At 74.2% G+C, this 56942-nt stretch carries 50 protein-coding genes and 1 pseudogene (2 of these 51 cut by a window edge); 22 read left to right on the forward strand and 29 right to left on the reverse strand.

Annotated features, from left to right (window positions below; all coding sequences use genetic code 11):
* Positions 1 to 1222: the final stretch of a cation-translocating P-type ATPase gene (locus VE546_RS20300; RefSeq protein ID WP_324924378.1), read on the forward strand. 3242 nt of this gene lie to the left of the window's left edge; the window shows 1222 of its 4464 coding nt (coding positions 3243-4464); its start codon lies beyond the left edge, outside the window; the stop codon is at positions 1220 to 1222.
* A 188-nt stretch (positions 1223 to 1410) separates the two neighbouring features.
* Here VE546_RS20300 and VE546_RS20305 read toward each other — a convergent pair whose 3' ends face one another.
* From VE546_RS20305 to VE546_RS20330, 6 genes are all read right to left on the reverse strand, one after another.
* Positions 1411 to 1860, reverse strand: a complete 450-nt coding sequence (locus VE546_RS20305; protein WP_324924380.1) for an SRPBCC family protein — start codon at positions 1858 to 1860, stop codon at positions 1411 to 1413.
* A gap of 125 nt (positions 1861 to 1985) precedes the next feature.
* Positions 1986 to 2870 carry an SDR family oxidoreductase gene (locus VE546_RS20310; RefSeq protein WP_324924382.1) on the reverse strand — a complete coding sequence of 295 codons (885 nt, stop codon included), beginning with the start codon at positions 2868 to 2870 and terminating at the stop codon, positions 1986 to 1988.
* A 191-nt stretch (positions 2871 to 3061) separates the two neighbouring features.
* Positions 3062 to 3481, reverse strand: coding sequence for a DUF2795 domain-containing protein (locus VE546_RS20315; protein ID WP_324924385.1), 420 nt, complete (start codon positions 3479 to 3481; stop codon positions 3062 to 3064).
* 113 nt (positions 3482 to 3594) lie between these two features.
* On the reverse strand, positions 3595 to 5307 hold the full coding sequence (ctaD, locus tag VE546_RS20320) for a cytochrome c oxidase subunit I (protein ID WP_324924387.1): 1713 nt from the start codon (positions 5305 to 5307) through the stop codon (positions 3595 to 3597).
* 312 nt (positions 5308 to 5619) lie between these two features.
* Complete coding sequence (locus tag VE546_RS20325; protein ID WP_324924389.1) at positions 5620 to 6615, reverse strand: type II CAAX prenyl endopeptidase Rce1 family protein; 996 nt, start codon at positions 6613 to 6615, stop codon at positions 5620 to 5622.
* 311 nt (positions 6616 to 6926) lie between these two features.
* Positions 6927 to 7970: a LacI family DNA-binding transcriptional regulator gene (locus tag VE546_RS20330; RefSeq protein WP_324924392.1), complete on the reverse strand. Its 1044-nt coding sequence runs from the start codon at positions 7968 to 7970 to the stop codon at positions 6927 to 6929.
* Positions 7971 to 8076: 106 nt separating this feature from the next.
* Between VE546_RS20330 and VE546_RS20335 the strand changes: the two genes are divergently transcribed.
* From VE546_RS20335 to VE546_RS20345, 3 genes are all read left to right on the forward strand, one after another.
* The gene (locus tag VE546_RS20335) at positions 8077 to 9273 is read left to right on the forward strand and encodes a phytanoyl-CoA dioxygenase family protein (protein WP_324924394.1); all 1197 of its coding nucleotides are present in this window, start codon (positions 8077 to 8079) and stop codon (positions 9271 to 9273) included.
* An 84-nt stretch (positions 9274 to 9357) separates the two neighbouring features.
* Positions 9358 to 10350, forward strand: coding sequence for an inositol 2-dehydrogenase (gene iolG, locus VE546_RS20340; protein ID WP_324924396.1), 993 nt, complete (start codon positions 9358 to 9360; stop codon positions 10348 to 10350).
* Between the two features lie 137 nt (positions 10351 to 10487).
* Positions 10488 to 11372: a sugar phosphate isomerase/epimerase gene (locus VE546_RS20345; protein WP_324924398.1), complete on the forward strand. Its 885-nt coding sequence runs from the start codon at positions 10488 to 10490 to the stop codon at positions 11370 to 11372.
* A gap of 411 nt (positions 11373 to 11783) precedes the next feature.
* On the opposite strand, the gene VE546_RS20350 is transcribed toward VE546_RS20345, so the two are convergent.
* A complete protein-coding gene (locus VE546_RS20350) occupies positions 11784 to 12293 on the reverse strand; it encodes a DUF1772 domain-containing protein (RefSeq protein WP_324924400.1) in 510 nt (169 codons plus the stop codon).
* A gap of 167 nt (positions 12294 to 12460) precedes the next feature.
* Between VE546_RS20350 and VE546_RS20355 the strand changes: the two are divergent.
* A pseudogene (locus tag VE546_RS20355) lies at positions 12461 to 13381 on the forward strand (cupin domain-containing protein); the annotation flags it as partial.
* Positions 13382 to 13414: 33 nt separating this feature from the next.
* Here VE546_RS20355 and VE546_RS20360 read toward each other — a convergent pair.
* The gene (locus VE546_RS20360; protein WP_324924402.1) at positions 13415 to 15826 is read right to left on the reverse strand and encodes a SpoIIE family protein phosphatase; all 2412 of its coding nucleotides are present in this window, start codon (positions 15824 to 15826) and stop codon (positions 13415 to 13417) included.
* Between the two features lie 196 nt (positions 15827 to 16022).
* On the opposite strand from VE546_RS20360, the gene VE546_RS20365 reads away from it, so the two are divergent.
* The 3 genes from VE546_RS20365 (at position 16023) to VE546_RS20375 (ending at position 18524) form a co-directional block, all read left to right on the forward strand.
* Positions 16023 to 16577, forward strand: coding sequence for a DUF488 domain-containing protein (locus VE546_RS20365; RefSeq protein WP_324924404.1), 555 nt, complete (start codon positions 16023 to 16025; stop codon positions 16575 to 16577).
* 475 nt (positions 16578 to 17052) lie between these two features.
* Positions 17053 to 18051: a glycoside hydrolase family 6 protein gene (locus VE546_RS20370; RefSeq protein ID WP_324924406.1), complete on the forward strand. Its 999-nt coding sequence runs from the start codon at positions 17053 to 17055 to the stop codon at positions 18049 to 18051.
* A 32-nt stretch (positions 18052 to 18083) separates the two neighbouring features.
* On the forward strand, positions 18084 to 18524 hold the full coding sequence (locus VE546_RS20375; RefSeq protein ID WP_324924408.1) for a DoxX family protein: 441 nt from the start codon (positions 18084 to 18086) through the stop codon (positions 18522 to 18524).
* An 83-nt stretch (positions 18525 to 18607) separates the two neighbouring features.
* Here the strand turns inward: VE546_RS20375 and VE546_RS20380 are convergent, their stop codons facing one another.
* Complete coding sequence (locus tag VE546_RS20380; RefSeq protein WP_324924410.1) at positions 18608 to 19894, reverse strand: ROK family transcriptional regulator; 1287 nt, start codon at positions 19892 to 19894, stop codon at positions 18608 to 18610.
* Positions 19895 to 20326: 432 nt separating this feature from the next.
* Between VE546_RS20380 and VE546_RS20385 the strand changes: the two genes are divergently transcribed.
* Genes VE546_RS20385 through VE546_RS20400 form a run of 4 tightly spaced genes read left to right on the forward strand, consistent with a single transcriptional unit; the run spans position 20327 to position 26016 of the window.
* Positions 20327 to 22009 (forward strand): ABC transporter substrate-binding protein, encoded by a 1683-nt coding sequence (locus VE546_RS20385; RefSeq protein WP_324924412.1) that lies wholly within the window; start codon positions 20327 to 20329, stop codon positions 22007 to 22009.
* A 53-nt stretch (positions 22010 to 22062) separates the two neighbouring features.
* Complete coding sequence (locus VE546_RS20390) at positions 22063 to 23052, forward strand: ABC transporter permease (RefSeq protein ID WP_324924414.1); 990 nt, start codon at positions 22063 to 22065, stop codon at positions 23050 to 23052.
* 19 nt (positions 23053 to 23071) lie between these two features.
* Positions 23072 to 25000, forward strand: coding sequence for a dipeptide/oligopeptide/nickel ABC transporter permease/ATP-binding protein (locus tag VE546_RS20395; RefSeq protein WP_324924416.1), 1929 nt, complete (start codon positions 23072 to 23074; stop codon positions 24998 to 25000).
* Positions 24997 to 26016, forward strand: coding sequence for an ABC transporter ATP-binding protein (locus VE546_RS20400; protein WP_324924418.1), 1020 nt, complete (start codon positions 24997 to 24999; stop codon positions 26014 to 26016). Before VE546_RS20395 ends, VE546_RS20400 begins: the two co-directional genes overlap by 4 nt.
* Positions 26017 to 26095: 79 nt before the next feature.
* Here the strand turns inward: VE546_RS20400 and VE546_RS20405 are convergent, their stop codons facing one another.
* A complete protein-coding gene (locus tag VE546_RS20405) occupies positions 26096 to 28258 on the reverse strand; it encodes an alpha-galactosidase (protein ID WP_324924526.1) in 2163 nt (720 codons plus the stop codon).
* Between the two features lie 256 nt (positions 28259 to 28514).
* On the opposite strand from VE546_RS20405, the gene VE546_RS20410 reads away from it, so the two are divergent.
* On the forward strand, positions 28515 to 31007 hold the full coding sequence (locus VE546_RS20410) for a glycoside hydrolase family 2 protein (RefSeq protein ID WP_324924420.1): 2493 nt from the start codon (positions 28515 to 28517) through the stop codon (positions 31005 to 31007).
* A complete protein-coding gene (locus VE546_RS20415; RefSeq protein WP_324924422.1) occupies positions 31008 to 31940 on the forward strand; it encodes a substrate-binding domain-containing protein in 933 nt (310 codons plus the stop codon).
* Between the two features lie 134 nt (positions 31941 to 32074).
* Here the strand turns inward: VE546_RS20415 and VE546_RS28005 are convergent, their stop codons facing one another.
* Positions 32075 to 32635, reverse strand: a complete 561-nt coding sequence (locus VE546_RS28005; protein ID WP_414720531.1) for a chaplin — start codon at positions 32633 to 32635, stop codon at positions 32075 to 32077.
* A gap of 291 nt (positions 32636 to 32926) precedes the next feature.
* Here VE546_RS28005 and VE546_RS20425 point away from each other — a divergent pair, with 291 nt between their 5' ends.
* Both VE546_RS20425 and VE546_RS20430 read left to right on the forward strand, forming a co-directional pair.
* Positions 32927 to 33736 (forward strand): SDR family oxidoreductase, encoded by an 810-nt coding sequence (locus tag VE546_RS20425; protein WP_324924424.1) that lies wholly within the window; start codon positions 32927 to 32929, stop codon positions 33734 to 33736.
* Positions 33737 to 33942: 206 nt separating this feature from the next.
* Entirely contained in the window at positions 33943 to 34725 is a 783-nt protein-coding gene (locus VE546_RS20430) for a VOC family protein (protein ID WP_324924426.1), read from the forward strand.
* Positions 34726 to 34747: 22 nt separating this feature from the next.
* Here the strand turns inward: VE546_RS20430 and VE546_RS20435 are convergent, their stop codons facing one another.
* The 8 genes from VE546_RS20435 to VE546_RS20470 form a co-directional block, all read right to left on the reverse strand.
* Complete coding sequence (locus tag VE546_RS20435) at positions 34748 to 36478, reverse strand: ATP-dependent DNA helicase RecQ (RefSeq protein WP_324924428.1); 1731 nt, start codon at positions 36476 to 36478, stop codon at positions 34748 to 34750.
* Positions 36479 to 36516: 38 nt separating this feature from the next.
* Positions 36517 to 37281, reverse strand: a complete 765-nt coding sequence (locus VE546_RS20440) for a metallophosphoesterase family protein (RefSeq protein WP_324924430.1) — start codon at positions 37279 to 37281, stop codon at positions 36517 to 36519.
* Complete coding sequence (locus VE546_RS20445; RefSeq protein WP_324924432.1) at positions 37278 to 37583, reverse strand: BON domain-containing protein; 306 nt, start codon at positions 37581 to 37583, stop codon at positions 37278 to 37280. Before VE546_RS20445 ends, VE546_RS20440 begins: the two co-directional genes overlap by 4 nt.
* Positions 37570 to 38271, reverse strand: coding sequence for a hypothetical protein (locus VE546_RS20450; RefSeq protein WP_414720534.1), 702 nt, complete (start codon positions 38269 to 38271; stop codon positions 37570 to 37572). Before VE546_RS20450 ends, VE546_RS20445 begins: the two co-directional genes overlap by 14 nt.
* 260 nt (positions 38272 to 38531) lie before the next feature.
* On the reverse strand, positions 38532 to 39434 hold the full coding sequence (locus VE546_RS20455) for a LysR family transcriptional regulator (protein WP_324924434.1): 903 nt from the start codon (positions 39432 to 39434) through the stop codon (positions 38532 to 38534).
* 385 nt (positions 39435 to 39819) lie between these two features.
* Entirely contained in the window at positions 39820 to 40494 is a 675-nt protein-coding gene (locus VE546_RS20460) for a DUF4360 domain-containing protein (RefSeq protein WP_324924436.1), read from the reverse strand.
* A gap of 472 nt (positions 40495 to 40966) precedes the next feature.
* Complete coding sequence (locus VE546_RS20465; RefSeq protein ID WP_324924438.1) at positions 40967 to 41617, reverse strand: DUF4360 domain-containing protein; 651 nt, start codon at positions 41615 to 41617, stop codon at positions 40967 to 40969.
* A gap of 883 nt (positions 41618 to 42500) precedes the next feature.
* Positions 42501 to 42821 carry an SCO4225 family membrane protein gene (locus tag VE546_RS20470; protein WP_324924440.1) on the reverse strand — a complete coding sequence of 107 codons (321 nt, stop codon included), beginning with the start codon at positions 42819 to 42821 and terminating at the stop codon, positions 42501 to 42503.
* A 172-nt stretch (positions 42822 to 42993) separates the two neighbouring features.
* Here VE546_RS20470 and VE546_RS20475 point away from each other — a divergent pair, with 172 nt between their 5' ends.
* From VE546_RS20475 to VE546_RS20485, 3 genes are all read left to right on the forward strand, one after another.
* Positions 42994 to 43671, forward strand: a complete 678-nt coding sequence (locus VE546_RS20475; protein WP_324924442.1) for a DUF4230 domain-containing protein — start codon at positions 42994 to 42996, stop codon at positions 43669 to 43671.
* 235 nt (positions 43672 to 43906) lie between these two features.
* Entirely contained in the window at positions 43907 to 44821 is a 915-nt protein-coding gene (locus tag VE546_RS20480; protein WP_324924443.1) for an alpha/beta hydrolase, read from the forward strand.
* 91 nt (positions 44822 to 44912) lie between these two features.
* Positions 44913 to 45077 (forward strand): hypothetical protein, encoded by a 165-nt coding sequence (locus tag VE546_RS20485; protein WP_324924444.1) that lies wholly within the window; start codon positions 44913 to 44915, stop codon positions 45075 to 45077.
* Positions 45078 to 45329: 252 nt separating this feature from the next.
* On the opposite strand, the gene VE546_RS20490 is transcribed toward VE546_RS20485, so the two are convergent.
* The 3 genes from VE546_RS20490 to VE546_RS20500 form a co-directional block, all read right to left on the reverse strand.
* Positions 45330 to 45554, reverse strand: a complete 225-nt coding sequence (locus tag VE546_RS20490) for a hypothetical protein (protein ID WP_324924446.1) — start codon at positions 45552 to 45554, stop codon at positions 45330 to 45332.
* Between the two features lie 90 nt (positions 45555 to 45644).
* Positions 45645 to 46394 (reverse strand): SDR family oxidoreductase, encoded by a 750-nt coding sequence (locus tag VE546_RS20495; RefSeq protein WP_324924448.1) that lies wholly within the window; start codon positions 46392 to 46394, stop codon positions 45645 to 45647.
* Between the two features lie 282 nt (positions 46395 to 46676).
* Positions 46677 to 47105 (reverse strand): VOC family protein, encoded by a 429-nt coding sequence (locus VE546_RS20500; RefSeq protein WP_324924450.1) that lies wholly within the window; start codon positions 47103 to 47105, stop codon positions 46677 to 46679.
* 296 nt (positions 47106 to 47401) lie between these two features.
* Between VE546_RS20500 and VE546_RS20505 the strand changes: the two genes are divergently transcribed.
* A complete protein-coding gene (locus VE546_RS20505) occupies positions 47402 to 47887 on the forward strand; it encodes an STAS domain-containing protein (protein WP_324924452.1) in 486 nt (161 codons plus the stop codon).
* On the opposite strand, the gene VE546_RS20510 is transcribed toward VE546_RS20505, so the two are convergent.
* From VE546_RS20510 to VE546_RS20530, 5 genes are all read right to left on the reverse strand, one after another.
* Positions 47795 to 48808 (reverse strand): sigma-70 family RNA polymerase sigma factor, encoded by a 1014-nt coding sequence (locus tag VE546_RS20510; protein WP_324924454.1) that lies wholly within the window; start codon positions 48806 to 48808, stop codon positions 47795 to 47797. The genes VE546_RS20505 and VE546_RS20510 overlap by 93 nt on opposite strands.
* 109 nt (positions 48809 to 48917) lie before the next feature.
* The gene (locus VE546_RS20515; RefSeq protein ID WP_324924456.1) at positions 48918 to 50162 is read right to left on the reverse strand and encodes an FUSC family protein; all 1245 of its coding nucleotides are present in this window, start codon (positions 50160 to 50162) and stop codon (positions 48918 to 48920) included.
* A gap of 108 nt (positions 50163 to 50270) precedes the next feature.
* Positions 50271 to 51293, reverse strand: coding sequence for an NAD(P)/FAD-dependent oxidoreductase (locus tag VE546_RS20520; protein WP_324924458.1), 1023 nt, complete (start codon positions 51291 to 51293; stop codon positions 50271 to 50273).
* Complete coding sequence (locus VE546_RS20525; RefSeq protein WP_324924460.1) at positions 51290 to 51805, reverse strand: isoprenylcysteine carboxyl methyltransferase family protein; 516 nt, start codon at positions 51803 to 51805, stop codon at positions 51290 to 51292. Before VE546_RS20525 ends, VE546_RS20520 begins: the two co-directional genes overlap by 4 nt.
* 70 nt (positions 51806 to 51875) lie before the next feature.
* Positions 51876 to 52931 (reverse strand): type III polyketide synthase, encoded by a 1056-nt coding sequence (locus tag VE546_RS20530; RefSeq protein ID WP_324924462.1) that lies wholly within the window; start codon positions 52929 to 52931, stop codon positions 51876 to 51878.
* Between the two features lie 157 nt (positions 52932 to 53088).
* Between VE546_RS20530 and VE546_RS20535 the strand changes: the two genes are divergently transcribed.
* On the forward strand, positions 53089 to 53991 hold the full coding sequence (locus tag VE546_RS20535; protein WP_324924464.1) for a UbiA family prenyltransferase: 903 nt from the start codon (positions 53089 to 53091) through the stop codon (positions 53989 to 53991).
* A 232-nt stretch (positions 53992 to 54223) separates the two neighbouring features.
* Positions 54224 to 56077: a SpoIIE family protein phosphatase gene (locus tag VE546_RS20540; RefSeq protein WP_324924466.1), complete on the forward strand. Its 1854-nt coding sequence runs from the start codon at positions 54224 to 54226 to the stop codon at positions 56075 to 56077.
* 31 nt (positions 56078 to 56108) lie between these two features.
* Here the strand turns inward: VE546_RS20540 and VE546_RS20545 are convergent, their stop codons facing one another.
* Positions 56109 to 56417: a DUF6401 family natural product biosynthesis protein gene (locus tag VE546_RS20545; RefSeq protein WP_324924468.1), complete on the reverse strand. Its 309-nt coding sequence runs from the start codon at positions 56415 to 56417 to the stop codon at positions 56109 to 56111.
* 178 nt (positions 56418 to 56595) lie between these two features.
* Positions 56596 to 56942, reverse strand: the final stretch of a protein-coding gene (locus VE546_RS20550; protein WP_414720535.1) for a mechanosensitive ion channel family protein. It continues 457 nt past the right edge of the window; the window shows 347 of its 804 coding nt (coding positions 458-804); its start codon lies off the right edge, out of view — the gene reads right to left on this strand; its stop codon occupies positions 56596 to 56598.

Consider the following 56942-nt stretch of genomic DNA (forward strand, 5'->3'; position numbering starts at 1 on the left):
CACCGCCACCGCCGAGGAACTCGCCGGCGCCGGACGCCGCGTCCTGGCCGTGGCCGAGCGCCCGCTGCGCCGGGACGAGGACCTCACCGACGACACCGTCACCGGCCTGACCTTCCTCGGCTTCGTCACCCTCGCCGACCCGGTGCGCTCCGGCGCCGCCCCGGCCACCGCGCGGCTGCGCGCGGCCGGGGTGCAGACGGTGATGCTCACCGGGGACCACCCCGCCACCGCCGACGCCATCGCCGCCACCGTCAGCGAGAACCCCGACCAGAAGGTGTGCACGGGCGCCGAACTCGACGAACTGGACGACGACGAACTCGACGAGCTACTGCCGACCCTGGACGTCATCGCCCGGTGCAGCCCCCACCACAAGGTGCGCATCGTCCAGGCGTACCAGCGCATCGGCCGGGTGGTGGCGATGACCGGGGACGGCGCCAACGACGCCCCGGCCATCCGGCTGGCGGACGTCGGCATCGCCCTGGGGCGGCGCGGCACGCCCGCCGCCACCGCCGCCGCCGACCTGGTGGTCAGCGACGACCGGCTGGAGACGATCATCGCCGCGCTGCTGGAGGGCCGGGCGATGTGGGGATCGGTCCGCGACGCGCTGGCCATCCTCCTCGGCGGCAACCTCGGCGAGGTCGCCTTCAGCGTGCTGGCCGCCGCCCTGACCGGCAGCTCCCCCCTGAACGCCCGGCAGATCATGCTCGTCAACCTCCTCACCGACCTGGCCCCGGCGCTGGCCATCGCCGTCCGCGAACCGGCCACGGAGGCCGGCGAGCGGCTGCTGCGGGAGGGCCCCGAACGGTCCCTGGGCGGCGGCCTGTCCCGCGAGGTGCTGCTGCGCGGCGCCACCACCACGCTCGGCGCGGGACTGGCCTGGGGCGCGGCACGGCTCACCGGGCGGCAGCGCCGCGCCGGCACGGTGGCCCTGGCGGCGGTGGTCGGCACCCAGCTCGTCCAGACGCTGCTGACCGGGGGCCTGGACCGCAACGTGCTGGCCGCCGGGGTCGGTTCGGCCGCCGCCCTGGTGACGGTCATTCAAACGCCCGGAGTGAGCCAGTTCTTCGGCTGCACCCCGCTCGGCCCCGTCGGCTGGGGCATCACCCTCGGCTCGATCACCACGGCCACGGCGCTGGGCGCCGTGGCGACCCCGCTGGTGCGCCGCCTGGTGCCGGACGACCCGGACGCGCCGGAGCCGGAGCCGGAGACGGCGGGGGAGTGAGTCCCGTCCTCCCGTGCCGCCGTGGGCGCGACCGGCCCCGCGGCGGTACGGGAAGGCGCAGGCACCACGCGCCCGCGGACGACCGGCCCGCGCACAGGCCGCGGCCCGCGGGCGCGTGGTGCGCCCGCGGGCCGCGGCGGACACCGACCGGGTGAGGAGCCCTGTGGCCGGCGGTGGTACGGGGCGGGTCAGACCCGACCGCGCCAGGCGCCCGTCTCCGAACCCCGCTCCTCGATGAACTCCTTGAACCGCTTCAGGTCGCCCTTGACGCGGCTGCGGACCAGACCGAGCTTGTCGCCGACGGTGTCCTTCATCCCATCGGGCTCGTGGTCCAGTTGGAGCATCACCTTGGTCCTGTCCTCGTCCAGGCGGTGGAAGGTGACCACACCGGCCTGCCTGGTCTCGCCCTCGACCGTCGTCCACGCCACCCGCTCGTCGGGGATCTGCTCGGTGATGCGGGCGTCGAACTCCCGCTCGGCACCGGCCACCTTCGTCACCCAGTGGGTCAGCGTGTCGGTCTTCTGCTCGACCCGCTCGACACCCTCCATGAACTCGGGGAAGGTCTCGAACTGCGTCCACTGGTTGTACGCGGTGCGCACCGGCACGCGGACCTCGATCGACTCCTCGACGCGAGACATCCAGCATCCCTTCTCTCGACTGCGATGACTGGTATGCGGGAATGTGTTCCGCTTTTTCGACGCGTACCCGACAGAAAGGTGATCACACGGACGGATCGGGCGGACGGTCCCAAGGGCCACGGGGTTCACGGCAGGGGAGTGCCTCCGGTGGCGTTGACGATCTCGGCGGTGATGTAACTCGCCTCCTGGGACGCCAGGAAGACGTAGGCGGGGGCCATCTCGGCGGGCTGGGCGGGCCGGCCCAGCGGGGACTGCTTGCCGAACTCCGAGGTGTCCGGCATCGTCGCGGGGATCAGCGGCGTCCACACCGGGCCCGGGGCCACGGCGTTGACGCGGATGCCCCGGTCGGCCACGTTGGCGGCGAGCCCCTGGGTGAAGGTGATGATGGCGCCCTTGGTCGTGGCGTAGTCCAGCAGGTGGGGGCTGGGCTTGTAGCCCTGTACGGAGGTGGTGTTGATGATGCTCCCGCCCGCGGGGATGTGCGGCAGGGACATCTTGCACAGCCAGAACATCCCGTACAGGTTGGTGCGCATCGTCCGGTCGAACTGCTCGGTGCTGATGCCGTCGATGCCCTCGGACTGCGACATCTGGAAGGCGGCGTTGTTCACCAGGACGTCGATGCGGCCGAACTCCGCGACCGCCCGCTCCACCAGGCGGCGGCACTCGGACTCCTCGCGGATGTCGCACAGCAGGGGCACCGCCGTCCGTCCGGCCTCCTCCACCAGCCGTGCCGTCTCCCGGGCGTCCTTCTCCTCCTCGGCGAGGTAGGTGAACAGCACGTCCGCGCCCTCCCGCGCGAAGGCGAGGGCCACGGCGCGGCCGATGCCCGAGTCGCCGCCGGTGATGACCGTCTTGCGGTCCGTCAGCCGGCCGCTGCCCCGGTAGGACGACTCGCCGTGGTCGGGCTCCGGCTCCATCCGCTCGGTCAGGCCGGGGTGCGGCTGGTCCTGCTGGGGGAACTCCGGCTGCGGGTGGCGCCGGGTCGGGTCCTGCTGTTCCTGGTCGCTCATGTCCGTCCCTGCTCTCTGCTCTCTGCGTTCTGTGGGGTGTCGGTCTTCTCCGTCACGGCCGTGGGCCGCAACGCGGCCGCCCGCTCCCGCCGCCGCGGGAGCGGCGGAGACGAGAACCCGCCCGGAGCGCGGGGCTCCGGGCGGGTGCCGTCCGGCGGGGGCGGTGGGCGGATTCCTGGGGGCTTCCGCCGTCAGGTGCGGTGGCTGACGTCCTCCACGCCCAGGCCGAGCGCCCGGGCGATGTCCTGGACGTTCCGGAACTCCTGGCCGGCCGGCAGCCTCCCGGCCAGGTCCAGCAGGCGGTCGGGCGCGTTGTTCTCGCGCAGCGTCTCCAGTACGGCGTCGCGGTCGGCCGGGTAGAGGCTGCGGCCCAGGTGCCGGGCCAGCTCGTTGCGCAGCTCGACGTCGCCCTGGTCCATCCCCGGGGGCGTGCCGCCGGTGAGCGTGGTGTTCGGCGCGCGGTCCACGTCCGGCTGGTCCTCGCCCGAGGGCTGCGGCTCCTGTTCCTCCTCCATGTGGGTCGACCGGCCCGCGCGGAGCTCGCCCTCCAACTCCTGCTTGAGCTCGTCGTCCCGGACGGGGCCGGTCTTGTTCTTCCCGTGCGTGGCCATGTCGTCCTCCCGAAAGGTCCAGACAGTGGTCGGCGGGTGCGCCCACGTCCGGCCGTGTTCCCGGAGGGGTCGGCATTACACCGTTTGCAAGGGTTTTTCGATCTTCGCGGCGGTCACCCCATGTCGCCCTTCCGCTCCGGGGTGACGTCGGCGATGTCCCGGCGCCCCACGTTCTCGGCCTGGTCGATGGCCGCCACGTCCGGGTGGTGCAGGTCGAACGCCGGGGATTCGGAACGGATCCGCGGCAGGGTGACGAAGTTGTGCCGCGGCGGCGGGCAGGAGGTCGCCCACTCCAGCGACCGGCCGTAGCCCCACGGGTCGTCGACCTCGATCTTCGGCGCGTACTTCGCCGTCTTCCAGACGTTGTAGACGAACGGCAGTGTGGACAGGCCCAGCAGGAAGGCCCCGATGGTGGAGACCGTGTGCAGCGCGGTGAAGCCGTCGGCCGCCAGGTAGTCGGCGTACCGGCGCGGCATGCCCTCGGCACCCAGCCAGTGCTGGACCAGGAACGTGGCGTGGAAGCCGATGAACAGCGTCCAGAAGTGGATCTTCCCGAGCCGCTCGTCGAGCATCTTGCCGGTGAACTTCGGCCACCAGAAGTGGAAGCCGGCGAACATCGCGAAGACCACCGTGCCGAAGACCACGTAGTGGAAGTGCGCCACCACGAAGTACGAGTCGGTGACGTGCCAGTCCAGCGGCGGGGAGGCCAGGATCACACCGGTCAGACCACCGAGGAGGAAGGTGACCAGGAAGCCGATCGCCCAGAGCATCGGCGTCTCGAAACTGAGGCTGCCCTTCCACATAGTGCCGATCCAGTTGAAGAACTTCACCCCGGTGGGCACCGCGATCAGGAAGGACATGAAGGAGAAGAACGGCAGCAGCACCGCGCCGGTGGCGAACATGTGGTGCGCCCACACGGTGACCGACAGACCGGTGATCGCGAGGGTCGCGCCGATCAGACCGATGTAGCCGAAGATCGGCTTGCGGCTGAAGACCGGAATGATCTCGGTGATGATGCCGAAGAACGGCAGCGCGATGATGTAGACCTCGGGGTGGCCGAAGAACCAGAACAGGTGCTGCCACAGGATCGGGCCCCCGCCGGCCGGGGAGAAGATGTGCGACTGGAACGTGCGGTCCGCCTGCAGCGCGAACAGCGCGGCGGCCAGCACCGGGAAGGCGATCAGCACCAGCACGCTGGTCAGCAGCACGTTCCAGGTGAAGATCGGCATGCGGAACATCGTCATCCCCGGCGCGCGCATGCAGATGATCGTGGTGATGAAGTTGACCGCCCCGAGGATCGTGCCGAAGCCGGAGAGGGCCAGACCCATGATCCACAGGTCGGCGCCCACCTGGGGCGTGCGGGTGTCGTCGGACAGCGGTGTGTACGCGGTCCAGCCGAAGTCGGCGGCGCCGTCGGGGGTGAGGAAGGCGCTCACCGCGATCAGCCCGCCGAAGAGGTACAGCCAGTAGGAGAGCATGTTCAGCCGCGGGAACGCCACGTCGGGCGCGCCGATCTGCAGCGGCATGACGGCGTTGGCGAAACCGGCGAACAGCGGGGTCGCGAAGAGCAGCAGCATGATCGCGCCGTGCATGGTGAACGCCTGGTTGTACTGGTAGTTGGTGAGGAGCTGCATGCCCGGACGGGCCAGCTCGGCCCGGACCAGCAGGGCCAGTACCCCGCCGATCAGGAAGAAGCCGAACGAGCTGATGAAGTAGAGGGAGGCGATCTTCTTGTGGTCCGTGGTGGTCAGCCAGGTGACCACCACCGCCCCCAGGCTCCTTTTGGGTGCTTCCTCCTGCTCGGTCCGTTCCGTCTGTACCGCCATGACCCCTGTCCTCCCGACCCGCCGGTTCCGAGGGTTTTCGGCCCTTATGCGAGCGTATGAGAAGAATGCCGTCTTTGCTGCCTTCTGTTGTACGCGTGTGGTCCGCCGACGGCGACGGCACCGCCCCGGCGTCCGCCGCGGCCGGTGGCACGGTCCTCCGCGCCGTGCCCGTGGGCGCTTCCCGGACCGCTTCCCCGGCCGGTCTCCGGCACACCCCGGCGGGCCGGGGTGCCCCGTGGGGAGTGACCACCGGACGGCGGTTGAAACGCACGGATTCCGGTGGAGGGCCGCGGGGGTGCGGGCGACGATCCGTCAGCGGCTCCGCCCGCCGCCCCCCGGCGCGGCCCCCGGAGCACCGGAAGGCGCACCGGAGGACGCACCGGAAGGCGCGAACCGGTGGAGCCACACCGCGAACGCCGCCCCGGTGCCCAGCAGGGCGGCGAAGGCCCAGGTGTTCAGCGCGGCGGACGAGGGCGCGCAGGACGCGGCCAGGTCGTAGACCACGTGCCCGGCGATCAGCGGGGTCAGCCGGCCGGAGCGCAGGTACAGGAAGAGGGCGCACGCGCCCAGCAGCACCAGGGCGACGCCGGGCACCCCCAGGTACAGGTGCCCCACCACCCGCAGCAGCAGGCTGATCGCGCAGACCGCCCACAGCGGACGGCCCGCGGCGTGCCCCAGGACGACGACGGCGCCGACCAGCACCATCTCCTCGGCGACCCCGGTGAACAGGACGTTGGCCACCATGTCGACGGGACCGCGCCAGCCCAGTGCCGCGCTCTGGGCGCCGTCCAGGACGGGCAGCCAGGGCGCGACGGACGGCAGGCCGGCCTGGAGGCGGACCATCCAGGTCACCGTGGTGTAGGCGAGGACGAAGACGGCCCCGAAGACCATCACGGCCGTCAGCCGCCCGGCGAGGGTGCGCGCACCCGGCGGATCGATTCCCAGCCCGCGCCATCCCACGCCGTGCCGGACGGCCAGTTCCCCGCAGAGCCAGGCCAGCAGGGCGGTGGTGGCCAGGCTGCCCACCGCGCCCTGCGCCTCACCGGCCCGCACCAGGTCGACGACGCGTGCGGCACCGGCGACGGCCGTCAGGGCGAGCGCCAGCCGCGGCCGGGACGACGGCCGCCGCGCCGGATGTGCCGGGCGCGCCGGCCGGGCCGCCAGCAGGGCGGTCAGCCAGCAGCCGGCGGCCAGCGAGCAGGCCAGCCGGATCCAGGGGAGCACCGCGCCGGACCAGCCGTGCACCGGTGCGCCGGCCAGCAGCGCGAAGTCGGCCACCGAGCCCACGACCGGCACGGCGCACGTCACCAGGAGCAGGTGCCGCAGGTCGCGGGCCGCCTGCCGGGCCCCCGGGGGGCGGGGCCGGTGGCTTCGGCGGGGCGGGCTCCCCGGCCGGACCGGCCGGCCCGGCGGGTCCGGACGGCTCGGCGGGTTCGGTCGGTTCGGCTGGGCTCCGGCGGGGTTCGGCAGGATCTGGGCCACGGGCAGGTCTTCCCGTCAGGTTCTCATCACGTCGGTGCGGACGCTGCGCTCCTCCCCCTGTTCTCCGGTTAGCCGGTGACGGGCCGCCGACACCTCAGGACGGTGTGTTGGCACATGCCGGTTCGCGCCGGCCCGCCTCAGTCCTCCACGGGGACGGCGCGCTCCGGCATGTTGTACGGGGTGATCACCTGGACGGCGGAGGGGACCGACCTCGGGGTGCCGGGCAGGGCCTTGTGCGCCTGCATGACGAGCTGACAGGCGCGGCGCATGTCCTGGCGCAGGTCGTGGTGGAGCACCGCGGACAGCCTCTGCTCGCGCAGCAGCCGGGTGTTGTCGCCGTCCAGGTCGTGCGCGACGAACACCGGCCGGGCCAGGCCCAAGTCGTCGAAGGCCGTCACGATCGCGTTGTTGCCGCCGCCGATCGAGTAGACCGCCCTGATGCCCGGCCGCTCCCTCAGGACGGCCAGGACGAGGTCGTGCATGGCGGCGTCGAGCCCGTCGGTGTCGTTGATCTCCACCAGGGCCCGGTGCGGGGCCATGGCGCGCAGCGTGCTGCGGAAGCCCATCTCCCGTTCCTCCTCGCCGCGGAAGAAGCCGCGGCTGAGGGTGGTCAGGACGTCCCCGGGCCGGTCGCCCAGCCACTGCTGGACGAGGTAGGCGGCGGTGGCGCCGGCGGCCCGGTTGTCGATCCCCACGTAGGCCAGCCGACGGCTGCTGGGCAGGTCCGTCACCAAGGTGACGACCGGTATCCCGCGCCGGTCGAGCCGCTGGACCGCCTCGTTGACCTCGGGCGTGTCGGGCGCCTTGAGGATCACCCCCTGCGAACCGCGCCGGGCGATCCGGTCCAGGACGGCGACCAGTTCGCCCACGGGTCCGGTCTCGCGGAAGTGGAAGCGCGACCGGATGACGGCCGGGCGCAGCGACGGCAGCACGGCCTCCAGCGCGGCGCGGACGGCGGAGGAGAACCGGTCGGGGGTCTGCATGACGACGTCGACCATGAAGGTGCGGCCCCCCAGGAGCACCTGGCTCTGCTGGCGTTCCAGGTCGGCGATCGCCTGCCGGACCGTCCGCGCGGTGCTGGCCCGCACCCCGCCGCGGTCGTTGAGGACGCGGTCGACGGTCGCCTCGCTGACGCCGGCCTGGAGGGCTATCTCGCGGATGGGGTAGGGATGGCTGCCCATCACTCTCCTTGATGGTTTTTTGATGGGTTTCTGCGGTTGGAATGAAGGATCGCGCTCCCTAGGCTGGCAGACGTTCCGCGGCGTTTCCACGAAGGGACGTGAGGCCGTGACCGCTCCCATCCCGGCTCTCGCCGGCGCCCGCGCCCGGCTGACGGAGGACGACTGCCGGCTGGAGGACTTCCTGGCCGTCGTCGGCGCCACCACCGAACTCGGGGACTACCCGCACGCCGAGGCGGTCGAGCGGAACGCCCTCGTCTACGACGGCGACCGGCTGCGCGAGCACCTGCGCTCACCGGACGCGCGCGAGGAGCTGCCGGCGGAACTGGCCCGCGCCCTGCTGGAGGGCCCCGGACTGGTGGTGTTCAGGCGGGCCTTCGCCGACACCTCGGTCGTCGACCGGGTCACCGAGGCGTTCGAGGCCCTGATCGCCGACCAGCACGCGGCCGGTACGGCGGTGGGCGACCACTTCGCCAGGCCCGGCGCGAACGACCGGGTGTGGAACGCGGCCGAGAAGCTGGCCGTCCGCGACCCGGCGGCGTTCGCCGGGTACTACGCCAACGAGATCGTCGCGCTGGCCGCCACCGCCTGGCTCGGACCGGGCTACCAGATCACCTCGCAGGTCAACGTGGTCAATCCCGGCGGAGCCGCCCAGGAGCCGCACCGCGACTACCACCTGGGCTTCCTCTCCAACCGGCAGGCCGGGCGGTTCCCCGCCCACGTCCACCTGCTCTCGCCCGCGCTGACCCTCCAGGGCGCGGTCGCCCACTGCGACATGCCGGTGGAGAGCGGGCCGACGATGTACCTGCCGCACTCCCAGAAGTACGCACCCGGCTACCTGGCCTGGCGGCTGCCGGAGTTCCGCGACCACTTCGCACGGCACCACGTGCAACTGCCGCTGGCCAAGGGCGACGCGGTGTTCTTCAACCCCGCGCTCTTCCACGGCGCCGGACACAACCGCTCCGCCGGCATCCGGCGCATGGCCAACCTGCTGCAGATCTCCTCGGCGTTCGGCCGCGCCATGGAGAGCGTGGACCGCGAGCGGATGTCGAACGCGGTCTTCCCCGAACTGCTGCGGCTCAAGGCGTCGGGCGCCTCCCCGGACACCCTGGAGAACGTCATCGCCGCCTGCGCCGAGGGCTACGCCTTCCCCACCGACCTCGACCGCGACCCGCCCGTCGGCGGCCTGGCCCCCCTCACCCAGGCCGACCTGCTCCGCCGCGCCGTGCGGGAGGAGTGGACCCCGCAGACGCTGCGCCGACGGCTGGCGGCCCACAGCGAGCGGCGCGGGGCCGGAGCGGTCTGAACGGGGCCCGGCGGAGCGGACCGCCCCCTCCCCGCCACCCGCCCCTCCCCGCCACCCGCCCCTCCCCGACGAAAGGCGCACCCCATGCTGGACATCGCCCTGTTCGGCAGCGGCCGGATCGGCCGCGTGCACGCGGAGACGATCGCCTCCGCGTCCCGCACTCGCCTGTCCTGGGTCTGCGACCCGCTCCCGGACGCCGCCGACCGGCTCGCCGGACGGTACGGCGCCAAGGCCACCCGCGACGCCGGGGAGGTCCTGGCGGACGGCACGGTCGACGCGGTGGTGATCGCCAGCCCCACCCCCACCCACCTCGAACTGATCACCGCGGCCACGGCGGCGGGCAAGGCGGTGCTGTGCGAGAAGCCGGTCGACCTGGACCTGGAGCGGGTCGACGCCTGCTGGGAACGGATCGCGGACTCCGGCCCCCGGGTGATGATCGGCTTCAACCGCAGGTTCGACCCGGCCTTCGCCGAGATCCGCGCCCGGGTCGCCGCCGGGGAGATCGGCCGGCTGGAGCACCTGGTGATCACCAGCCGCGACCCCGAGCCGCCGCCGGCCGACTACGCCCGGGACGCAGGCGGGATCTTCCGGGACATGACGATCCACGACTTCGACACGGCCCGGTTCTTCCTCGGGGACATCGCCGAGGTCCACGCCATGGCGGTCCCGGCCGGGGCGGGCGAACCGGAGGGGGACGGGGAGGCCGACCACGCCGTGGTCACCCTGCGCTCGGCGGACGGACGGCTGTGCCAGATCGCCAACAGCCGCCGCTGCGCCTTCGGGTACGACCAGCGCATCGAGGCGTTCGGCACCGCCGGCATGCTCCAGGCCGCCAACCGCACGCCGACCGGCGTCCGCGCCTACACGGCGGCCGGGGTCGAGACGGCCGCCCCGTACCTGCGCTTCTTCCTGGAGCGCTACCGGGAGGCGTACCGCCGTGAACTGGAGTACTTCGCCGAGGCCGTGGAGAGCGGTGTGCCGCCGAGTCCGGGGTACGCCGACGGCCGGGCCGCGCTCGCCCTGGCCGAGGCCGCGCGCGAGAGCGTGCGCACCGGCCGGACCGTCACGGTGGGCTGACCCGTCCCGCGTCCGGACCCGCCCGGCACCCGGGCCCGCACACGGACCGCCAGGGGCCCCGTCCCCGCGCCGTCCGACCGCAGGGAACACCGTAGAGAACACCGCAGAGAACGCCGAAGAGAACCTGGACACCTGCCATGATCATGGACCGTATCGCCGGAGCCCCCATCTCCTGGGGGGTGTGCGAAGTGCCCGGCTGGGGCCACCAGCTCGCACCCCGCCGGGTGCTCGGCGAGATGGGCGAACTCGGCCTCGCCGCGACGGAGTTCGGCCCCGACGGCTTCCTCCCCGACGAGCCGGAGGAGAAGGCGGAACTGCTGCGGTCGTACGGGTTGCGCGCCGTCGGCGGCTTCGTCCCCGCCGTCGTCCACGACCCGGACCGCGACCCGCTGCCGGGCATCGACGCGGCCCTGGACGGCTTCGTCGCCGCCGGGGCCGGCACCCTCGTCCTGGCGGCCGCGACCGGCCTCGACGGCTACGACGAGCGCCCCGACCTCGACGACACCGGGTGGTCCACCCTCTTCGCCAACCTGGACCGCATCGCCGAGCGCTGCGCCGGACGCGGGGTCTCCCTCGCCCTGCACCCGCACATGGGCACCCTGGTCGAGCGCCGCGAGGAGGTGATGCGGGTGCTGGAGGGCAGCGAGGTGCCCCTGTGCCTGGACACCGGACACCTGCTGGCCGGCGGCACCGACCCGGTGGACCTCGTCCGCCAGGTGCCCCGGCGGATCACGCACACCCACCTGAAGGACGTCGACGCCGCCCTCGCGGCCCGCGTGCGCGGCGGGGAGCTGTCCTACTACGACGCCGTCCGCACCGGCATGTACCGCCCGCTGGGCGAGGGGGACGTGGACATCGCCGAGATCGTCCGCCTCCTGGAGGGCTCGGGCTACCGCGGCTGGTACGTGATGGAGCAGGACACGGTGCTCACCGCCGAACCGCGGGACGAGGGACCGCTGGCGGACGTCCGCACCGGCGTGCGCTTCCTCAGCGGCCTGGACACCGGTCCCGCCGCCGGCTGACCCGTCGGCCCCGGAGCCCGGCCGTCTCCCCGGAAGGAGGACGCGCCGCCTCCCGCGGGGCCCTGTGCGGGCTCCCGGAGCGCTTCGACACCGCTCACCGGGCCCGGATCACCCGGCCGTTCGTCCGGGTGATCCGGGGGAGGGCGGAGACCCGGCCCGCCCGGCGACGGGCCGCACGCCCCGGAGAGCACCGGGGCGTGCGGGCTCTCCCGCCGCGGGGGCAGGCCCGTGGCCGTCACCGGGGACGGGGACGGGCGGAACGGCTGGGCACCCGAGAGGGACGGGCGCTCCCCGGGCACCCCGGGGAGCGCCCCGGCGCAGGCACCACCGTGCCCCCCGTCGCGCGGGCGGCGGGCGCCGCGTGCGCCCCGGCGGCCTCCTCCCATCGGCGGCACCGCCCGACGAAGGGCCTCAGCCGCCCGGCCGGAGCAGCCGCCCGTGCAGCACCAGCGCCCAGGCCAGACAGCCGAACGAGGCGGTGGCCGCCACCGCGCGCACGGTGTTCCAGCGCACCCACCGCGCCTCGAAGGAGGCGCGCACCGCCGCCGGGTCGGCGAGGCCGCCCGCCTCCCCGGCCGCGGCCAGCGCGTCGTTGAGCGGGACGCTGACCCGGAAGGTGACGACCAGCACCACCGCGTACAGGACCAGCGCGGCCACCGTCCAGGACAGCACCGGCCGCTCGTCCCCGCCCGGGTGGAGCGCCGCGGCCAGGGCGCAGGCCACCGGCGCGCCGACGAAGCAGACGGCGAACCAGCCGTTGAGGATCGCCACGTTGATCCGCTGCATCGCCTCCACGAAGGTCCGGTCGTCCGCACGGGCCAGGCCGGGCATGACGGAGCAGGCGTAGGCGTAGAACAGGCCCGCGACGAGCCCGGTGGTCACGGCGGCCACGAGCAGCGCGGCGGTGCGGAGCACGGACATCACGTCCTCCAGGACGGGGATGGGGAACCGGGGCGGACGGCGGAGGAGGGGGGCGGATGCCCGTGTCCCCGCGGCTCCTCCACCGCGGTCCAGTCAAGCCGCGCCCGGCGGGACGGGCCATCGCCGAAAGGCTCGGCCCCATGTCCGCGCGTCTACACTCGGGCCCCATGGACGCACTCACGGGCCTGCTGGACGGCCCCCGCGCCCGGGGAGCGTTCCTGCTGCGCGCCGTGCTGGACCCGCCCTGGTCCGTCCGCGTGCGGGACCGCGCGCCGCTCAGCCTGGTGACCCCGGTGCGGGGCCGGGCGTGGGTGGTCCCGGACGGGGGCGGGGCCGTGCGGCTGGGCCCCGGCGACGTCGCGGTCATGCGCGGCCCGGACCCGTACACCTTCGCCGACGACCCGGCCACACCGCCCCGGGTGGTGATCCACCCCGGGGGACGTTCCGCCACCCCGGACGGCGAGGACCTGTGCGACGCGATGGGCCTGGGCGTGCGCACCTGGGGAAACGCCCCGGACGGCTCGACGGTGCTGCTGATCGGCACCTACCGGATGCCCGGCGAGATCGGTCGCCGGCTGCTGGAGGCCCTGCCCGCGCTGCTGGTCCTCACCGACGACGCCTGGGACTGCCCGCTGGTGCCGCTGCTCGGCCAGGAGGTCGGCAGGGCGGAGCCGGGGCAGGAGGCCGTGCTGGACCGGCTGCTGGACCTGCTGCTGGTCAACGTGGTGCGGGCCTGGCTCGCCCGGCCGGAGGCCGGCACGCCGGCCTGGTACCGGGCGCACCGCGACCCCGTGGTGGGGCGCGCCCTGCGGCTGCTCCACGACGAGCCGGCCCACCCCTGGACGGTGGCCGCGCTGGCCGCCCGGGCGGGCGTCTCCCGGGCGACCCTGGCCCGCCGGTTCACCGCCCTGGTCGGCGAACCGCCCATGACCCACCTGACCAACCGGCGGCTGTCCCTGGCCGCCGACCTGCTGCGCGGTACGGACGCCACGATCGCCTCGGTGGCCCGGCGGGTCGGCTACGGCAGCGCGTTCGCGCTCAGCACCGCCTTCCGCCGCGTGTACGGCGTCAGCCCGCAGCGGTACCGGACGGGACCGGAGCCGGTCCCGGGGACGGGCGGCTCAGACACCCTCCAGCAGGGGCTGCTCGGTCCAGATGGTCTTCCCCGAGGGCGTGTACCGGCTGCCCCAGCGGTGGGCGATCTGGGCGATGAGGAACAGGCCGCGCCCGCCCTCGTCGGTCAGCCGGGCGCGGCGCAGGTGCGGCTGGGTCTGGCTGGGGTCGGAGACCTCGCAGATCAGTGACCTGTCCCTGATCAGCCGCACGCCGATGGGCGGCCCGGCGTAGCGGATGGCGTTGGTGACGAGTTCGCTGACGATCAGCTCGGTGGTGAAGGCCATCTCCTCCAGGCCCCAGGCGTCGAGCTGGGCGGTGACCAGGTCGCGCGCCTGGGCGACGACGGTGGGATCGGCCGTGAACCGCCAGGCGGCGGTGGCCCCCTCGGGCAGGGCCCGCACCCGGGCCACCAGGAGGGCCACGTCGTCGGCCGGGGCCTCGGTCAGGACGTGGTCGAGCACGGTGCGGCCGATCTCGGCGGGGGAACTGCCGGCCGCCATGGCGGCGTCCATGCCCGCGCGCAACCGCCCCATCCGGCTCCCGGCGCGGTTCCCGGTGCGGTCCTTCCCGGCGTCGTGGGCCACGAGCTCGTTGGTGAAGAAGGCCAGTACGCTGCCCGGCCCGAGGTGCAGCTCCAGGGGCTCGAAGGGCATGCCGCCCACTCCCAGGGCCGGTCCCGGCCTGAGGTCCACACTGCGGGTGCGCCCCTGCGCGCTGCTCAGGACGGGCGGCGGGTGCCCCGCGCTGGCCATCGCGCACCGCCCGGTGACCGGGTCGTACACGCAGTACAGGCAGGTCGCGCCGACCACACCGGCCTCGCCGTCGTTCGACTGCGGTTCGGTGGAGGAGAGCCGGATGACGAGGTCGTCCAGGTGGGTGAGCAGCTCCTCCGGGGCGAGGTCCAGGTCGGCGAGGGTCTGGACGGCCGTGCGCAGCCGGCCCATGGTGGCCGTCGCGCCGAGTCCGTGCCCGGCCACGTCGCCGATGACGAAGGCCACCCGGGAGGACGACAGCGGGATGACGTCGTACCAGCAGCCGCCGACGCCCGCCGCGGTGCCGGCCGGGACGTAGGTGCCGGCGGACTCCGCCGCGCTCAGCTCCACCCCCGCGGGCGGCAGCAGGCTGCGCTGCAGGCTCTCGACCGTGCGGAGCTCGGAGGTGTAGCGCCGGGCGTTCTCCACGCTCAGCGCGGCCCGGGAGGCGATCTCCTCGGCCAGGGGGACGTCGCTGTCGGCGAAGGGCGTCCGGTCCCCGGTGCGCCACAGTCCCAGGGCACCCAGCACGTGGCCCCGGGCCTGCAGCGGGACGACCAGCACCGAGCCGGTCCCGCCCGGGAGGTCGGACCGGGACCGCAGCTCGGTCAGGTCGGAGACGAGGACGGACTGCCCCCGGTGCAGGGCGTCGCTCTCGATCTCCCGGGGCCGGAACACGGCCCCCACCGGGTGCATCTCCGGGGGCCACCCGCCGTCCTCCGGCGCCACCGCGATCCGGTGCAGCGGCGTCCCGGCGGAGAACGCACCGGGCTCCTGGCCCCGGAGCATCGTCTCGACCAGGTCCACGGACGCCAGGTCGGCGAAGTCCGGCACGAGGATCCCGGCCAGCTCCTCGGCGTTGCGGGTGACGTCCAGGGTCTGGCCCAGGCGCGCCGCGGCGGCGTGGAGGAGCGCCAGCCGCCGCCGGGCCAGGTACTGCTCGGTGATCTCGGTGAAGACCGCCGCGACCCCGATGACGCGGCCGTGCGCGTCCTGGAGCCGGAAGGCCGACAGGGACACCGCCCGCTCCTGCTCCGGAGCGTTCCGCCGCCGTGCGGAGTGCTCCCAGTCGATCAGCGGTTCGCCGGTGTCCACCACCCGCCGTAGCTGCTCCTCGATCGCCGCGGCGTCCTCCGCCACGAGGACGTCCGCGAGCCTGGTGTTCGACGGGTACCTGGAGGTGCCCGGCAGGGGGGAGAGGCCGAAGGACCCCGGGTCGAGGTTCAGCCGGGTCGTCCGCAGGTCGGTGTCGTGGACGACCAGCCCGATGCGGCTCTGGTTGAACAGGGCGCGGATCAGTGCCTGGTCCTCCGTCCAGCGCCGCCCCAGGGCCGAGGGAACGGCGCAGACCAGCAGCCGCGCCCCGTTCCCGCCGGGCAGCGCCAGCACCTCCGCGTCCACCTCGATCGGCGCGCCGTCGCGGTGCCGCAGGGCCGTACGGATCTCCCGGACCTCCCAGGGGGCGGCGTCGAGCGGTCTGGTCCAGGGGCCGGGGTCCGTGGTGAGGTCCGCCATCCGCCGTCCGCGGACCTCCTGGGCGGAGAGGCCGGTCAGGTTCAGCACCGCGGCCGTGCACCGCAGCACGGTCCCCTCCCCGTCCAGCACGAACACGACCGCGCCGCCCGGCGGGAGATCGGCGTCGTGGGGGTGCGTGCTCGGATTCACTCGGGTGCCTCGCTCCCGGGAGTGCGACGCTGCTTCGGCCATTGAACCCCGACGGGGGCCCGTGTGCATGACGACGGCGGTCCGCGTGCCGGTCCCGACGGGCGCATACCGCGGAAAGCGGGCGGGTACCCCCGACACCGGACGGAAACCGCGCGGGGCCCCGGAAGTGCCGGGGAGGGGAGGAGGCAGGGACGGCATGGCGTCGCCCCCCGCTCTGGTCACCTTCGGGCACGGCACCGCCGGCCGGGAGCGGCTGGCCGGTCTGCTGACGGAGGCGGGCATCGCCCTGGTGGTGGACGTCCGCACCGCCCCGGGCAGCCGCCGCGATCCCGACGTCGCCCGCGACCGGCTCGCGCAGTGGCTGCCGGAGCACGGCATCGGTTACCGCTGGGAGAAGCGGCTGGGCGGATTCCGCCGCCCGCCGCCCGACTCGCCCGACACCGTCTGGCGCAACGCGTCCTTCCGCGGGTACGCCGCCCACACCCGCGACGCCTCCTTCCGGGCCGCGCTGGACGCGCTGCTGCTGGACGCCGCCCGGACCGCCACCGCGGTGATGTGCAGCGAGACGGTGTGGTGGCGCTGCCACCGCCGGCTGATCGCCGACGCCGCCGTCGTCATCCGGGGCGTGCCCGTGCTGCACCTGATGCACGACGGCAGGCTCACCCCGCACACGCCGACTCCAGGGGTGCGGCTGCGGGAGGACGGGCTGATGGTCTACGACGACCTGTCCGCCGCCCGGGCCGCCCCGTGACGGCCCCCGTGGCTGCCCTGTCCGGTCCCCCCGGAGTCCGGGCCCCGGAACCGCCGGGTGGGATCGCTCCCAGGTGAAGGGTTTGTGGGGACGCCGCTTCCGGGGCGGTGCCGCACCGTCCCTCGTGCGGGGACATTCCTGTTCACACGTACATCGCCGTTCACTTACCGGTCAGTTTCTCTTGACGCGGAACCCAGTGCGACTACTCTCTTTGGGAGCGCTCCCATGATGTTCCCGATCCCACGCTCCGGATCGGTGGTCGGTGGCCGACGGTCGGCGTCCACCGTGGCGCCGCACCACCGATCCGGTGACCGCCCCCTCCTGGCCCCCACCGGTCGTCGTCCGCGCCGATGCGTGTCATGAACATTTCCCCCTGCTCATGCCGCGCGGGGCGACGCGCCGCCCGGAGGACGAGCAGCCGCGTCGCACCGCCGGCGGGAGGCGGCCGTTCACATCCCCCCACCGAGGAGTACACATGCTCCGCAAGACCTTTCCCCGGGCGGGCCGTTCGCTCGCACTGGCGGCCGCCGCCGTGACGGCCGCCGCCGCGGCGCTGCTGGCGCCGGGCGGCACCGCGCAGGCCGCCGACTCCGCCGACTCGCCGTACTACGTCAATCCCGACACGCAGGCCGCCCGCTGGGTGGCCGCCAATCCGGGCGACTCGCGCGCGGCCGTGATCCGCGACCGGATCGCGAGCGTCCCGCAGGGGCAGTGGTTCACCACGACCAACACCGATACGGTCCGCTCCGAGGTGGACTCGCTGGTGACGGCCGCCGCCGGGGCGGGCAAGATCCCGATCCTGGTGGTCTACAACATGCCCAACCGCGACTGCGGCGGCGCCAGCGGCGGCGGAGCGTCCAGCCACTCCGCGTACCGGCAGTGGATCGACCAGCTCGCCGCCGGGCTGGAGGGCCGGCCGGCGGCCGTCATCGTCGAGCCGGACGTCCTGGCGCTGATGTCCAACTGCCAGAACGCCTCCCAGCAGGCCGAGACCCGGGCGTCGATGGCCTACGCGGGCAAGGCGCTCAAGGCCGCCTCCCCGGCGGCGAAGGTGTACTTCGACGCCGCGCACTCGCGCTGGCTCCGGCCGGCGGAGATGGCCTCGCGGCTGGTCGCGGCGGGCATCGCCGACAGCGCCGACGGCATCTCCACCAACGTCTCCAACTACAACCGCACCGCCGACGAGGTCGCCTACGCCAAGGCGGTCCTGAACGCCGTCGGCTCGCCCCGGCTGAACGCGGTGATCGACACCAGCCGCAACGGCAACGGCCCCGCCGCCGGCGGGGAGTGGTGCGACCCGCCCGGCCGCGCCATCGGCACCCCCAGCACGGACAGCACCGGTGACCCCCGGATCGACGCCTTCCTGTGGGTCAAGCTGCCCGGCGAGGCGGACGGCTGCGCGGCGGCCGCCGGCCGGTTCGTACCCCAGCTCGCCTACGACATGGCCGTGGCGGCACCGGCGAGGACCCGGTGAGCGGCGGGCCGACGGCTCAGAGAGGACATCCCATGGAACTGTTGGACAGGCACAGGGACCACGTGCTCGCGCTCTACCGCATGGTGGTGGGGCTGCTGTTCGCCTGCCACGGCGCGGCGACCCTGTTCGACGTGCTCGGCGGCCCCCACGGCGGCCACGTGCCCGGGTTCGGCCAGTGGCCGAGCTGGTGGGCGGCGATCATCCAGCTCGTCGGCGGCGTCCTGGTGGTGTCCGGCCTCGGCACCCGGACCGCCGCGGTGATCTGCTCCGGCTCGATGGCGTACGCCTACTTCGTCGAGCACCAGTCCAGCGCGCTCTTCCCCATCCAGAACGGCGGGGAGGCGGCCGCGATGTTCTGCTGGGCGTTCCTCCTCATCGCCGTCCTCGGCCCCGGGTCCTGGACGCTGGGTTCGCTGTTCGCGCGCACCGAGCGCGCGGCCGGCGGCGAGGGAGTGAGGGCCACCGTCGTCTGATGGGTACCGCCGCACGGCGATACCGGACCGGCCGGCGACGCGGGACGCCCCGCGTCGCCGGCCGGCCCCGCCCGGGCCGCCGCTCAGGCGCTCGACGGCTGTACGGGCACGGGCTCGGAGTCGGCCAGGTTGTCCGGCAGGCGCAGGCCCTGGCGCAGCGGTACGAGCTCCGACTGCAGCACCATGGCCGCCGCGCCGATCGCGGGCGCGGTGGCGGCCGACCGCGAGAGCCGGACGGCGACCGGGTGCGCCGCGCGCGAGAAGAACGCGTTGTCCAGCTCCTCCTGCACCACCGGCAGGTACACCGACCCCGCGATGGCCAGGCTCGGACCGGTGAGCACCACCAGTTCGAGGTCCATGATGTTGGCGAGCGTACGGGCGGCCACCGCCAGGTAGCGCGCCGAGCGCTCCAGGAGGGCGCGGGCCCCCGGCTCGCCGCGCCGCGCGGCGCGGGTGACCGCCGCGAAGTCCGCGGTCACCGACGGCGGCCGGTGGCGCCTGGAGTCGCCGGTCAGTCCGGCCGCGCGGGCCAGCGCGGCGTCGGCGCGGGCCGCGGCGACGACCGCGGAGGGCCCGGCCAGCGCCTCGACGCAGCCACGGGCCCCGCACCAGCACTCGGGGCCCTCCACCTCCAGGCAGCTGTGGCCGATCTCGCCCGCGTTCCCGCTGGCGCCGCGGTAGGTGATCCCGTCGACCAGCAGGCCCGCGCCGATGCCGGTGCCCATGTACAGGGCCGCGAAGGTCGAGGTGCCCCCGACGCCGCCGGACCAGTGCTCGCCCAGGGCCGCCGCCGTGGCGTCGTTGTCGGAGACCACCGGCAGCCCGGTGGCCTCCTGGAGCGCGCGGTCGAGCGGGAAGTCCTCCCAGTGCCGCATCAGCGGCGGGGTCAGCCGCATCCCGCTGGTCGGGGAGAGCGGCCCGGGCGAGACCAGGCCCAGGCCCAGCACCCGCTCGCGCTGGACGCCGACGCCGTCGATGAGCGCGTCGACCTCGCTCGCCATGCGCGCGACGACGGCGGGGGGATCCTCGGCGCCCGCCCCCGCCCTGGACATCCGGGCGACGACCGAGCCGCCGAGGTTGGTGAGGACGTAGGTGAGCCCGGCGTGGTCGAGGTGGACCCCGACCGCGTACCGGGAGGACTGGTTGAGCTGGAGCAGGACGCGGCGCTTCCCGCCGGTGGACTCCGCGCGCCCGGTCTCCACCACGAGCCCGTCGTCGATGAGGCGGCGCACGACGGTGGAGATCGTCGCGCCCGTGAAGCCGGTCGCGTTGATGAGGCCGACCCGGCTGATGGTGCCCGCCGCGCGGATCACGTCGAGCACGGCCGCCCTGCTGCTCGCGTGGGCCGTGGCCCGCGCCGGTCCGCTCACTGGTTCCTCCGCCCGCCCCTCGCCGGGGGATTCGCGCTGTCGGTGCGGTCCGCGCGGACCGTGCCGCGCGCCTGCGCACCGTTAGTTTATGTGGCTGTCGAAGGCGGGCAAGCGTCCGTCCCGCCGCCGGACGCGTCCGCCCTCCGCCCGTGCCGCGCCCTCCCGGCCGCCCCGGCTTCTCCCGGCTTCCCCGGAACGGGCCCGGCCGGCCTTTCGTCCCCCGTATCCTTCCTCGCGTCCTGCGGGTCCTCCCGGGCCGCTCCGTGCCCGCCGCGGCCCCCTGTCCGCGCGCCCGCCGGGAGGGCGCGGCACGAGTATTGACTTTCTTTCTTCGGTGACTTAACAATCACCCCACGTGAGCGACCCCCGCCGGTCCGCAAGGCGCCGAACGGCACGCCGGCCCGCCCTCCAGTCACGAGAGGACCCATCCACATGTTCCTGCACCAAAGACGCCGACGTGCGCGTGTCGCAGCGGCCGGCGCGGCCGTGATCGCCCTGCTGGCCACGGCCTGTTCGGGGTCGGGCGGAGGCGGAGGCAAGGACGAGACCCTGGTGGTCTACACGGGGCAGGCGGGCGACTACCAGATCAACTTCAACCCCTTCTCGCCGAGCATGGTCGAGGGGCCGGGCACGATCTTCGAATCGCTCTTCTACTTCAACCAGGTGCGCGACGAGCCGGCGAAGCCGCTGCTGGGCACCGAGTACTCCTGGAACCAGGACGGCACCGAGCTGTCGATCACCCTGCGCGAGGGCGTCATGTGGTCCGACGGCGAGCCGTTCACCGCGGACGACGTGGTGTTCACGCTCGGCATGATCTCCAAGTACAAGGAGATGAACAGCACCGGCTACCGGGGCAGGGCCGAGGCCGTCGACGACACCCACGTCAGGATCACGTTCGACGAGCCGGCCTACATGGACGGGCCGCAGATCCTCGGCAAGATCTTCATCGTTCCCGAGCACCTCTGGAAGAAGACCGAGGACCCCTCCAAGGACGTCGTCAGGAAGCCCGTCGGCACCGGCCCGTACCTGCTGGACGAGTTCAAGGGCCAGGCGTTCACGCTCAAGGCCAACCCCGACTACTGGGACGGCGAGCCGGCCGTGAAGAAGGTCCGCTACCTGGCCCTGTCGGGGAACCAGGCCGGTGCGGACGCGCTGGCGTCGGGGAAGATCGACTGGCAGACCGGCCCGGTCCCGGACATCAAGAACGTCGAGAAGAACTACCCCGGCTACCAGGCCGTCACGGTCCCGCTGAACCAGACCGCCCTGATGACCTGCTCCAACGCCGAGCTGGGCTGCGAGGGCCCGCAGACGGACCCGGCGGTGCGCAAGGCGATCTACTACGGTCTGGACCGCACCCAGCTCAACTCGCTGGCGTTCCAGAACACCTCCAGCCAGATATCGCCCGGGTTCGCCATGGTCGAGCGGGACAAGGAGATCATCTCCTCCAAGCTCAAGGAGAACCTCGCCCCGATGCAGCCGAACGCCACCAGGGCGACGCGGATCCTGGAGGACGCCGGCTACCGCAAGGGCCCGGACGGCATCTACGCCAAGGACGGCCGGAAGCTCTCCATGACCGTCCGGGTGGTCTCCGGCTGGACCGACTACATCACCGCGGTCGACACCATGGCCCAGCAGCTCAAGAAGGTCGGCATCAAGCTGACGCCCCAGCAGTCCTCCTGGAACGAGTGGTCCGAGGCCCGCGGCCGGGGCGAGTACCAGTTGCTGATCGACTCGCTGTACCCGGGGCCCGCGCCCGACCCCTTCTACACCTACAGCTACTTCTTCAGCACCGAGACCACCGCGAAGGTCGGCGAGACGGCCAACCCGAACTTCGCCCGCTACAGCGACGAGAGGGTCGACAGGGCGCTGGAGCGGCTCAAGCAGATCGACCCGGAGCGGACCGAGGAGCGCCAGGCGCAGTACGACGTCATCCAGACCCGGATCGAAGAGGACATGCCGTACATCCCGGTCCTGACCGCCGGCACCACCAGTGAGTACCACGCCTCGAAGTTCGAGGGCTGGCCGACGGAGTACAACCTCTACGCCGTCCCGGCGGTCTGGAGCCGCCCCGACCAGGCGCAGGTCTACAAGGGCCTGAAGCCGGCCGGCGACTGACGGCCCGACAGCGAACGGTTCCGGGGAGGAGACACGGTGACAGGTGGAGACCGGTGAGGTACTACGCCCGGAAGTTCGGGTTCTACCTCGTCGCCCTCTGGGCGGCGCTGACCCTGAACTTCTTCATCCCGAGGCTGATGCCGGGAAACCCGGTGGACACCCTCATGGCGAAGCTGCAGCAACGCGGCGGCGCGGCCGACCCGTCGGTGCGCAGATCCTACGAACTCCTCCTCGGAACCGACACGGGCGAGACCCTGGTGAGCCAGTACTTCTCGTACCTGGCCAACATGGCCGGCGGCGACCTGGGGATCTCGGTCAGCGTCTTCCCGACCGACGTCTCCACCGTGATCGCCGAGGCCCTGCCCTGGACGATCGTGCTGGTGGGCATCGCGACCCTGCTGTCGTTCCTGCTCGGCGTCGGACTCGGCACCCTCGTCGGCTGGAGGCGCGGCTCCTGGCTCGACTCCCTCGTCCCGGCCACGACCGTCCTGGCGGCGGTGCCGTACTTCTGGCTGGCCCTGATCCTGGTCGCGGTCTTCGCCTCGGCCCTGAAGTGGTTCCCCCTCAACGGCGGGTACGACGTGATCCTGGACCCCGGCTGGAACGGCGAGTTCATCGCCTCCGCCGTCTACCACGGCACCCTGCCCGCCCTGACGATCGTGGTCTCCTCGGTCGGCGGCTGGCTGCTGGGCATGCGGAACATGATGGTCTCGACGGTCTCGGAGGACTACGTCCTCACCGCCCGGGCCAAGGGGCTGCGCGACCGCCGCATCATGACCCGCTACGCCGCGCGCAACGCCGTCCTGCCCTCGGTCGCCGGGTTCGCGATCTCCCTGGGCTTCGTGGTCTCCGGATCGATCATCACCGAGCAGGTCTTCTCCTACCCCGGCATCGGATCGAGGCTCCTGCTGGCCGTGGAGAACAACGACTACGCCCTGATGCAGGGGATCTTCCTGGTCATCACGGTGGCCGTGCTGGGCGCCAACCTGGTCGTCGACCTGCTGTACGGCCTCATCGACCCCCGTACCCGCGCCGGCAACTGACGACAAGGGAACCGACACCGTGACGAACACCGACCCGTCCGCCGGGGCCGTCGAGGGCGGCGCGCCGCCGGACGCCCCCGGCGCGACCACCGGCACCGGGGCCCCCGCCGGGCGCACCGGAGCCAGCGGCTGGCGCGCCCTGGTGCCGCGCTGGTCGCCCAAGCTCGGCGTGGGCCTGGGCCTGGTCGCCGCGATCGCCCTCTTCGGCGTCCTCGGGCCGCTCTTCACGGGCGACCCCGCCGCCGTCCGCGACATCGGCATGACCCCGCCCGGCGGCGAGTTCTGGCTGGGCACCACCCAGACCGGCCAGGACGTGCTGGCCCAATTGGCCCACTCCACCCGCGGCTCCCTCCAGATCGGCCTGCTGGTCGGCATCCTGGCCACCGTGCTGTCCGCGGTCTTCGGCGTCATCGGCGGCTACGCCGGCGGGGCGGTGGACGAGGGCTTCTCCCTGCTGTCCAACGTCATGCTGGTCATCCCCGGCCTGCCGCTGGTCATCGTCATCGCGGGCTTCGTCCCCGTGGACCGGCGCGGCTGGTGGACCATCGCGGTCGTGCTGGCGATCACCGGCTGGGCGGCCTCCGCCCGCGTACTGCGCGCCCAGACGCTCTCGCTGCGCAACCGCGACTACGTCGCCGCGGCGCGCGTGGCGGGCGAGAAGCCCTGGCGAATCGTTTCCGTGGAGATCCTGCCCAACCTGCTGCCGCTGATGGCCTCGCAGTTCGTCTTCGCCGTCATCCTGGCGATCCTCAGCGAGGCGGGCCTGTCGTTCCTGGGCCTGGGCGCCTCCAACTCCTCCACGCTCGGCAAGATGCTCTACTACGCCCAGAACGGCTTCGCGCTGCAGTACGGGGCGTGGTGGTGGTTCGTGCCGCCGGGCCTGGTCATCGCGCTGTTCGGCTGCGGCCTCTCCCTGGTCAACTTCAGCATCGACGAGATCATCAACCCCAGGCTGCGCACGGCGCCGGCCGCCGCCCGCCGGGTCCGGAAGGGCGAGGGCGTCCGGAAGGGCGAGGAGGCCCGGAAGGGGAGGGCGCGCACCACGCCCCGGCGCGAGGAGTCCGGCCGGGACGCCGTCCTGACCGTTGCGCACCTCGACGTGGTCTACCGGGGCGAGACGCCCGTACACGCCGTCAAGGACGTCTCGCTGACGCTGGGCCGCGGGGAGATCCTCGGGCTGGCCGGCGAGTCCGGCTGCGGCAAGACCACCCTCGCGTACGCGATCAACCGGCTGCACCGGCCGCCGGCCGAGGTGACCTCGGGCTCGGTCGTCTTCCACGACCGCGACGGCACGGACATCGACCTGCTCTCCCTGGAGAAGGAGGAACTGCGGGCCTTCCGCTGGTCGAAGCTGTCGATGGTCTTCCAGGGGGCGATGAACGCCCTCAACCCGGTGATCTCCGTCCGGGCGCAACTGGAGGACGTGCTGACCACGCACCGGCCCCGGATGTCCGCCGGGGAGCGCCGCGAGCGGTGCGCCGAGGTCCTGCGCCTGGTCGGGGTCGACCCGCGGCGGCTGGACTCCTTCCCCCACGAACTCTCCGGGGGCATGCGGCAGCGCGTCATGATCGCCATGGCGCTGCTGCTCGACCCCCAGGTGATGATCATGGACGAGCCCACCACGGCCCTCGACGTGGTGGTCCAGCGCGGCATCCTGAAGGAGATCCTGCGCTTCCGCGACGAGCTCGGCTTCGCCGTCGTCTTCATCACCCACGACCTGCCGCTGCTGCTGGAGCTGAGCGACCGGATCGCCGTCATGCGCGACGGCGAGATCGTCGAGTGCGCCGCCGCCGAGGAGATCCACCGGCGACCGCGGCACCCGTACACCCGCACGCTGCTCGACTCCTTCCCCAGCCTCACCGGTGAGCGGGGGGCGTTCGTCCGCTCCGGGGAGTCCAGCGCCCGCGAGCGCGCCGAAACGACAGCGAAGGAGGCGGGTCCGCGATGACGACCCTCGAAGTCCGCGGCCTGACGAAGGTCTTCTCCATCCGTTCCGGCCTGCGCCGCTCCGCGCTGCGCGCGGTTGACAACGTTTCCTTCACCCTGACCCCCGGCCGGACCGTGGCGCTGGTCGGCGAGTCCGGGTCGGGGAAGTCCACGGTGGCGAGGATGATCGCCCGCCTGGAGAAGCCCACCGCCGGGAAGATCACCGCCATCCGCCCCGACGGCACCCCGGTGGGCGGCCGTGCCTACCGCGACCACGTGCAGATGGTCTTCCAGGACCCGTTCGCCTCCCTCAACCCCTTCCACACCGTCGAGCACCACCTGGCACGTCCGCTGAAGCTGCACGGCCGCGCCAGGGGCCGGGAGGAGACCCGGCGCATGGTCGAACAGCTCCTGGAACGCGTCAACCTGACCCCGGCGGCCGACATCGCGCAGCGCCGCCCCCACGAGCTCTCCGGCGGCCAGCGCCAGCGCGTGGCGATCGCCCGGGCGCTGGCGCCCGGCGCCCGGGTCGTCATCGCCGACGAGCCGGTCTCCATGCTGGACGTCTCCATCCGGCTGGGGGTGCTCAACCTGCTCGCCCGCCTCCAGCGCGAGGACGACCTCGCCGTCCTCTACATCACCCACGACCTCGCCACCGCACGGCACTTCTCCGACGACATCCTGGTGATGTACCGCGGGCGCGTGGTCGAGAGGGGACCCGCGGACGAGGTCATCCTCAACCCCCGGCACCCCTACACCAGGATCCTCGCCGCCGCGGCCCCCGACCCCGACGCCCGTGACCGCGCCCGCCTCACCGAGGTGCCGGACCCGGAGCCGGCGGGCGGCTCCGCCCTCCCCGGCGACGATCCCGGATGCACCTTCCGGGACCGCTGCCCCTCGGCGATGGAGATCTGCGCGCGCCTGCCGGAGGACGTCGCGGTGGGCCGCGACCACCACGCCAGGTGCTGGCTGCACGCCGGGGACGGCCACGGGGCGCGGCCGGCGGCCGGCGGCGCGACCGCCGAACGGCCCGCCTGACGCTCCCGCCCCCGGAGGGCGGCGGTCGAGGGGCGGTCGCCGCGCCCCGCCGTCCGGGCCGCGGCCCGGACGGCCCGGCTCACACCCGTGTCGCGCGCAGCAGCACCAGCCGCTCGGGGTAGAGCACCGGCGCCTGGAGCCCGGCGGCGGCCAGCACCCGGCCCGGCAGGCGGACGCCCTCCGGTGTCCACCAGGGCAGGTGCGCGCCCCAGTGGTGGGCGTTGCCGTCGGGCAGGTCGCCGGGGGCCTGCGGCCGTACCCGGTACACGGCCCCGGGGTCGAGGCCGGGCAGCCGCACCGGGCCGGGCGGGTACAGCGCGGAGGAGGCCGTGGCGACGAGGGCGTACACCGCGTCCGAGCCGTCCTCGGCGACCACGCCGTGCAGGTGGAGGGCCGGGTCCGGGTGGTCGGCGTGGACGGCCGTGCCCGTGTGGAGCAGGCCGCGCAGCTCCTTGTGGAGGGACACCCACTCGGCCAGCCGGGCGAGGTCCTCCGGGGCGGCCGCGGTCAGGTCCCACTCGATGCCGAAGTGACCGAACAGGGCCGTGCCCGCCCGGAAGTCGACCGGGTGGCGGCGCCCGGTGGTGTGCGCGGTGCCGGAGCCCACGTGCGTGCCCATCAGCTCCAGCGGGATCAGCGCGTTGGTCCAGCGCTGGATCCACTGGCGCTCCAGGGCGTCGATGCAGTCCGACACCCACACCCGGTCGGTGCGCTGGAGGATCTCCAGGTCCACCCGCCCGCCGCCGGAGGAGCAGGACTCGATCTCCACCCCGGGATGCCGCCGGCGCACCTCGTCCATCAGCCGGTAGACCGCCAGCGTCTGGCCGTGCACGCCCGCGCGGCCGGTGGGCCGGTGCCCGGCCTCCACCAGGTCGCGGTTGTGGTCCCACTTCAGGTAGGAGATCGGGTACGTGCCCAGCAGGTCGTCCAGCCGCTCCAGGATGTACGCGAACGCCTCGGGGCGGGCCAGGTCGAGCACCTGCTGGGAGCGCGCCGCGCCGGGCAGCCGCCCGCCCGTCGCCATGATCCAGTCGGAGTGGGCGCGGGCCAGGTCGGAGTCCTCGTTGACCATCTCCGGCTCCACCCACAGGCCGAACTGCATCCCCAGCCCGGTCACGTGGTCGGTCAGCGGCCCCAGCCCGTCCGGCCACACCTCGTCCGAGACGTACCAGTCGCCCAGGCCCCGCCGGTCGTCGCGGCGCGAGCCGAACCAGCCGTCGTCCAGGACGAACCGCTCGGCGCCCACCGCGGCGGCGGCGTCGGCCAGATCGCGCAGCCGCTCCAGGTCGTGGTCGAAGTAGACGGCCTCCCAGGTGTTGAGCGTCACCGGCCGGGGGGTGGCGGGGTGGTGCGGCCGGGACCGCAGCCAGCGGTGGAAGCGGGCGGACACCTCGTCCAGGCCGGTCCCGTACGAGCCGTACTGCCACGGCGAGGTGTAGGACTCCCCGCCGGCCAGCTCCACCTCGCCGGAGAGCAGCAGTTCGCCGGAGCCCAGCAGCGAGACGGAGTGGAAGGTGCGCTCGGCGAAGGTGCGGTGGTTGCCGGACCAGGCGGTGTGCACGGCCCAGACCTCGCCCGTGCGGTTGCCGAAGCCGGCGGTGCCGGCCGCGAGCAGGTAGGCGGTGTCGTAGCCGGTGCGCCCGGTGCGGTTCTCCCGCATCCGCAGTCCCTGGGTGAAGGCGGTGCGCTGCGGGCTGCGCTCGCGCAGGTGGTGCCCGGTGAAGTCCAGCAGCTCGGTGGCGACGGCGGGCACGGGCAGGGTCAGGTGCACGGCGTCGAGGCGGAAGGGGGAGGAGCCGCGGTTGGTGACCGTCGCGCGCTGGCGCACCAGACCGGACGCGGTCAGCTCGATCGTCAGCTCCAGCTCCAGTCCGGCGGCGGGGTCGTGGGCGAGGACGGTGACGCCTCCGCCCCGCTCGCCGCCGGCGGGGGACCGTCCGGCCGGGGGCGCCGGCGTCGGCGTCGCCCCGCGGACGGTGAAGGCCGTGGAGAAGTCACGGCCGCCGCGGTTGCCCACCAGGCCGGGGGTGCCGAGCCAGCCCGCCGACTGCTCGGGCAGCACGGCCACCTCGACCGGTCCGTCCACCGGGAAACCGATGGGCTGCGGCGCCCGCGCGAGCCGGAGGTCGCGCAGTTCCGCGGGGCCGAGCGCACCGAGATCGGCCCCCCAGTGCAGCACCCGGGGGAGGGTGCCGCCGGTCAGGTCCAGCACGAGGCCGACCCCGGCCGCGCGCAACTGCATCACACCGGAGGGGACTTCGGGAGGGACATCGCGGGGGAGGGGAGCGGAACGTGGTGCCACGGTGGTGCCTCCGTCCTGGCCAAGCGGACGCCGGAGGCGCCGTTGACTTACTTAATTCGGTGGCGTAAGAATCGCGGGCGACGATACTCGGCCCACGAGGGAGAAATCCACCGGTGGCCGACCGCCCTCCCCGTCTCCAGACCGCCTTCCAGATCCGCCGCTCCGCGCAGTGGAGCCGACCGAGGAGTGAGCGCCGATGATCCGCCGAACCCTGCACGACGGCTGGCAGTTGTCGGCGACCGCGGGACCGGTGCCGGAGCACATCGCGGGGCGGACCGTGCCGGCCGCCGTGCCGGGCAGCGTCCACCTGGACCTGCTGGCGGCCGGCCTGATCCCCGATCCCTACCTGGACCGCGTCGAGGAGGAACTGGTCTGGGCGCACCGCACCGACTGGCGGTACGCGCTCGCCTTCGAGGCCGGCGCCGCCGGCCCGGGGGAGCGGGTGGACCTCGTCTTCGAGGGCCTGGACACCGTGGCGACGGTCGAACTGGACGGACGGGTGCTCGGCAGCACGGCCAACATGCACCGCGGCTACCGGTTCGACGTCCGCGACGCCCTGCGCGACGGCGGCCTCCACCACCTCACCGTCTCCTTCCGCTCCGCCCTGGAGTACGCCGAGGAGGTCGAACGGCGGCTCGGCCGCCGCGAGCACGTCTACCCGCACCCCTTCAACATGGTGCGCAAGATGGCCTGCAGCTTCGGCTGGGACTGGGGCCCGGACCTGCAGACGGCGGGCATCTGGAAACCGGTGCGCCTGGAACGCTGGCACACCGCCCGCCTGGCGCGGGTGCGCCCGCTGGTGACGGTGGACGCCGACGGCACCGGCCGCGCCGAGGTGCACGTCGACATCGAGCGCTCCGGGCCGGACGGGGACGGCGGGGACACGGAGCTGGAGCTGACCGTCACCGTGGCCGACCGCTCCGAGCGCGTCACCGTCCCCGCCGGCGGGACCACCGCCACGGTCACCGTCACCGTTCCCGGCGCCCGCCTGTGGTGGCCCGCCGGCCACGGCGACCAGCCCCTGTACGACCTGACCGTCACCCTGCGCGCGGCCGGCGCCGACGGGGACCTGGACGCCGCCGGACGCCGCATCGGCTTCCGCACCGTCACCGTGGACACCACCCCCGACGAGATCGGCACCCCCTTCACCGTCGTGGTCAACGGCAAGCCGGTCTTCGTCAAGGGCGCCAACTGGATCCCGGACGACCACTTCCTCACCCGCATCACCCGCGAGCGCCTCCGGCGCCGCATCGACCAGGCGGTCGGCGCCCACCTGAACCTGCTGCGGGTGTGGGGCGGCGGCATCTACGAGACCGACGACTTCTACGACGTCTGCGACGAGCGCGGCGTGCTGGTCTGGCAGGACTTCCCCTTCGCCTGCGCCTCCTACCCCGAGGAGGAGCCGCTGTGGAGCGAGATCGAGGCCGAGGCCCGCGAGAACGTCGCCCGCCTCGCCTCCCACCCCTCCCTCGCCATGTGGAACGGCGCCAACGAGAACATGTGGGGCTTTTGCGACTGGGGCTGGTCCGAGAAGCTCCGGGGACGCACCTGGGGCCTGGGCTACTACACCGAGCTGCTGCCCCGCATCGTGGCCGAACTCGACCCGACCCGCTTCTACTCCGCCAACAGCCCCTACAGCCCGGGCTTCCCGCTCGACGAGGTGCACCCCAACGACGAGGACCACGGCACCCGGCACGAGTGGGAGGTGTGGAACCGGATCGACTACACCCACTACCGCGACCACATCCCGCGGTTCTGCTCCGAGTTCGGCTTCCAGGGCCCCCCGACCTGGGCCACGCTCACCACCTGGATCCACGACGAGCCGCTGACCCCCACCTCGCCCGCCTTCCTGCTGCACCAGAAGGCCGAGGAGGGCAACGACAAGCTGGACCGCGGCATGGCCCCCCACCTGCCCGTCCCGAGGACGTTCGAGGACTGGCACTGGGCGACCCAGCTCAACCAGGCCCGCGCCGTCGTCTTCGGCATCGAGCACTTCCGCTCCTGGTGGCCGCGGACCGCCGGCGCGGTCGTCTGGCAGCTCAACGACTGCTGGCCGGTCACCTCCTGGTCCGCGGTGGACGGCGACGGGCGTCCCAAACCGCTGTGGTACGGGCTGCGCCACGCCTACGCGCCCCGGCTGCTGACGGTGCAGCCCCGCGACGGCCGCCCCGCCCTGGTCGCGGTCAACGACCACGACGAGCCCTGGCGGGGCGAGCTGCTCCTGGAGCGGCAGACGTTCGCGGGCCGGACACTGCGGAGCGTTAAGCTTTCCCTCGACGTACCGGCCCGTTCGGTCACCCACAGCGAACTGGCCGAGTCCCTGACCACCCCGGAGAACCCCCAGGAGGAGGTGCTGGTGGCCACCGCGCCGGACGCACGCGCCGTCCACCTCTTCCGCGAGGACCGCGAGCTGGACTACGACCCCGCCCCGCTCACGGCGGAGGCCGTCGCGGTGCCCGGTGGCTACCGGGTGGACGTCCGGGCCTCGTCGTTCGCCCGCGACGTCGCCGTCCTGGCCGACCGGGTCGCGCCGGACGCGGTCGTGGACGAGATGCTGGTGACGATGCTGGCCGGGGAGTCGCGGTCCTTCACCGTGCGGACCGCGGCCGACCTCGATCCCGCCGCGCTGACGGGGCCGCTGGTGCTGCGCTCCGCCAACGCCCTGAGCGCTCCGGTGGTGCGGTACTGAGTGAACGCCTCGGAACACGGCCGGCCGGCCGGCGCCGGCTTCTCGGGAGCCGTCGGGCTGGTGCTCGCGCGCCCCGCGCGGCTGCTGGGGATCGAACCGTTCTTCATGGAGTTCATCGCCGGCATCGAGGAACGCCTCGCCGAACGCGACCTGTCCGTCCTGCTGCACGTCGTGGCCACCCAGGAGGCGGAGATCGCCGCCTACCGGCGGTGGGCGGAGCGGAGGCTGGTCGACACGGTCGTGGTGGTCAACCGCACCGTCGACGACAGGCGGCTCCCCGTCCTCCGCGAGCTGGGGCTGCCCGCCGTCCTCGTCGGCGCGGGCAGCGACGCCACCGGTGGCGCCGCTGCCGACGCCACCAGTGACGCCGGCGGCGGCCCGGCCATGCCCGCGGTCCGCACCGACGACGCCGGGCCGGTGCGCGAGGCGCTCGCCCACCTGCTCGACCTCGGCCACCGGCGCATCGCCCGGGTCAGCGGCCCCGCCAACCTGCTGCACACCCGGGCCCGTACCGCGGCGCTGGTCGAGGGGTGCCGCGAGGCCGGCATCGAACCGGTGGTCGTGGAGGGCGACTACTCCGAGGAGGCGGGCGCGAAGCTGACGACGGCGCTGCTGCGCCGGCCCGAGCCGCCCACCGCGATCCTCTACGACAACGACGTGATGGCGGTCGCCGGTCTGGGCGCGGCGAAGGAGATGGGCGTCGCCGTGCCGGACCGGCTCAGCCTGATCGCCTGGGACGACTCGACCATGTGCCGGCTGGCGTCCCCGCCGCTGACCACCATGAGCGTGGACGTGCACCAGTACGGGGTGCTGGTCGCCGAGTCGGTGCTGGAGCTGATCGACGGGGTGCCGGTCGCCGAGCGGTGGTCCCCCGCCGCCCGGTGCGTGCCCCGGGGCAGCACCGCGCGCTGCGGCGTCCCGTTCACCGCGTAGCGGCGGCACCCGCGGACACCCGCGGAACGGCACCGCACCAACGCCGAGACCCCCGGGGAGAGCCCGTACGAGAGCTCCCCCCGGGGGTCTTCGGTCCGACCCGGGAGGGCCGGACCGGAACCGGGCCGGTGACGTCAGTAGCCGCCGCCGTGGTAACCGCCGTTGTGGCCGCCGCCGTTGTAGCCGCCGTTGTGACGGTCGTCGTGGCCGCCGTTGCGGTGGTCGTCGTGACGGTCGTTGCGGTGGTCGTTCTTCCGGTGGTCGTCGTGACGGTCGTTGTGACGGTCGTCGCGGTGGTCGTTCTTCCGGTGGTCGTCGTGACCGCCGTTGCGGTGCTCATCCTTGTGACGGTCGTCGTGACCGCCGTTGCGGTGGTCGTTCTTGTGACCGCCGTCGTGCTTGTCCTGCTTCTGGTCCTGCTTCTGGCCGCCGTCCTGCTTCTTGCCGTGGTGGTCGGACTGGTTGATGCAGGTGTTGCCGTACGCCGGGTTCAGCGCACCGACGAGGCTGACGGTGTTGCCGCAGGCGTTGATCGGGACGTGCACCGGAATCTGGATGACGTTGCCGGAGACGACGCCGGGGGAGCCGGCGGCGATGCCCTGCGCCCCGGTGTGGGCGGCAGCGGCCCCGGCGGAACCGACCAGGGCGGCACCGGCGGCGGCCGTAACGGCGGCAGCCTTGGCAATACGGGACATGGAAAGTCACTCCTTTTAATGAACATTCACCCATCCGCCCAACTCGTGGCGGTGGTGCCGTGACCAACGCCTGATCCGTTCGGAGGTCACCGTGATTAGGCCGAACGGTGACCCGGCCGGTGCCGTCCGCGCCCGGGAACCCCTGCGAACCTCCCCCGGAACACCGCAGTTTCACGGGGAAGGCCCCGGGTACCGGGGGGCCGGGGCACGGACGGTTTCCCGTTCCGGCTCCTTTCGCGTCTCCGCGTCCGCCGACCGGACGCCCCGACCGAGCCCGGACCAGGAGGTCTGATGAACGCGCACAGCGAAACCGCCACCCGCGTCGCCGTGATCACGGGAGCGGACTCGGGAATCGGCCGCGCCACCGCCGTACGCCTGGCCGAGCAGGGCATGGACATCGGCATCACCTGGCACGAGGACGAGAAGGGCGCCCGGGCCACGGCCGACGAGGTGCGCGAGCACGGCCGCCGGGCGGCGGTCACGCGGATGGACCTCACCGACCTGCCCGGTGCCGCGGACGCCGTCGACCGCCTCGCCGACGAACTGGGCAGGATCGACGTCCTGGTCAACAACGCCGGGACCGGCACCGCCACCCCCTTCGTCGACCTCGGCTTCGACACCGTCCGCCAGGTCCTCGACGTCGACCTCCTCGGGCCCTTCCTGTGCGGGCAGCGCGCCGCCCGCCGCATGATCCGGCAGGGGGACGGCGGCAGGATCGTCAACGTCACCAGCGTCCACGAGCACCAGCCGCGGGTGGGTGCCGCGCCCTACTGCGCGGCCAAGGGCGGGCTGGGGCTGCTCACCCAGGTCATGGCCCTGGAACTGGCCGGGGACGGGATCACCGTCAACGCCGTCGCGCCGGGCGAGATCGCCACGCCGATGACCGGCCAGGAGGACGTCGACGTCCGCACCGAGCGGCGGCCCGGCATTCCGGCGGGACGGCCGGGTGACGCCCGCGAGGTGGCCGCCGTGATCGCCTTCCTCGCCGGACCGGACGCCTCCTACGTCACCGGCGCGTCGTGGGCGGTCGACGGGGGAATGCTGCGGATGGGGCCGCAGGCCGGCTCCCACCTGGAGGACGACTCCTGGCGCCGCCCCTGACCGGTGGCGGCGGCGGAGCCGTACCGCCGTGCCCGGGGCGGGTGTTGCTCCGGTTGGTGGACACCGGTTTCCCTGCGGGGGCGCGAGCGGGCAGCATCGGTGTCCCGGGAAGGGGCCGCCGCCGACCGCCGCGTCCTTGCGCGGACCCCGACCAGCCCTCCACGAGCCGACGGCTCGAACGAGACACAGTGTGGTGATCGGCCGTGATGGAGACCGCGCGTGCGCTGCATGGCGCTCCCTGCTGGGTCAGCCTGCTGGTTCCCCACCTGGAGGCCGCGCAGAGCTTCTACGGTGAGCTGCTGGGCTGGCGGTACCGGCCGGGTTCGCAGAAGCTCGGCCACTACGAGGTCGCGCTCTCGGGCGGGACCCCGGTCGCCGGGCTGGGCGAGGCGCGGGACAGCCTGCGGACCCTCGTCGCCTGGACCCCGTACTTCGCCTGCGAGAGCGTCGACGTCGTCGCCGGGCGGGTGCGGGAGCGCGGCGCCACCGTCGCGGTGGGGCCGGTCAGGTTCGCCTCGGGCCGCGTGGCGTGGGCGGCCGACCCGGCGGGGGCGGTCTTCGGTATCTGGGAGGGCGGCATCGACCCGACGTGGAAGGTGGGCGGCCGGATGAACGCCCCGGCCTGGCTGGAGCTGCGCACCCGCGACGCCTTCGCCGCCGCCCTGTTCTACGGCGAGGTCTTCGGCTGGGACCGGGCCGACCCCGAGCACTACGACATCCGCTACGAACACGAGCGGGTGATCCTGCGCATCGACGGGGAGACCGTGGCGGGGCTGAGCGGCGGCGCGGTGGAGGACGCGCCCGACCCGCGGATCCGGCCGCACTGGCACGTCCACTTCCGCGTCGAGGACGTCGAGGCGTCGGCGGCGAAGGCGGCGTCCCTGGGCGCCGAGGTGGTCTCCGCCCCCGCCGAGTCCCCGTCGGGGCGGCTGGCGGTCATCCGCGACCCGCAGGGCGCCCTGTTCTCCATCGAGAGCGCCGCGCCCTGAGCGGCGGGACGGCCGGCGCGGTTCAGTCGCCGGGGCGGTCGGAGAGGGTGAGCAGGCCCTGTCCGACCACGGCCTCCAGCGACAGGGTGCGGTAGCCGACCGTGTCGAACAGGACGGTGATCCGGTCCTCCTCCTCGCTCATCACCAGCCCCTCGCCCCACTCCCGGTGGAGCACCCGCGCCCCGGTGCGGAACCGGCCCGCGTCCGGCCGCGGCTCCTCCTCGGCGCGGTCGCCGCGCTGCCGCGCGAGGCGCCCGAACTCCTCCCGCTCCTCCTCCTGCCGCCGCTGTGCCAGGCAGATGTCGCAGTTGCCGCACGGCGGCTCGTACTCCTCGCCGAAGTAGGCCAGCAGGAAGCGGCGCCGGCAGCCGGTGGTCTCGGCGTAGCCGCGCATCATCTCCAGCCGGGACCGCTCCAGCCTGCGCCGCGCCTCGGCCGTCCCGGCCGCGTGCTCGGCGGCCTCCCGCGGGCCGAGGTCGCCGGCGGGCAGCAGGTCGCCGCCGGGGGTGGTGGTCAACGCGCCCGCCTCCTCCAGGAGGTTGACGGCGGCGGTGAGGCGGTTGGCCGACAGACCGGTCAGCTCGCGCAGCCGGGCGGTCGACAGCGGGGCGCCGTGGCGCCGGACCCGTGCGGCGACGTCGGCCAGCGTCCCGGCGTCGGGACGCCCTCCGGAGAAGAACTTCCGCAGCCCCAGGTCCTCGGGCCGGTAGTGCAGCACGGCCAGCGCCGGGGCGCCGTCGCGGCCGGCCCGGCCGATCTCCTGGTAGTAGGCGTCGGGGGAGCCGGGCACGGAGGCGTGCAGCACGAACCGCACGTCGGGCTTGTCGATGCCCATGCCGAAGGCCGAGGTGGCGACCACCACGTCCAGTTCGCCGTCCAGGAACGCGTCGTGCACCCGGGAGCGCTCGGCCGGGCGCATGCCCGCGTGGTAGGCGACGGCCGACAGACCCGGCTCCGCCAGCCGCGCCGCGTACTCCTCGGCCTCCCTGCGGGTGGCCGTGTAGACGATGCCGGGCCCGGGCTCCGCGGCGGCCCGCTCCACCACGGCCCGGCGTTTCTCCTCGTCGTCCTGGAAGCGGCGCACCTCCAGCCGGAGACCGGGCCGGTCGAAGCCGGCGACGATCCGGGCGGGACGGTCCATGCCCAGGCGCTCGACGATCTCCTCCCGCACGGGAGGGGACGCCGTGGCGGTCAGGGCGAGGACGGTGGGGTGGCCCAGCCGCTCCACCGCGTGCCCCAGCCGCAGGTAGTCGGGGCGGAAGTCGTGGCCCCAGGAGGAGACGCACTGGGCCTCGTCGACGACGAACAGCGAGGGGCCGGTCCGTGCCAGCCGCTCCACCACCTCGTCCTTGGCGAGTTGCTCGGGGGAGAGCAGGAGGTACTCCGCGTCCCCCTCGTGGACGGCGCGCCACGCCTCGGCGGTCTCGCCGGCGGCCTGACCGGAATTGACCGCGACGGCCTCGGGGGCGTCGCTCCCCGACAGTCCCTCCACCTGGTCCCGCTGGAGCGCGATGAGGGGCGAGACCACCACGGCGGGGCCGGGCAGCAGCACCGCGGGCACCTGGTAGACGGCGGACTTCCCCGCGCCGGTGGGCATCACCACCAGCGTGTCCCTGCCGCGCAGCACCTGCTCCATGGCCTCCGCCTGGCCCGGACGCAGTTCGTGCCAGCCGAAGACGTCGGCGGCGATGCGTCCGAGCCGGGCGAGGGCGGTCCCGGTGCCGGCGTCGGCCGGTCCGGAGGCGTCGGCCATGGCCGGTCCTCCTCTCACGGCTCGGGGGGCCGGGGCCCTCAGCGGGCGGCTTCGGCCAGGACGCCGGCGTCGCGGTCCGCCCCGGCCTCCAGGTGGTACACCGCGAAGGCGCGGCGGATGACGGGCTGCGCCACGTTGCGCACCCGCACCCCGCCGCTGGTGAGGCCGCGCTCGCTGCCGGCGTGGGCGTGTCCGTGGACGGCCAGGTCCGCGCCGGCCTCGTCCACCGCCTCGGCCAGCAGGTAGCTGCCCAGGAAGGGGTAGATCTCCGGCGGCTCGCCGGCGAGCGTGTCGGGCACGGGGGAGAAGTGCGTCAGGGCGATGCGGACGGCGCACCCCCGCTCCCGGAGGTCCTCCAGGGAGGTCCGCAGGCCGTCCGCGCAGCGGCGGGTGTAGCGCATGAACTCCTTCATCACCGGCTCGCCGAACTCGCTGCCGCTGCGTCCGACGAACCCCCCGCCGAACCCCTTGGTCCCCGCGACGCCGACGGCGGTGCCGTCCACGTCGACGACCGTTCCCTCGCCCTCCAGGACGGTCACGCCCGCGTCGCGCAGCAGGGCGGTGACCTCCTCCGGGCGCTCGTCGTGGTGGTCGTGGTTGCCCAGCACGGCGACCACCGGCACCGGCAGTCCGGTGAGTTCCTCGGCGACGACCTGCGCCTCCTCCGGAGTGCCGTGGCGGGTCAGGTCTCCGGCGAGCAGCAGGAGGTCGGCGCACTCGGGCAGGGACTCGAAGGCGGGACGGAGCACCCCCTTGCTGTCCGGTCCCATGTGGATGTCGCCGACGGCTGCAATGCGGATCATGCCAGTTCCTCCGGGCGGTCGGGGGCCGTGGCGTCGGCCACGACGACGTCGGTCCGTACCGGTATGCCGGCCAGTTCCTCCTCCACGATGCGCTCGACGGTCTCGCGGCACTCGGCCGTGGGGACGGTGCCGGTGACCAGCACCGCGTCGCCGCGGGACTCGATGCGCATGCCCAGCTCGGCGATCTCCTCGCGGACGAGCCGCTCCTGGAGGTGGGCGATGCGGTACTCGGTGTTCACGGCGGACCCGGTGGCGCCGGTGCCCTCCGCGCGGCCCGTCCGGTGGGCATCACGGTCCGTCATGGGAATCCTCCTCCGGTTCGATGACCTGCAGGCGTTCCAGCAGGTAGAGGAAGGCGTCGGGCATCGGCGCTCCTCCGCACTCGCGCCGCACCCTGGACCAGTCGACCTTCTCCCGCAGGGCCCGGGCGATCGGCAGGACGGCGCCGAAGTCGCAGTGGTGTTCGGTGAAGGCGTTCAGCAGGCCGGCCAGCAGGTCGGTCACGGCCAGGACGGGCATGTGGACCGACTCCACGGGAAGCTGCTCGGCCCGGTCCAGCAGTTCGCGGGTCACGGGCTGCCGCGCCAGCTCGAAGATCAGGTCGATGTCCTGCCCCAGGCACCGCGCCTTGAGCAGCCAGTCCTCCGGCGGCGTGTAGACGTGCAGCCCGGCCTTGCGCAGCGTCGTGGCCACCGCCTCGGCGTCCTCGGGCAGGATGCAGAAGTCGGCGTCGTGCTGCAGGTTGTCGGGGCCGCCGTGCGCGTAGACGGCGACGCTGCCCGCCAGGGCGAAGGGGTGCCCCGCGGCCTTCAGCAGGGAGCCGACCTGTTTGGTGGCCTCCAGGATGGCCTGGGTCAGGTTGGGGGGCAGGTCCTCGCTGCCCTCGTCGAGGCCCCGGCGTCCTTGCCCGCGGCCGGTACCGGCTGCCGGGAGCAGACCGGCCGGGGTGTTCTCCTCCACCGGTGCGGCCTCGCCCGGATGCTCCGTCACAGTCACTCCGCTCTCCACGTCGTCTCGTCGTTTCCCGCCGCCGTGCCGCCACGCGCCGCGTCACCGTGTCGTCGCGGTCGTCGCGTCGTCGTGTGCCGCCGCTGTGCGGCCCCGGTTCTGCGGGTACCGGTCCCGGCTCCTCCGGTGTCCGTCCGGAGGTCCGGGAGCCTTCCACGAGAGCACCGGTACCCGCCGCGGCCGGATCGATACCGGCGGATGGTGACGGCACGGGCGTGCGGAGCGGCGGGCGCTCCGGGGGCTCAGGGAACAGTCGGGGCGATGCGCCGCAGCTCCTCCAGCGCCGCGGCGACGGCGGGACGCTCCCGCCCGCCGCCGCGGGTGCAGGTGAGCAGCCTGCGGCTCGGGCTGCCCGCGCAGGGGACGCGGGTGACGGGCAGGTGCGGCGGAAGCCGCACCAGGCGCGGCACGAGCGCGACCCCGAGCCGGTGCGCGACGACGGCGGCGATCGCGTCCCAGGCCAGCGCGTGGTGGGCGACGGCCGGGGTGAACCCGGCGGCGCCGCAGGCGGCGAGGGTGTGCGCGTGGCAGGTGCTGTCCGGGGGCGGGACGACCCAGTCCTCGCCGGCCGCCTCGGCGAGGTCGAGCTGCCGGCGCCGGGCGAACGGGTGGGTGTCGGGGACGACGAGGTCGAAGGGGTCGTCCAGCAGCGGCTGTTGGTCGAACCGGGTGTCACCCGGGGGAGGCGTGTCCGGGGTGGCCTCGACGACCGCGAGGTCGGCCTCCCCGTCGAAGAGCAGGTCGAAGCTCTCCAGCGGCTCCGTCTCCCGGATCCGCACGGCCAGCCGGGGATGGCGGGCGTGCAGGGCCGCCGCCAGCGGGGCGAGCAGGGCCGACACGGCGACCGGGAGGCCGCACACCCGCAGCGGCCCGGCCGGCTCGTCGCGCTGCGCGCGCAGTTCGGCCTCCGCCTGCTCCCAGCGCGCCTCGATCGCGTCGGCGTGTGCCAGCAGGCTCCGGGCGGCGGGCATGAGCCGGACCCTGCGGCCGTGCGGTTCCAGCAGGGTGACGCCCAGCTCACGTCCGAGCCGGCGGATCTGCTGGGACGCGGCCGACGGCGTGAAGCGCAGGGCCCGGGCGGCGGCGGTGACCGTGCCGTAGTGGGCCACCGCCCTCAGGACGCGGAGGCGGCGCAGATCGATCATGTGGGCAACACTTCACGGTCCGGTGGAGAGGGATGGCGTGGACATGGACGGCCTCCGGCCCCCGGGCCGGTCCGTGACGGCGGCCGGAAGGCGGCGGAAGGCGGCGGAAGGAGAGGAACGGGGAGTCGGGACGGCGAGTCGGTGCCCGCACCGCGGAGGGCCGGACGCGCGCCCGGTCCGGGTGGTCTCCGGCCGCCGGACGTCCACCGGTCCGACGGCGTGGACCCTGTGCGCCCGCGGTTCGCTCCAGGTGCGTGCCGTGGACGGGACAGGGGTCCGGATCGCCGCGTGCGGTCGTCCGGACCCCCGCGGACCGGGGACGGGCCGGCCCGCTCCATCTCCCGCTCCCCGGGCCGCTATCCGGGGGCCGCCGGGAGCGGGAGCGTCACTCGTCGCCCTCGTCGTCGGTCGGGCACTTCTTCCAGGCGAGCTGGTAGGTGGTGTTGACGGAACCGTCGGCGGAGTCCATGGCGATGAAGCTGGTGGTCTCCTTGGTGTTCGAGGTCCCGGCGTTGACCCGCAGCTCGGTGTTGATGTTGAAGTTCCGCAGTTCACCGCAGGGCGCCCAGACCAGGGCGCCGATGGGCGTCACGTCGTTCGTCTGCCAGTTGTCGTCGAACGGGCCCTTGAAGTTGTGGATGCCCTCGTTCGTCTCCTCCTGGCCCTGGAAGTAGTAGTGGGCCTTCTGTGTGGCGGTGGCGCCGTTCTCCAGGTAGGCGTAGCCGCGGTAGTCCACGCTGGCGACCGCGTAGGTGAAGCCCTGCGGGACGCGCACGGCCAGGTTGAGCTGGCAGTTCTTGCGGAAGTCGGTCGGCTTCGCCCCCACGCCCACCTGGGCGAGGTAGTTGCTGTAGGTCACGGTGAAGGCCGTGTTGTCGGGGGAGACGGCCACGGCCGCCGTGCCGAGCGGGCAGCCCGAGCCGTTGACCGTGACGACCTCGATCACCATTTTGTCGGTCGGCGCGTCCTCGAAGTAGGGCGGCGTGGCGATGACGTTGGGGGAGAACGACGAGGCGAATAACGCCGCAATCGCACCACCCACGGCAAGTGCTCCGGACATGGTTCTCCAATCGAGCGTCTGTGGGGCGCGAGGGGACAGAGAATCCCGACGCGTTTGCTGAGTGGAACTCGCCGGTTCGCGTCGCACCGCGTCGTCGGCACATGCCGATCGCTGAACACGCGCAGTGCGGTGTGGAGAGAAGAGCCGGGGGAACGGATTCCCCCGTGTTCATCGGGGCCGAGAAGCGGTCCGGAATCCCACGGGGGATTAACGGGGCGGGTCTTCACCGTCCCGGCGACGACGGTCGCCGGGAAGCGGATGCGACGGCCCGTTCTCCGGCTTTCCGTGCCTGGGACGGTCCTTTTCCCGGGTGTTCGGGGGCAGGCGGCCGAGAGCGGTGGTGCTCGGCACCGGTCATCGGCCCGGCACGTCCGGAAGACGGCGTGCCCGGAACGGGAACCGACCGTCCCCGGGGGAATTCCGCCTCCTGCCCGCGAACGGGCCGGACGCGGTCACGCGTGGACCGTGCGAATCAGCTCTCGCACTTCTTCCAGGCGATGTGGTAGACGGTGCTGACGGCGCCGTCGGTGGAGTCCATGGTCATGAAGCTGGTGGTGTCCTTGCCGGAATCGCCGCTGTCGACCCGCAGCTCGGTGTTGATGTTGAAGTTCCGCTCCACGCCGCAGGGCGCCCAGACCAGCTCGCCGACCTCGGTCTTGTCGGTGGTGTGCCAGTTGCTGTCGTACGGGCCGGAGAACCTGTGCGTCGCCGAGGCCGTCTGGGCCGAGCCCTGGAAGTAGTACTGCGCCTTCTGCAGGCCGGTGGCGCCGTTCTCCAGGTAGGCGTACCCGCGGTAGTCCACGCTGGCGATCGCGTAGGTGAAGCCGTGCGGAACGCGCACGGCCAGGTTGAGCTGGCAGTTCTTCCGGGCGTCGGTCGGCGCGGCGCCCACGCCCACCTGGGCGAGGTAGTCGCTGTAGGTCACGGTGAAGGCCGTGTTGTCGGGGGAGACGGCCACGGCCGCCGTCCCCGCCGGGCAACCCGAGCCGTTGACCGTGTTGATGCCGACCTGGATTCTCTCGGAAGGAGCCGTGGGAGCCGGCTCCAGATCGAGGGTGGGGCCGGCCAGGGCCGAGGCGAATAACGCCGCGGCCGCTCCGCCGGCGAGAAAGACTCCGGACATGATTCTCCAATCGGTCGTCATGGACGCGACGTAAGGGAGCGGTTCCGGTTCCGTCGGTCCACGGGCGTGAGATGTGCGGGTGGTGCCATCCGGGCTTCCAGAACTCCTCTGCGGGGTCGGGCGCGGCGGCGCGGCCCGGCACTCGAAGGCAGCCGCTCGGCGGGGTGCGTCCGCCGGCGCCTTGCGTCCGCCGGGCACACGTCCGGCCGGGTTGCGGCCGGAGCGGTCCACGTGCCCGCGCGGACGGGGTGCGAGTGATCGGGGCGTGCGCCTGCGGGGCGGGAGGGCGAGACGGCATCGCGCAACCAGGCGGTCGTCCCTGACCCGGCCTCCTGCCGACCCGTAGGGGTAGAGGTGGGAGCGCTCCCACAGTAAGGAGCGGCAAGCGGCCGGGCAAGGGGCCGGACAACGCCCGGTGAACACGGCCGAAAGAAAACCTCTGTGACCGTGCCACTCAATCCGACATGCGATCCGGAGTCCGTGGGAATCGTTCGCGCATGGGGCATTCTCCGGGGCGATTCCGGCTTCCGGTGCGCCGCTTCGGGCTTCCGGACCGAGGCGGGGCACCGGAGGGCCGGCGGCGGTGTCCGATACTCAGTTACCCGCGTACCGGACAATGGTGCCGGTCTTCTGCCGCCGTATCCGCCGCGGAGGCTTGCGAGCGTGAATTCCGGCCACCGGTGGGGGCGCCGGCGCCGAAGAAACCGCTGCCCGTGGGCGCCGGAACGGAAGGATGCTGTCCCCGTCCTCCGCTACCGGTCCGGCCGATCGCCGAGGCATTTGCCACCGGAATGCCTTTCGAGTCCGTGCTCCCATCGTGAAGGGGAAAGGCTTCCTTCGGGGAAAGGGGTTCCCCCGGATCGGGGGCGCGAACGTCCTTTTTTCAGGAGCCGTTGACGGGCCGTCGGCCCCGGCGGGTGAGCCGGCGGTACACCGCCCCGAGCACGGCCGCCTGGACCAGCGCGGCCACCGCCAGACCCGGTGCGAGGAGCCAGGGGCTCCCGGCGGCGAGGAACGGCAGCGACGCCGGCATGGTCAGCGCCAGCACCCACACCGCCGACAGCGAGGCGTCGGGATGCCCGGCGAGGAGGGCGTCGCCCGCGGCGAAGAGTCCGGCCGCGGCCACGAGGCCGAGGTAGCCGAGGGCCACCGGGTTTCCGTAGGCGTGCCGCGTCCAGGCGCGCACCCGGCCCGTACGAGTCATCTCCGTCCGTCCTTCCGGCCGTTGGGGCGTGTCCCCCTCCGGATGCCCCGTGCGCCGGAGCCGCACCCGGCGCGCCCCCGCCGGGCGCGCGCCCTCTCCCGGCCATGGGGTGGCGGTTTCCGGGGCACAGGGAGAGGGAGGTTCTCCGGAGCGCTTTGGAGGTGCACGTCCGATGGCCGGACCCGCCAGGCCCCTACCCTCCCTCTCGTCGCGGTGGCTCGTCCTCCCGCTGCTCCTGGTGCTCCTGGCGGCCGGAGCCCTGCTGGCCGGACAGCTCCGCCTGCTCCCGGAGCTGAAGAACCCCTTCGCCACCCGCACCGAGGACCGCACCGGCCCCGCGCTGCTGAAGTCCCTCAAGGACATGAGCCGTTACGAAGGGGCCTCCGGCACCTTCCAGGTCGTCGTCGATTTGGAGAAGGACGCCAAGTTCCTGCCGGACGCGGTGCGCGGCAGCCGGACGCTGTTCGTCGGCACGGGCAGCGTCGGCGCGTACGTGGACCTCGGCGGCCTCGACGAGGACGCCGTCACGGTCACGGACGACCGCAGGAGCGCGACGGTGCGGCTGCCGCGCGCCCGGCTGGAGAAGCCCGCCCTGGACGTCGAGCGCTCCTACGCCGTGACCAAGGAGCGCGGACTGCTCGACCGGCTCGGCGACGTCTTCTCCGACAATCCGGGCGACGAGCGCGAGGTGCACCGACTGGCCGTGCGGCGCATCGGCGAGGCGGCGAAGGAGAGCGGCCTGGCGGCGCGCGCCGAGCGGAACACCGTGGACATGCTGGAGAACCTGCTGCGCTCGCTGGGCTTCGAGCGGATCTCCGTGGAGTTCGCGGAGCCGGAGGGGCGGGACTGAGTCGAGGGCGCCCGCGTCCGCAGGCCGTCGTGGGCCGTCCCTCCGCCGTACGGCACCGGAAGGAGGGGCGTCCTTCCCCGTTCCCCGGAGCCGGCCGCCCCGCTATCGTACCGACCGGCCGGTAGGCCACGGCCGCCCGCCGGGCGGCTCCGTACGGTCCGGCGGCGCACGGTGCCGCGGCGGCCGGCGACCACCCGCCCGGAAACCGCCCGGGCCGTCTTCGAGGGAGGCCCCGATGCCGCGCGCCCTGGCCGACGGGATCGAGCTGGAGTACGACACCTTCGGCGACCCGGCCCGCCCGGCCCTGCTGCTGATCGCGGGGCTCGGCGCGCAACTGACCTCCTGGCGGCCGGAGTTCTGCCGGGCCCTCGCCGACCGGGGCTTCCACGTCATCCGCTACGACAACCGCGACTGCGGCCTGTCCGCCTCCTTCGACGGCGGTCCGCCGCCGGACATCCGGGCCATCTCGGCGGGCGACACCTCCACGGCCCCCTACCGGATCGCGGACCTGGCCCGGGACGCCGCGGGGCTGCTCGACGCCCTGGGAGTCGGAGCCGCGCACGTCGTCGGCGCCTCGATGGGCGGCATGATCGCCCAGCAGCTCGTGATCGACCACCCGGACCGGGTGCTCTCGCTGTGCTCGATCATGTCCACCACCGGTGACCGCTCGGTCGGCAGAGCCACTCCCGGGGCACTGGCCGTACTGGCGGCGCCGCAGGCCCGCAACCGGGAGGAGGCGGCGGAGCGGGCCGTGCGCGCGGCCGCCGTCATCGGCTCCCCCGCCCATCCCACCCCCGCCGGGGAACTCCGCGAACGCGCCGCGGCCGCCTACGACCGCGCCCACCGGCCGGAGGGCTTCCGGCGCCAGTACGCCGCGATCCTCGCCTCGCCCGACCGCACCCCGCGCCTGCGCGCCGTCACGGTCCCGGCGCTGGTCGTCCACGGCGCCGACGACCCCCTCGTCGACAGCAGCGGCGGCGAGGCGACGGCCGCCGCGATACCCGGCGCCGAACTGATGGTGATCCCCGGCATGGGCCACGACCTCCCCGAACCGCTCTGGCCGGTGCTGCTCGACGCCGTGGTCCGCAACGCGGCCCGCGCCGACGGCCACCGCGCCGACCGCGCCACCGTCTCCGGGCACGGCGGCTGACGCCCGCCCCGTCCGCCCGATCGCCCCCGCACCGCCCGCGGGCAGCGGCCTTGAACCCGACACCGTGCCGGGCCCCGCGTGGGGAGGCGCCGTGTCCACCATCGGAGACTCCGCCGGACACGGCCGCGTGCCGACCCGCATGCTGCGGCACCACGGCGCGATCGGGCCGCTGCGCCCCGTCCGGGCCGACCCGGTCAGCGGCCACCGCTTCCACGAGGCGGCCGGTCCGTCCGGCTCGACCGCGTCATCGCCCTGAAGGGGCTCGGCCTCACCCTCCGGCAGGTGAGGTCGGTCCCCGGCGAGGAGGTGAGCACCGGAGAACCGCGCGGGACGTTCCGGCTGCGGTGGGCGGAACCGGAGGCGGCGGTCGCGGCCGCCACCACGCGGCCGGCCCGTGCCGAGGCGAGGCTCCGGACGGCCGGGAGCGAGGGACGCACGCCCACCGACGACGTCGCGGCCAGGAGCGTTCCGCCCGTCCGGGTGGCGAGCCGGCCGTCACCGCCGACAGCTACCGGTCCGAGGCCACCGGGCCGGTCAGCGGACCGGTGTACGACGAACTGTGCCGCCGCCCGGACCGTGCGGGGGTGACCCCGGCGGGAGCGGGCACCGCCTGCCCCGAGGACGCCCCGGGGAAGGAGGGCGCACACCGCGGTGCCGCCACCGCCCGTACCGCCTCGGCGAAGGCGGCCGCCGCTGCCGCGGCGACGTCGATCCGCTCCGGGGGACGCGCCACAGCCGCCGGGCGGCGCCACGACCGCCGCCACCGCCGCGGGGGCGGTGCGCCGCGGCGTCCCCGCCAGGCGGACCACGGCTCCCGCCGCCCTCACGGCCAGGAGGGCTCGGTGCGCGGCACCACGACCAGTTCCGGCATCACACTGCCCCGCGGCACCGACAGCGCGCACATGACCGCGTCCGCCACCACGTCCGGGCTCTGCAGCTTGGAGGTGTCGGCGTCGGGGAACCGCTCCAGCACGAACGGGGTCTCCATGCCGCCCGCGATCACCCCGGTGATCCCGATGCCGAGGCAGTCGCGCTGCGCCTCCTTGAACAGCGTGTGGGTGAAGGCGCGCAGCCCGGACTTGGCCGCCGAGTAGGGGCCCGCCTCGGTCCAGGTGCGGTTCGACGCCGTCGACAGGACGTTGACGATGTGGCCGCCGCCGCGGGCCACCATGCGCCGGTAGACCTCCAGGCACAGGTACATCGGGCCCAGCAGATTGGTGGAGACCACCCGGGTGACCTCCTCGGCGGACAGGTGCTCGATCGGCTTGGAGACGTCCACGGCGGCGTTGTTGACCAGCACGTCCAGCGGCCACGACGCCTCGTCCAGCCCGCGGAAGACCGCCGCGACCGCGTCGGGGTCCCGTACGTCCAGCTCGAGGAAGCGGACGTCGGCGCCCTCTTCCTCACTCAGCCGGGCGCAGAACTTCTCGCCCGCCTCGCGCCGTACGTCCGCCACCCGCACGGCGGCCCCGGCGCGCGCCAGGCGGCGGGTGATGGAGGCGCCCAGACCGCGGACACCGCCCGTCACCAGCGCGCGTCTGCCCTCCAGGTCCGGATGTACCGAATCGCCCACGGCGTCCCTCCTCGGCTCGGCCCTCTGGCCCGGCCGGTGCCGGCCGGGCCGCGTCCGCCCGCGCCCAGCGGCACGCCTGTGGCCGCCCGCGGCGCGCGGGGCACGCCGGGCGGAGGCCTCGGGGCGGGGTCGTCGCGTAGCCGGGCTGCCCCCGCCGCGGGCGGGGAAACGGACGTCCACCCGGCCGCGGAGGGACGGCCGCCCGGCCGGCCCACGGCGGCCGGCCGGGCGGGGGACACGGGCGGGCGGAGGACGGCAGCCGGTGCCGCGGTCGTCCCGCGGTCACCTCTGTCCCTGTGCGGCGGCCTGCTCCCGCATGGCGGCGAGGTCCATGTGGAAGACCTCCCACAGGTGGCCGTCGGGGTCCTGGAAGCTGCGCCCGTACATGAAGCCCTGGTCGTCGGGCTCGTTCGCGGGCGACCCGCCGACGGCCAGGGCCTTGTCGGCCAGCTCGTCGACCTCTTCCCTGCTGTCCAGGCCCAGGGTCACGATGGCCTCGGTGCCGGCGGAGGCGTCGGCGACCTTCTTGGGGGTGAAGGTCTTGAAGAACGGCTCGGTCAGCAGCATGACGTAGCCGTCGTCGCTGATGACCATGCACGCGCCCTTGTCGTCGGTGAACTCGGGGTCGAAGGAGAGACCGAGCGCGGTGAAGAAGTCCATCGAGCGCTTCAGGTCCTTCACCGGGAGGTTGACGAAGATCTTCTTGGACATGTGAGCCCCTTCTCTGCTGAGTGGTGGTCCGTCCGGACCATCCGGCCTCCGCGGCGCCCCCGGGAGTCCGGGGACCGCCCGTCCGGGGACGTGACCCGCGGAAGCGGCCTTCGCAGGGGTGGACGGTCCGGCGGCGGAGAACTCATCGCTCCACCGCCGCCGATTCGCATCGATTTCCGCGGTGCCGCCCGTACCCGCCCCCGCGTCACCGTCGGTACCGGTGTCCGTGCGGGCGGCGATGAGTTTCGCCCGGCCGGCCGGTCCTTCCTGATGACGCCCAGGACAGGAGGCCGGCCTTGGCCGCTCACGAGGAACCGCAGACACCCCGCACCGACGGTCCCGTGCCGGGCCCGGAGACGATCACGCTCGTGCTCGCCGCCGACGCTCCGATCACCCGCGCCGACATCCCCCGGCTGTGCGAGCGCCTGCGCCGTCTGCTGTCCGCCGGCCGCGCCGGTCCGGTCGCCGCTCCGGTCACCGTGGAGATGGGCGAGTTCTCCGCCGCCGACCTGGTCACGGTCGAGGCGCTGGCCCGGCTCCAGCTCACCGCCCGGCGCCTCGGCCGCCGGCTCCGGCTGGGCCGCGCCGACGGCGAACTGCGGCGCCTGCTGACGTGGACGGGGCTGTACGAGGAGGCGTTCGCCGCGGAACCGGGAACGGGACCGCGGCGGGACCCGGCCCCGGACCGGTCAGCGGGGGTCGAGCCGCGGGGGCAGGCCGAACAGCGGGAAGAACCTGGCGGTGTCCAGGAACGAGTTGAGCCCGGTGATCCGCCCCCCTGAGACCTCGATGACCTGGAGCGCCCAGGGGGTGAAGCCCCCGTCCGGAGCGGGCCGGTACTGCCCGAACCCCTGGCAGCCGTTCACCATGACCGGGACCAGGCGTGACCCCCGGCAGCCCGAGCCGTGCCCGGTGAGCCACGCCAGGACGTCGGCGCGGCCGCGCAGCCACAGCTCGAAGGGGGGCATCGACAGCGTCGCGTCCTCGTGCAGCACCGAGGTGAGGGCGTCGAGGTCGTACGCCTCGAAGGCGCGGACGTAACGGGCCAGCAGCTCGCGCTGCTCCTCGTCCATCGCGTCCGTGCTGCCGTCGGCGGTGACGTCGGCGGCGGCGAGCGTCGCCCGTGCCCGCTGGAGCGCGCTGTTGACCGACGCGACCGAGGTGTCCAGCAGCTCGGCGACCTCGCTCGCCCGCCAGCTCAGCACCTCGCGCAGGATCAGCACCACGCGCTGCCGGGGCGGAAGGTGCTGCAGCGCCGCGACGAACGCCAGCCGCACCGACTCCCGCGCCACGGCCGTCTCGGCCGGATCGCCCCCGGCGGGCAGCACCCGGCTGTCGGGCATCGGCTCCACCCAGGTGGCCTCCGGCAGCGCCGGGCCGGGCGGCAGCTCCGCGCCCGACGGGGACGACAGGTCCATGGGCCGGGCGCGCCGCTGACTGCCCCCGAGCATGTCCAGGCACACGTTGGTGGCGATGCGGTACAGCCACGACCGCAGCGAGGACCGGCCCTCGAACCGGTCCAGGGCGCGCCAGGCCCGCACCATCGTCTCCTGTACGGCGTCCTCCGCCTCGAAGGCCGAGCCCAGCATCCGGTAGCAGTAGCCCGTCAGCTCCGACCGGTGCCGCTCCAGCCGGGACTCCGGCTCCACCGGCTCGCGCGTCGCCGCGCTCTTCGCGCTCTCCGTCGTCGCGACGTGACTCATCGAGGCCCCCTGTAGCCCTTGGCTCGCACCCGGCCGGTGCCCCGGCCGACCACTCACCAGCTAACCACCGGCCACTGACAATCGCCCCCGGAAGCGGCCCGGGGCGCGGTCAGACCTCCGTCCGCCGGGAGTCGGGGCGACGGCGGCGCCGGGAGCGGGGCAGCCGGAACCGGCGCTTGAGCTCGTACAGCACCGGATGCCGGTCGCGCTCCTCGCGGGTGTAGCGGTCGAGTTCCTCCGCCAGGCGCGTCGAGCGCTTCTCCACGTCCAGCTCGTCCAGCAGCCGGTCGGCCTCGGTCAGCAGCGCCCCCAGCAGGTGCCACTGGTCCGGGTGCTTCCTGACGCGGGCGAGCATCAGGTGCGCGGCCTTCTCGCGGCCGGCGTGGCCGGCCTCCAGTGCCTCGGCCAGCCGGTCCTCCGCCTTCTCGGAACTGCCGCTGCTGGGGCTGGTGACCAGGACGGCGAAGTTCTGCACCGCGTCGGCCAGGTGCCCGAACAGCTCCTCCAGCGCCTCGGCGACGTCCGACGGGAGCAGCGGTTCGCCCCTGCGCTCCCTGGCCAGGTCGGTCAGGGTCCGCGCCATCACCCTCGTCACGACGGTGCAGATCTCCAGGGTGTCCAGGCCGGTCCGCAGCACCACGCGGGACAGCAGGGCCTCCTTGACCCGGGGGTTGAAGCGCAGGCTCTCCTCGGCCTGCACGAGCGCGGCGTCGACCTGCGCGATGTCGTTGTCCAGCCGGCGTGCCTCGTGGAGCCGGGCGGCGGCCCGGCCCACCGGCCTGGGGGCGTCCATCGGCTCGCTCATGTGCAGCAGCAGCCGCCGCATCCGGTCGGCCAGGCCCAGCAGCGCCTCCTCGGCGGGCTGCACCCACACCGGGGGTACGAACAGGAGGTTGAACAGCAGGCCGACCGCCGCGCCGATCACGGTCTCCAGCACCCGGCTCAGCGCCAGGTCCGTCGCGTGGGACACCCCCAGCACCAGCATCGCGCTGATCGCGACCTCGGGGATGAAGTCGCCCGCCCGCACCAGATGACCGACGACGAGGGAGACCAGGATGAGCAGGCCCAGGCTCCACCAGGTCAGTCCCACCAGAGCGCTGAAGCCGACCGCGACCGTGACCCCCGCCACCACCGAGTTGACCCGGGCGATGCCGCTGGTGAGCGTGGCGTAGAGGGTGACCTGGACGACCAGCAGCGCGGTCAGCGGGGCCAGCAGCGGGGCGCGGGCGTCGGTCAGCCACAGGGCGGCGACGTAGGCGAGCGTGGCGGCGGCCGTCGAGCGGAGGGTCTGCACGACCACGGGCTCCCTGCGCCGCTTGACCAGCTCGATCACGGGTTCGGGAACTTCAGGCACACTGTGGCCCTTCCCGGCTGGAGAAGATCGACACCGGCCGTCCTTACGCCACCCACACCTCCTTCCGTGGCATTCGTCACATGCGCGCCCGGGCGGCGCGGCGGGGAGTCACTGCAGGGCCCGTACGACCGCGCCGAACGTCCCGGGCAGCCGGGAGGCCGCGGGCACCACCAGGCGGGCCGTGCCCTCCCGGCCCGCGGCCTGCACCAGGGCCGTCGTCAGCAGCCGGTGACGCCGCGACAGACGGCGCCAGGCGGCCTCGTACGCGGCGGGCCGCCCCGCGGCCAGGCAGCGCACCGCCGCCTCCGCCGACGCCAGGGCCAGCGCGACGCCCTCCCCGGTGAGCGCGTCGACGTAGCCGGCCGCGTCGCCGACCAGCAGCACCCGGCCCGCCACCCGCCGGCGCACCCGCTGCCGCAGCGGCCCGGCGCCCCGCACCGCACCGGCCGGCGGCCCGGCCAGCCGCGCGGCCAGGCCGGGGAACCGCTCCAGGTGGGCGTCGAAGCCGCAGCGCACCGGGCTGAGCACCGCGACCCCCACCAACTCCTCGCCGACCGGCGTCACATACGCCTCGCCGCGCGCCGACCAGTGCACCTCGACGAAGTCCGTCCACGGCGCGACGCGGTAGTGGCGGCGCAGCCCGTACCGCCGCGTCCCGCACCGCCGGGCCTGGAGCCCCAGCGCCCGGCGGACGGGGGAGTGGAGGCCGTCGGCGGCGATCATCCAGCGGGCCCGCCACCCCGCGGCCGACACCGCGCCGTCCTCCTGTCGCACGTCCCCGACCCGGCCGGGGACGATCCGCACCCCCAGCGCGGCGGCCCGCAGCCACAGCGCGCGGTGCAGCGCGGTACGGCGCACCCCCAGCCCGGTCCCGCCGCGGAACGCCGCCTGCACGCTGCGGGCGCCGTCCAGGTAGCGGATGCCGCGCAGTTCGCGTCCCCCGGCGGGACCGAGGTCCACGCCGAGTTCCCGCAGGGCCCGCACCCCGCTGGGCATGACGCCCTCGCCGCACGCCTTGTCCACCGGCGCCTCGCGCGGCTCGACCACCACCGTCTCCATGCCCGCCAGCGCCCCGTGGACCGCCGCCGCCAGCCCGGCCGGGCCGCCGCCGGCGACCAGCAGGTCGATCACGCCGGGGCCGCCGAGGCCAGGGCGGCGTTCTCGCACCGGACGCGGACGGCCAGCAGGGCCGCGTTCAGCACGGTGAAGACCGCGGCGGTCACCCAGGCGCCGTGCACCAGGGGCAGGGCGGCGCCCTCGGCCGCCACCGCCGCGTAGTTGGGGTGCCGCAGCCACCGGTAGGGGCCCCGGGCCACCGGGGGGAGCCCGGGGACCACGATCACCCGGGTGTTCCAGCGCGGCCCCAGCGAGCCGACGCACCACCAGCGCAGCCCCTGCGCGGCCACGACGACGGCGAGCATCGGCCCGCCCAGCGCGGGCACGAAGGGGCGCCCGGCGGCCCACACCTCCAGCGGGGCGGCGACGAGCAGCCCCGCGTGCAGCGCCACCATCGCCGGATAGTGGCCCCGGCCGTGCTCCACCCCGCCGCGGGCCGCGCTCCAGCGGGTGTTGCGCCGTGCCACCGCCAGCTCGGCGGCCCGCTCGGCCGCGACGGCGAGCACCAGTGCCGCGTACCAGACCATCTCCGCTCCCGTCCTCCGTGACCCGCCCCCGGTTCCCCCGTGCCGCCGCCCGTCGCCGCCGGTGCGGCACCTACCAGCGCAGCAGGACCAGCTCCGAGCAGAAGCCCGGTCCCATCGCGAGCAGTACGCCCGGCGCCCCGCCGCCGGCCGGGCGGCGGACGAGGGTCTCCCGCAGGACGTGCAGCACCGAGGCGGAGGAGAGGTTGCCGACCTCCGCCAGGGAGCGCCAGGTGACCTCCAGCGCGCCGTCCGGCAGGTCGAGCGCCTCGGTCACCGCCTCCAGCACCCTGGGTCCGCCCGGATGGCACACCCAGGCGGCCACGTCCCGCCGCTCCAGGCCGTGGTCGCCGATCAGCCCGTCGACGTCGTCGGCCAGGTGCTTGCGCACGACCTCCGGCACGGCGGGGTCCAGCACCACCCGGAAGCCGGAGCCGGTGACGTCCCACCCCATCACCCGTTCGGTGTCCGGGTAGAGGTGGGAGCGGGTGTCCACGACGGTCGGGCCGGAGGCGGCGGCGCGCCGGCTGCCGCACAGCACCGCGGCGGCGGCGCCGTCGCCGAACAGCCCGCTGGCCACCAGGTTCGCCGGGGAGGGGTCCCGGCGCTGGAAGGTGAGGGAGCACAGCTCGACGCAGAGCAGCACGGCGACGTGGTCCGGATGACCGGCGAGGTAGTCGTGCAGCCGGGCGATCCCGGCCGCCCCCGCGACACAGCCCAGGCCGAAGACGGGCAGCCGCCGCACGTCCGGTCGCAGGCCCAGGCGCCCGGCGAGCAGGGCGTCCACGGACGGGGTGGCGATCCCGGTCACCGAGGTGAACATCACCAGGTCCACGTCGCGCGGCGAGAGACCGGCCGCCCGCAGCGCCCCGGAGACCGCCTCGGCCCCCAGCTCCACGGCGGTGGCGACGAAGACGTCGTTCGCGGCGCCGAAGTCCCCGAGCGCCGCGTAGGCCTCCAGCGGCAGCGCCGTGTGGCGGTAGCGCACCCGCGCGCCGGTGTGGAAGCGGTCCAGCGGGCGGCGGTCGGCTCCCTCGGGCAGGCAGAGGCGGGCCACCAGGTCGGTGATCTCGCGCTGGCTGTACCGGTGCGGCGCCAGGACCGAGTGCACGGCTGCGATGCGGCTCATCGGCTTCCCGGATCGGGGGCGTGGGACACCTCCGGGATACCTCCGGGAGGTGTCCCGCATGTCCCCCCGCACCTCCTGCCACCCGTCCGGACGACGCCGTACGCGCCGGGCGGCCGGAGCGGGGGACCGGCCGGAGGCCCGGCCCTACGATCGGGGAATGCGTCCCACGGACCCCTCCACGGACCCCTCCACGGACCACCCCGCGGACCGGACGCGCCCCGCTCCCGCGCCGTCGGCGGCGGCGCTGGCGGCGGCGCTGGCGGGGTCCTGCCACCCGCTCCCCACCGCCGCGGTGACGGTGCTGGTGACCGCGCTGGCGGCGGCAGCCGGACGCTCCGCCCCCGGCTGCGCGCTGGTGGCCGCCGCCGTCCTCACCGGCCAGCTCTCCGTGGGGTGGTGCAACGACGCCGTCGACGCCCCCCGCGACCTGCGCGCCGGCCGTACGGACAAGCCGGTGGCCGCGGGTGCGGTCACCGTCCGCGCGGTGTGGACCGCCGCCTGGTGCGCCCTCGCCCTGTGCGTGCCGCTCTCGCTGGCCTCCGGCGTCCTCGCCGGGGCGGCGCACCTGGTCTTCACCGCCGCGGGCTGGGCGTACAACCTCGGGGTGAAGGCCACGTTCTGGTCCTGGCTGCCGTACGCCGCGGGCTTCGGGGCCCTGCCCGCCTTCGTCACCCTAGGCCTGCCGGGAGGGCCCTGGCCGGCCTGGTGGGCCACCGCCTCGGCGGCCCTGCTGGGGGTGGGCGCCCACCTGGCGAACGTCCTGCCGGACATCGGCGACGACCTGCGCACCGGTGTGCGGGGCTGGCCCCAGCGGATCGGCCCGGCGGGCGTACGGCTGCTGCTGCCGCTGCCCCCGGCGGCGGCCACGGCCCTGCTGGCGGCGGCCCCGCCGGGCCCGGCCGGCGCGGCCGGGTGGGGCGCCGTCGCGGTCGCGGTCGCGGCGGTCGCGGCAGGGGCGGTGGCGGGACGAGGACGGCCCGGGGCGCCGTTCGCGGCGGTCATCGCCGTCGCGGTGGTCGACGTGGCGCTGCTGCTGGAGCGGGGGGCGGCATTCGGTTGAGGCGTCCGCAGGCGGGGGCCGCCGCCGTTCGACGGGCGGCCGGCCGTTCACCGAGGCGAAATGTCTGGAATTGCGAGCACGGGGTAGTCGGCACTGCCTGACGGCACCTGCCGACGGGCCGGTGCGGCCACGCGCGGACACCCGGGAGGACCGGGCGGAGGGGCGGTGAGGCGCGGTGAGACCACCACGGGCGATCGGGCACCGACCCGCGCGGCGAGAGGGCGGCGAGGCGATGGACACGATCGACCGGGCACGGGAACCCGGCGTCCTACGGGCGATCTTCGAGGACCTGGGGGCGGGGGTGTTCGCCACGGACGCCTCGGCGCGCGTCATCGCGGTCAACCACCGCGCGGAGCAGATCGTGGCGCGCTCCGCGGCGGAGCTGCTCGGCCAGGACGTCCACGACGTGCTGCACCGCAACGCGGACGGCACGAGGATCCCGCGGGAGCTGTGCCGGCTGGTGAGGGTGCTCGCCGACGGCCGTCCGGCCGAGGGCAGCGACGAGTTCCTGCTGCGGGGCGACGGCACCACCGTCCCGATCATCTGGGCGGCGTCCCCCCTGCGGCTGGCGGGGGAGCCGGACGGCCTGGTGTTCGTCTTCCACGACTTCAGCGTCCGGCGGGCCGCCGAGGAGCAGACGGCGGCCCACCTGGCGGCCCTGGAGACCCTGACCGCGCGGCTGACGCTGGTGGCGGAGATCTCCACCGTCCTCATCTCCAGCCTGGAGGTCCCCCGGGTGCTCCGGCGGCTGGGCCACCTGCTGGTGCCGGAACTGGCCGACTGGACCGCGGTGGACGTGTACACCGGACAGCGGGGGGAGGTGCGGCGCGTCGCCGTCCACAGCGGCAGCGACCCGGCGGCCGGTGAGCTGGAGGGGACGCTGCCGCCGCTGCCGGAGGCGTCCGGTTCGGCCCTGGTGCGCGCCCTGCGCGGCTCCCGCCCGGTCCTGCTGGACGCCGCCGACCTGACGCGGGAGCCCGACTCACCGCTCGCGGCCGCCCACCGCGGCCTGTTCGACCGCCTCGGCGGGCACTCCGCCGTCGTGGTGCCGCTGCACAGCCGCCGACAGGTCTTCGGGGCCCTGACGGTGGCCCGCACCGGGGACTCCCCGCCGTACAACGACGACGAGGCGATGGTGCTCGCCGACATCGGCCGCCGGGCCGGACTGGCGATGGACAACGCCCAGCTCTTCGACCAGCAGCGGCACGTCGCCGAAGCCATGCAGCGTCAGCTCCTCACCCCCCTGCCGCAGGTCGACCACCTGCAGATGGCGGCCCGCTACCGGCCCGCCCTGGTGGCCGCGGAGATCGGCGGGGACTGGTACGACGCCTTCCTGCTGCCCGACGGGGTCACCGCGATGGTCATCGGGGACGTGGTCGGCCACGACCTGCAGGCGGCCGCCCACATGGCCGAGGTCCGCAACATGCTGCGGGCCCTGGCCTGGGACCGCCAGGAGCCTCCCAGCGTGGTGATGCGCCGCCTGGACGAGGCGATGACCCACACCAGCGACGCGCCCATGGCCACCGTCGTCTTCGCCCGCATCGAGGGCGCCGAGGGCGGCCCCTGGCTGCTGCGCTGGGTCAACGCCGGGCACCCCCCGCCCCTGCTGGTCACCCGCGACGGCCGCGCCCACTACATGGAGGGCAGCCGCGGCCCCCTCCTGGGGGCGAGTTCGGCCCTGGAACTGGGGCTGTCCTGGCCCGACGTCCATCAGGACCTCCCGCCGGAGTCGACGGTGCTGTTCTACACCGACGGCCTCGTGGAGAACCGCACCCGGCCGATCGACACCGGCATGGCCCTGCTGCGCCGCCACGCCGCCGACCTGGCCCGCCGCGACGTGGAGGACTTCTGCGACGAGCTGCTGAAACGCCTCGACCCCGGCGGCGACGACGTAGCCCTGCTCGCCCTGCGGCTGCCACCGCTCGGCGCGGGCGCCGAGGGCGACGACACTCCGCCGCCGTCCCGCGGCCGGCGCGCCCACAGTCCGGCCGCCCCCTCCCGGTCGGCTCCCGGGGCCGAGGCGCTGGGCGCCGACGAGACCTTCTCGGACGCTCCCCGCCGGGACGAGGGCCCGCCGCCCCGCTGAACCGGGCCCGCGCCCGGGGCGTTGCGCCGGGTCAGGTGCCGGGGTCGCTGGTCTCCAGCATCCCGAGCCGGTCGGCGAGGTGGCAGACGGCCAGGAGGCGCAGGGCGGGGAAGGGCTCGGGGTGGTGGGGGTGCCAGCCGTTGGCGTGCAGCTCGTCCAGGAAGCCCAGGAGGTAGTCCGTCAGGTGCTGCCGGGTGAGCGGCACGGCGTCGCGCAGCGCGGCGGCGTGCTGGTCGACCGCGGCCAGCAGACCGGGCTTCCGTGCCAGCAGCGGCAGACGGGGACCGTAGTGGGCCGCCAGCCACGCCAGGGGATCGCGGGCGTACGTCGAGAAGGACACGCCCACACCATAGTGACGCCCCAAAGGTCCCGAACGCCGCATTCGGGGTGGTGGTGGTCACATTTCCGCCGGCACGGCGTCGGGCCCGGCCGGTGCGGCCGGACCCGACGGTCGGTGACGGTGTTGGTGACGGTGTTCGCGGGGGCGGGACACGAGCCGGTGGCCGGCCGCGGACGGCTTACTGGCCGGGGGCCCGGTGGGAGCCGGACTGGCCGCGGGTGGTCTCGGCCGTGGGCCGGGCGGCGCCGGTGGCATCCTGGCGACCGCGCTGGTAGGCCTCCAGGTGAGTGCGGGCCTTGCTGCTCTCCTGCTCGGCGGAGGTCAGCCAGCGCTCCCAGCGCTGCTGCATGGGCCTGACCATGCCGCCGCCGATGCCGACGACCAGGATTCCCCCGAGGGTGGCCAGCACCGCGATCAGCACCGGCATGGTGACCGCGACGGCGACGCCGATCTGGTTGAGCGCGGCGATGAGGCCCAGGCCGACGACGAACACCGATGCGACGGTGGCCAGCAGGTTGCCGTAGG

The organism is Streptomyces sp. (assembly GCF_035644915.1).
Taxonomy (GTDB): Bacteria; Actinomycetota; Actinomycetes; order Streptomycetales; family Streptomycetaceae; genus Streptomyces.

Coding starts and splice junctions, on each gene's coding strand:
- VE546_RS20305 (WP_324924380.1), bottom strand. CDS start 1,860: ATGTCTCGCGTCGAGGAGTCGATCGAGGTCCGCGTGCCGGTGCGCACC.
- VE546_RS20310 (WP_324924382.1), bottom strand. CDS start 2,870: ATGAGCGACCAGGAACAGCAGGACCCGACCCGGCGCCACCCGCAGCCG.
- VE546_RS20315 (WP_324924385.1), bottom strand. CDS start 3,481: ATGGCCACGCACGGGAAGAACAAGACCGGCCCCGTCCGGGACGACGAG.
- ctaD (WP_324924387.1), bottom strand. CDS start 5,307: ATGGCGGTACAGACGGAACGGACCGAGCAGGAGGAAGCACCCAAAAGG.
- VE546_RS20330 (WP_324924392.1), bottom strand. CDS start 7,970: ATGGGCAGCCATCCCTACCCCATCCGCGAGATAGCCCTCCAGGCCGGC.
- iolG (WP_324924396.1), top strand. CDS start 9,358: ATGCTGGACATCGCCCTGTTCGGCAGCGGCCGGATCGGCCGCGTGCAC.
- VE546_RS20345 (WP_324924398.1), top strand. CDS start 10,488: ATGATCATGGACCGTATCGCCGGAGCCCCCATCTCCTGGGGGGTGTGC.
- VE546_RS20350 (WP_324924400.1), bottom strand. CDS start 12,293: ATGTCCGTGCTCCGCACCGCCGCGCTGCTCGTGGCCGCCGTGACCACC.
- VE546_RS20365 (WP_324924404.1), top strand. CDS start 16,023: ATGGCGTCGCCCCCCGCTCTGGTCACCTTCGGGCACGGCACCGCCGGC.
- VE546_RS20370 (WP_324924406.1), top strand. CDS start 17,053: ATGCTCCGCAAGACCTTTCCCCGGGCGGGCCGTTCGCTCGCACTGGCG.
- VE546_RS20375 (WP_324924408.1), top strand. CDS start 18,084: ATGGAACTGTTGGACAGGCACAGGGACCACGTGCTCGCGCTCTACCGC.
- VE546_RS20385 (WP_324924412.1), top strand. CDS start 20,327: ATGTTCCTGCACCAAAGACGCCGACGTGCGCGTGTCGCAGCGGCCGGC.
- VE546_RS20400 (WP_324924418.1), top strand. CDS start 24,997: ATGACGACCCTCGAAGTCCGCGGCCTGACGAAGGTCTTCTCCATCCGT.
- VE546_RS20405 (WP_324924526.1), bottom strand. CDS start 28,258: ATGCAGTTGCGCGCGGCCGGGGTCGGCCTCGTGCTGGACCTGACCGGC.
- VE546_RS20410 (WP_324924420.1), top strand. CDS start 28,515: ATGATCCGCCGAACCCTGCACGACGGCTGGCAGTTGTCGGCGACCGCG.
- VE546_RS28005 (WP_414720531.1), bottom strand. CDS start 32,635: ATGTCCCGTATTGCCAAGGCTGCCGCCGTTACGGCCGCCGCCGGTGCC.
- VE546_RS20425 (WP_324924424.1), top strand. CDS start 32,927: ATGAACGCGCACAGCGAAACCGCCACCCGCGTCGCCGTGATCACGGGA.
- VE546_RS20430 (WP_324924426.1), top strand. CDS start 33,943: ATGGAGACCGCGCGTGCGCTGCATGGCGCTCCCTGCTGGGTCAGCCTG.
- VE546_RS20435 (WP_324924428.1), bottom strand. CDS start 36,478: ATGGCCGACGCCTCCGGACCGGCCGACGCCGGCACCGGGACCGCCCTC.
- VE546_RS20440 (WP_324924430.1), bottom strand. CDS start 37,281: ATGATCCGCATTGCAGCCGTCGGCGACATCCACATGGGACCGGACAGC.
- VE546_RS20445 (WP_324924432.1), bottom strand. CDS start 37,583: ATGACGGACCGTGATGCCCACCGGACGGGCCGCGCGGAGGGCACCGGC.
- VE546_RS20455 (WP_324924434.1), bottom strand. CDS start 39,434: ATGATCGATCTGCGCCGCCTCCGCGTCCTGAGGGCGGTGGCCCACTAC.
- VE546_RS20460 (WP_324924436.1), bottom strand. CDS start 40,494: ATGTCCGGAGCACTTGCCGTGGGTGGTGCGATTGCGGCGTTATTCGCC.
- VE546_RS20465 (WP_324924438.1), bottom strand. CDS start 41,617: ATGTCCGGAGTCTTTCTCGCCGGCGGAGCGGCCGCGGCGTTATTCGCC.
- VE546_RS20470 (WP_324924440.1), bottom strand. CDS start 42,821: ATGACTCGTACGGGCCGGGTGCGCGCCTGGACGCGGCACGCCTACGGA.
- VE546_RS20475 (WP_324924442.1), top strand. CDS start 42,994: ATGGCCGGACCCGCCAGGCCCCTACCCTCCCTCTCGTCGCGGTGGCTC.
- VE546_RS20480 (WP_324924443.1), top strand. CDS start 43,907: ATGCCGCGCGCCCTGGCCGACGGGATCGAGCTGGAGTACGACACCTTC.
- VE546_RS20500 (WP_324924450.1), bottom strand. CDS start 47,105: ATGTCCAAGAAGATCTTCGTCAACCTCCCGGTGAAGGACCTGAAGCGC.
- VE546_RS20510 (WP_324924454.1), bottom strand. CDS start 48,808: ATGAGTCACGTCGCGACGACGGAGAGCGCGAAGAGCGCGGCGACGCGC.
- VE546_RS20525 (WP_324924460.1), bottom strand. CDS start 51,805: ATGGTCTGGTACGCGGCACTGGTGCTCGCCGTCGCGGCCGAGCGGGCC.
- VE546_RS20530 (WP_324924462.1), bottom strand. CDS start 52,931: ATGAGCCGCATCGCAGCCGTGCACTCGGTCCTGGCGCCGCACCGGTAC.
- VE546_RS20535 (WP_324924464.1), top strand. CDS start 53,089: ATGCGTCCCACGGACCCCTCCACGGACCCCTCCACGGACCACCCCGCG.
- VE546_RS20540 (WP_324924466.1), top strand. CDS start 54,224: ATGGACACGATCGACCGGGCACGGGAACCCGGCGTCCTACGGGCGATC.